The sequence below is a fragment of the Tepidimonas sediminis genome (assembly GCF_007556605.1).
GTDB classification, from domain to species: domain Bacteria; phylum Pseudomonadota; class Gammaproteobacteria; order Burkholderiales; family Burkholderiaceae_C; genus Tepidimonas; species Tepidimonas sediminis.
Genome location: NZ_VJND01000009.1, coordinates 1 through 54,340 on the forward strand (window position 1 = coordinate 1; position 54,340 = coordinate 54,340).

The window sequence follows — 54,340 nt, forward strand, 5'->3', positions numbered from 1 at the left end:
GCGCGGCGCTGCTGCACGGGCTGGCGCAGGGCTGGGACGTGGTGCGCTCGGCGCGGCTGGGCAACCGCATCGGCGCGATCAAGATCGGCACGCGCGGCGGCCAGAACTGGTGCCTGCGCGAGGCGGTGCCGCAGGCCTGACCGCGCGGGGCGCGGCCGCGCCCCGCCCGTACCGCTCCGGGGCGCCCTCAGGGGCGCGTGCCGGTCGGGAACGGCCAGGCGGCCTTTTGCGACAGCTTGGTCTGCGCCGCCGGGGCCGGGGCGGCGTCCTTGTCCTTCTTCTTGCCCGCCTTCCTGGCGGCCTTGGCTTCGGCCTTGTCCCCCTTGCCGGCCTTGTCTGCCTTCGCGGTCTTCTTGGAGGCCTTGGCGGCGGCCTTATCCTTCTCCTTCTCGGCCTTGTCCTGCTTGTCGGCCTTCTTGGCCGCCTTCTTCGCGCCGGCTTCCTCCTTGGCCTTGACCGTCTTGTCGGCCTTGGCGGGCGCAGCCGCCGCAGCCGGCGCCGCCACGGCCTTGGTGCGCGTGGCGCGCTTGGCCGGCGTGGCCGGAGGCGTCACGGCTTCGGCCGCCGGGGCGGCCTTGGTCTTGCGGGCGGGTGTGGTGGCTTGCCCGCTGGCGCCGGCGGCAGCCTTGGCCGTCTTGGCACGTGCCGCAGGCTTGGCTGCGGCCGTGGTCGGTGCGGGGGCGGCCGCGGCGGCGGCCTTGCGGTTGCGCGGCGCGGCCTTGGCCGGGGTGGCGGCCTCGGCGGGCGCAGCGCTGGCGGCCTTGGCGGCTGCCTCGGCGCGCGTGGCCGGCTTGGCCGCGGGGGCGGGCGCCGCCGCGGCTGGCGTCGCGGTGGCGCCGGCGGCGCGCTTCTTCGGGGTGGCGGAGGGGGTCTCCTGCTGCGCTGCTGCCTTGGCGGCCGTCTTCTTCTTCGCGGGCTCGGTGGCCGCGGCGGCGGCCTTCTTCGCGGTTGCCATGGGGGTTCTCCTGTCGGTCAGGTTGATGGCGGGTGGAAAACGGTTCGCGCGGCAGCGGCGGCTCCCGAGACGGGCGCTCGTCAATCCCAGGACAGCGCCCCGCCGGACTGGTACTCGATGACGCGCGTCTCGAAGAAGTTGCGCTCCTTCTTCAGGTCGATCATCTCGCTCATCCACGGGAACGGGTTGTCCTCGTTGGGGAACAGCGGCTCCAGCCCGATCTGGGTGGCGCGCCGGTTGGCGATGTAGCGCAGGTAGCCCTTGAACATGCTGGCGTTCAAGCCCAGCACACCGCGCGGCATGGTGTCCTCGGCGTAGCGGTATTCCAGATCCACCGCGGTCAGGAACAGCTCCTTGATCTCCTGCTTGAACTCCGGCGTCCACAGGTGCGGGTTCTCCAGCTTGAGCTGGTTGATCATGTCGATGCCGAAGTTGCAGTGCATCGACTCGTCGCGCAGGATGTACTGGTACTGCTCGGCCGCGCCGGTCATCTTGTTCTGCCGGCCCAGCGCCAGGATCTGCGTGAAGCCGACGTAGAAGAACAGCCCCTCCATCAGGCAGGCGAAGACGATCAGCGACTTCAGCAGCTTCTGGTCGTTCTCCGGCGTGCCGGTCTTGAAGGCCGGGTCCATGATCGCGTCGATGAACGGGATCAGGAACTCGTCCTTGTCGCGGATCGACGGGATCTCGTGGTAGGCGTTGAAGATCTCGCCTTCGTCCAGTCCCAGCGACTCGACGATGTACTGGTAGGCGTGGGTGTGGATGGCCTCCTCGAACGCCTGGCGCAGCAGGAACTGGCGGCACTCCGGCGCGGTGATGTGGCGGTAGGTGCCCAGGGTGATGTTGTTGGCGGCCAGCGAGTCGGCGGTGACGAAGAAGCCGAGGTTGCGCTTGACGATGCGGCGTTCGTCCTCGGTCAGGCCGTTGGGGTCCTTCCACAGCGCGATGTCGCGCGACATGTTGATCTCCTGCGGCATCCAGTGGTTGGCGCAGGAGGCCAGGTACTTTTCCCAGGCCCACTTGTACTTGAACGGCACCAGCTGGTTGACGTCGGTCTGCCCGTTGATGATGCGCTTGTCGGCGACGTTGACGCGGCGAAAGCTCGCCGCCTGCGCGCGCGTGGCCTGCGTGGGGCCGGTGGCGGCCGTCGGGGCGGCGCCACCGACCGGCGCGCGGGCGGGCATGACCGGCTGCAGCGCGGGTTGGGGCGCCGGCTGGACGGATGGGGTGGGGGGGACGCCGCCGGCGGCGGGACGCGCCGGCGCGGGGATGACGGTCGGGGTGGAATCGTCCCAGGTGAGCATGATGCGATCCGATCGTTGCAGATTATTCGAAGATGTCGATCCGTTGACAAGGCGCGCCAGGCGCGGCGCGGCGACCGTTGCGCGCAGGCATCGGCCGCCGCGGACCCGTGTCACTGACAGGCTTCGCAGCCCGGGTCGTCGAGGGCGCAGAACTTGATGTCGGTGGCCGGCTCGGCCTGCGCCACCGACGGCGTGCCGACCCCGGCCGCCGGCACGGCGTTGAGCGCGCCGCTGCGCACGGTGGCCTTCTCGGCGTGCGTGGCGCCGGTGGTGCGCAGGTAGTAGGTGGTCTTCAGGCCACGGATCCAAGCCAGCTTGTAGGTTTCGTCCAGCTTCTTGCCGGAGGCGCCGGCCATGTAGATGTTGAGGCTCTGCGCCTGGTCGATCCACTTCTGGCGCCGCGCGGCGGCCTCCACCAGCCACACCGGCTCGATCTCGAACGCGGTGCGGTAGAGCTCCTTGAGCTCGCGCGGCACGCGGTCGATCGGCCACAGCGAGCCGTCGAAGTGCTTGAGGTCCATGATCATGACCTCGTCCCACAGGCCCAGGCGCTTGAGATCGCGCACCAGGTAGTGGTTGATGACGGTGAACTCGCCCGACAGGTTGGATTTGACCGACAGGTTGCCGAAGCACGGCTCGATCGACGCATCGACGCCGACGATGTTGGAGATGGTGGCGGTGGGGGCGATGGCGATGCAGTTGGAGTTGCGCATGCCGTCGCGCTGGATCTTGGCGCGCAGCGCGTCCCAGTCCAGCGTGCTGGAGCGGTCCACCTCGAGGTAGCCGCCGCGCTCCTGCGCCAGCAGGTCCAGCGTGTCCGGCGGCAGGATGCCGCGGTCCCACAGCGAGCCCTTGAAGGTGGAGTAGCGGCCGCGCTCCACCGCCAGGTCGCTGCTGGCCCAGTAGGCGTAGTAGCACACCGCCTCCATCGAGCGGTCGGCGAACTCCACCGCCTCGGGCGAGGCGTACGGAATGCGCAGCTCGTAGAGCGCGTCCTGGAAGCCCATGATGCCCAGCCCCACCGGCCGGTGGCGCAGGTTGGAGTTGCGCGCCTTGCTGACCGCGTAATAGTTGATGTCGATCACGTTGTCGAGCATGCGCATCGCGGTGGCGATGGTGCGCTTGAGCTTGTCGTGGTCGAGTTCCTTGCCGTTGGGGCCGTCCTTGAGGTGCTGCACCAGGTTGACCGAGCCGAGGTTGCACACCGCGGTCTCGGTGTCGCTGGTGTTGAGCGTGATCTCGGTGCACAGGTTGGAGGAGTGCACGACGCCGACGTGCTGCTGCGGGCTGCGGATGTTGCACGGGTCCTTGAAGGTGATCCAGGGGTGCCCGGTCTCGAACAGCATCGTCAGCATCTTGCGCCACAGATCGACCGCGCGCACCTTCTTGCACGGCTGGATCTCGCCGCGCGCGGCCTTCTCCTCATAGGCGACGTAGGCCTCCTCGAACGCCTTGCCGACCTTGTCGTGCAGGTCCGGTACGCTGGACGGCGAGAACAGCGTCCAGTCGCCGTTTTCCATCACGCGCTTCATGAACAGGTCCGGGATCCAGTTGGCGGTGTTCATGTCGTGCGTGCGGCGGCGGTCGTCACCGGTGTTCTTGCGCAGCTCGAGGAACTCCTCGATGTCGAGGTGCCAGGTCTCGAGGTAGCAGCACACCGCGCCCTTGCGCTTGCCGCCCTGGTTGACGGCGACCGCCGTGTCGTTGACGACCTTCAGGAACGGCACCACGCCCTGGCTTTCGCCGTTGGTGCCCTTGATGTGGCTGCCCAGCGCGCGCACGCGCGTCCAGTCGTTGCCCAGCCCCCCGGCGAACTTGGACAGCAGCGCGTTTTCCTTGATGGCGTCGTAGATGCCCTCCAGGTCGTCCGGCACGGTGGTGAGGTAGCAGCTCGACAGCTGCGAGCGCAGCGTGCCCGAGTTGAACAGCGTCGGCGTCGAGCTCATGAAGTCGAAGCTGGAGAGCACCTCGTAGAACTCGATGGCGCGCGCCTCGCGGTCGATCTCGTTGAGCGCCAGGCCCATGGCCACGCGCATGAAGAAGGCCTGCGGCAGCTCGATGCGGCGCTTGCGCACGTGCAGGAAGTAGCGGTCGTACAGCGTCTGCAGGCCGAGGTAGTCGAACTTCAGGTCACGCTCGGGCTTGAGCGCCGCGCCCAGCCGCGCCAGGTCGAAGGTCAGCAGCTCGGGGTTGAGCAGCTCGGCCTCCACGCCCTTCTTGATGAAGGCCGGGAAGTACTCGGCGTAGCGCTCGCGCATCTGCGCGTGCGTGGTCTCCTCGCCCAGCACCTCCTTGTAGATGGTGTGCAGCAGCAGCCGCGCGGTGACGTAGGTGTAGTCGGGATCGGTCTCGATCTTGGTGCGCGCCGCCAGAATGGCGGCCTTGTGCACCTCCTCCATCGGCACGCCGTCGTAGAGGTTGCGCAGCGTCTCGGCCACGATCGGCTCGGCCTGCACGTCACCCTCCAGGCCCTCGACCGCGGAGTGGATCAGCGCCTTGAGCCTGTCGAGGTCGAGCGGGCGGCGCTCGCCGCCGTCGACCACGTGGATGACCGGCTGGGCCGGCGCCGCCGGCGCCTCGCCGCGCGCGGCGCGCTCCTGCGCGCGGCGCTCGCGGTACAGCACGTAGGCGCGCGCGACCTCGTGGTGGCCGTCACGCATCAGCGCCAGCTCGACCTGGTCCTGCACGTCCTCGATGTGGAAGGTGCCGCCGGCCGGGCGCGAGCGCGTCAGCGCGCGCACCACCGCCTGCGTCAGGCGCTCCACCGTCTCGCGCACGCTGGCGCTGGCCGCACCCTGCGGGCCGTGCACGGCCAGAAACGCCTTGGTCATCGCGATGGCGATCTTGGCCGGCTCGAACGGCACCACGGCGCCGTTGCGGCGGATGATCTGGTAGTTGGGCAGCGTGGCGCTGCTGGCGGCGCGCGGCGGCTCGGCGCCGGTGCTGAAAACGGTGGCGGCAGGGGAGAGGGTGGTCTGCATGGTTCCTCGCACGAGTCGTCGTGGGACGTCGGGATGATGCCGTCAGACACTAGATCTAGTGTCTGAGACACCGCCGAAACACTAGCGGTAGTGTAGCGGCTGCGCGCGGGGACGCGCGCGGCAGGGTTCATCGAAAATTTCAACCGTGGCCTGCGCGGCCGATATCTGCGGGAGAACCCGCAGGCGCACGCCCGCTCAGGCGCCGGGCACGGGGGGCTGGCCGCAGGCGTTCGGGCGGGCCGGCGCGTCGCTGGCGAACCACGCCGCCGGCCAGCCGGTCAGGCGGATCAGCCGCGCCCAGTCGAAGCCGGCCCCGGGGTCGCGCTTGCGCCCGGGGGCGACGTGCTCGTGCCCGGCCACCGCGCACAGCGCCGGCAGGCGTGCGCGCAGCGACGCCAGCAGCGCGGCCAGCGCCGCGTACTGCGCGTCGGCGAAAGGGTCGCCCTCCAGCCCCTCCAGCTCGATGCCGACCGAGAAGTCGTTGCAGTTCTCGTGCCCCTGCCACGACGAGCGGCCGGCGTGCCAGGCGCGGCGGTCCAGCGCGACGAACTGCACCCACTCGCCGTCGCGCCGGATCAGGAAGTGGGCCGAGACCTCCAGCCCGCGGATGCTCTGGAAGTAGGGGTGCGCGTCCCAGTCCAGCGTGTTGGTGAACAGCCGCTCGATCCACGGCCCGCCGTACTCGCCCGGCGGCAGGCTGATGCTGTGCAGCACGACGAGCCACGGCTGCACGCCCACCGGGCGCGGGCCGTGGTTCGGTGACGGCACGCGACGCGCGCCGGGCAGCCAGCCGTCCATTGATCCTTCACCCCCGCAGGAACAGCCGGTACACGGGGTTGTCGGTCTCTTCGACGTAGGGGTAGCCGAGTTCGCGCAGGAAGCGCTCGAAGGCCTTGGCGTCCTTCGGCGGCACCTGCAGGCCGACCAGGATGCGGCCGTAGTCGGCGCCCTGGTTGCGGTAGTGGAACAGGCTGATGTTCCAGCTCGGGCGCATCAGCGTCAGGAACTTCAGCAGCGCGCCGGGCCGCTCCGGGAAGATGAAGCGCAGCAGCCGCTCGTCCTGCGCCAGCGGCGAGTGGCCGCCGACCATGTGGCGGATGTGCTCCTGCGCCAGGTCGTCGTGCGTCAGGTCCAGGGTGGCGAAGCCCTGCCGCTCGAAGGCCGCGGCGATCTTGGCGCTCTCGCCCTTGCCGTGGGTGGTCAGGCCCACGAACACGTGCGCCACCCTGGCGTCGTGGATGCGGTAGTTGAACTCGGTGACGTTGCGCGGGCCGCCGGGCAGCGAGCCGATGGCCTGCAGGAAGCGCAGGAAGCTGCCGCGCTCCTCGGGGATGGTGACGGCGAACAGCGCCTCGCGTTCCTCGCCGACCTCGGCGCGCTCGGCGACGAAGCGCAGGCGGTCGAAGTTCATGTTGGCGCCGCACAGGATGGCGGCGTAGGTCTCGCCGCGCGTCTTGTGCTCGGCGACGTGCTTCTTGATCGCCGCCACCGCCATCGCGCCGGCCGGCTCGACGATGCTGCGCGTGTCGACGAAGACGTCCTTGATCGCGGCGCAGACCTCGTCGGTGTCCACCGTGACGTAGCCGTCGACCAGCTCGCGCGCGATGCGGAAGGTCTCCTCGCCGACCAGCTTGACCGCGGTGCCGTCGGAGAACAGCCCGACGTCGGCCAGCTGCACGCGCTGGCCCGCGCGCACCGAGCGCAGCATGGCGTCCGAGTCGCTCATCTGCACGCCGATGACGCGGATGTCGGGTCGCACGGCCTTGAGGTAGTTGGCCACGCCGGCGATCAGGCCGCCGCCGCCGATGGCGACGAACACCGCGTCGAGCCGGTTGGAGCCCAGCCCCTGCAGCTGGCGCAGCATCTCCATCGCGATGGTGCCCTGGCCGGCGATGACGTCGGGGTCGTCGAACGGGTGCACGAAGGTTAGGCCCTCGCGGCGCGCCAGCTCCGCGGCGTGCTGCGCGGCATCCGAATAGCTGTCACCGTGCAGCACCACCTCGCCGCCGAGCGCCCGCACGGCGTCGATCTTGACCTGCGGCGTGGTGGTGGGCATGACGATGACGGCGCGCGCGCCGAGCTTGTGCGCGCCCAGCGCCACGCCCTGCGCGTGGTTGCCGGCCGAGGCGCAGATGACGCCGCGCTGCAGCTGCTCGGCCGACAGGTGCGCCAGCTTGTTGTAGGCGCCGCGCAGCTTGAAGCTGAACACCGGCTGCTGGTCCTCGCGCTTGAGCAGCACCTTGTTGTGCAGGCGGCGGCTGAGGTTGCGCGCCGGCTCCAGCGGCGTCTCGCGCGCCACGTCGTACACGCGCGCGGTGAGGATCTTCTTCAGGTAGTCCTGCGGGGTCAGCGGGGTGGAGGCGGTCATGGGCGTACGCGGCAGCCGGCGGTGCGGCCCGTATCATACGGGGCCGCCTCGGGGCAAAAAAAAGCCCGAGCGGGGATGCCGCTCGGGCCCTGAACCACCCATAGAGGGCAGAGGAGACAACGGGGAGTATTATACACGGCTTATATTGCAGCGCAACAACGCGCGCGCCGTGTCGTTCGGGAGACAGTCGACGATGGAATGCACGGTGGCCTGGACGGGCCAGCTCGGGCTGGGGACGGGCATGGGTTTCGTGGCGCGCACGGGCAGCGGCCACGTGGTGGCGATGGACGGCGCGCCCGATGCGCAGCGTCCGGAGCTGGGCGGGGCGAACGTGGCGCCACGGCCGATGGAGCTGCTGCTGGCCGGCACCGGCGGCTGCACCGCCTACGACGTGGTGCTGATCCTGCGCCGCGGCCGCCACGACGTGCGCGGCTGCCAGGTGCAGCTGAAGGCCGAGCGCGCCGAGACCGACCCGAAGGTGTTCACGCGCATCCACATGCACTTCGTCGTGCAGGGGCACGGCATTCCGGAGGCGGCGGTGGCGCGCGCGATCGAGCTCAGCCACGAGAAGTACTGCTCGGCCAGCATCATGCTGGGCAAGACGGCCGAGATCACGACCAGCTTCGAGATCGTCGAGGGCTGAGCGCCGACCGGCGGCGATCAGATGCGGTGCGCCACCGTCGTCATGACCTTGGCGGCGGCGCGCATGGCCCACCGCACCGGCGCCGGCAGCTCCACGCCGCCGGCATGCAGCGCGTCGCGCGCGTGGCGGATTTCGTCCTCCTTCATCTGCTGCACGATGGCGCGCGAGGCGTGGTCCTGCGGCGGCAGGCGGTCGAGGTGGCCGTCCAGGTGCGCCTCGACCTGGCGTTCGGTCTCGACGACGAAGCCGAGGCTGACGCCGCGGCCCGCGAGCCCGGCGGCCAGCCCGATCGCGAACGCCCCCGCATACCACAGCGGGCACAGCAGCGAGCGGCGCGCCCCCAGTTCGTCCAGCCGCTGCTGGCACCAGGCCAGGTGGTCGGTCTCGTCCTGCGCCGCGGCCTCCAGGTGGCGCGCGGTGCGCTCGCGCTCGGCCGGCTCGCCCCGGGCCAGCCGGGCCGCGCAGGCCTGTCCGGTGTAGAGCGCCTGGGCGCAGATCTCGCCGACATGGTTGACGCGCATCAGCGCGCCACTCAAGTGCCGCTCGTCGTCCGACAGCGCCGCGGGCTGGGCGGCGAGCTCCGCCGGCGGTTGCGGGGTCGGCCGCGCGGCGCGGTGCGGCGCCAGCAGCGTGCGCAGGGCGTTGTCGGCGGCGATCAGCGTGGCATCGACGAGGCGGTTCATGGCGGCGGATGCTAGCGCGTTGCTCATGGCCCGGGCTTGATCTCGGTCACGACGTAGGCGCCGTTCATCCGGGCGGCGCGGAAGCGCACGCGCTGTCCTGGCTGCAGGCCCTGCAGCAGCGCGGCGTCGTGCACCTGGAACACCATCGTCATCGGCGGCATCGCCAACGCCGCGATCTCGCCATGGCGCAGCGTGACCTTGCGCGCGGCCGCATCGATGCGGCGCACTTCGCCGTCGACCCAGCCGCTCGTCGCCGTCGCACCGCCCCCGTGAAGCTCGTGCCCGTGCGCCTGCACCGGGCGCAGGCCGCCGCCGGGGTAGCGCGCCCAGACGCGGCTTGAGCCGTCGCGCTGCACCAGCAGCACGTCGTACGGGTCGCGCCGGCCGCCGTACTCGGGGCCGTCCATGCCGGGGCTGCCGACCGGCATGCCCGGCACCGCCAGTCCGAGCGCTTGGGGGCGCTCGCGCAGCAGGCGCAGGATGTCGGGCGCCGGCACGTGCCCTTCGATCACGTAGCCGCCGGCGCGCGCGGTGTGGCAGGAGGCGTAGCGCGCCGGCAGGCCCAGGCGCTGGCGCATCGCGGCGTTGCCGGTGTCGTGGGCGCGCACGCGCAGGCCGTGCGCCTGCAGGTGCGCGATCCAGTCGTTGCAGCAGCCGCAGTTCGGATCCTTCCAGACCTCCACCAGCGGGCCGGGCGGTTCGGCGGCCCGGGCGGCGGGCCGGACGAGCGGCAGCGCCGCCAGCCCGGCCAGCAGCGCGCGGCGCAGGGGGTCAGTGCGAAGGGTCATGGTGTCCTCCTTGGGGTTTGCGGGCGTCGAACGGGGCGGGCCGGACTGGAGCCGGACCGCCGTGGTGGCCGTGGCCGGCGCCGTGCGGGGCATCGTGTCCGGGCCCGTGCGCGGCCGGTGCCGCGGCCGTCTCCACCGGGCGCGCCCGGGTGCCCGGCGGTTGCCGGTACCAGCCCGGGTCGCGGTAGTCGCCCGGGGGCAGGTCGCGGCGCACCTTCAGGGTCGTGAACATGCCGCCCATCTCGATCGGGCCGTAAGGGCCGGTGCCGGTCATCATCGGGAAGGTGTTGTCGGGCAGGGGCATCTCCATCGCGCCCATGTCGGCCATGCCGCGCTCGCCCATGACCATGTAGTCGGGCACGACGCGCTGGATGCGCTGCACCAGGCCGCGGTGGTCCACGCCGATCATCGTGGGCACCCCGTGGCCCATGGCGCCCATGGTGTGGTGGCTCTTGTGGCAGTGCATGGCCCAGTCGCCCTCCTCGTCGGCGATGAACTCGATCTGGCGCATCTGGCCGACCGCGATGTCCACCGTCACCTCGGGCCAGCGTGCCTCGGGCCGCACCGGGCCGCCGTCGGTGCCGGTGACCTCGAACTCGATGCCGTGGATGTGGATCGGGTGGTTGGTCATGGTCAGGTTGCCGATGCGCACGCGCACGCGCTCGCCCAGCCGCGCCACCAGCGGATCGATGCCGGGAAAGACGCGGCTGTTCCAGGCCCAGATGTTGAAGTCGAGCATGGTGTTGACGTTGGGGGTGCGCGCGCCCGGCGTGACGTCGAAGGCGTTGAGCAGGAAGCCGTAGTCGCGGTCCACGTCGGCGATCCAGGGGTGTCGGCCCTTGGGGTGCGTGACCCACAGGCCCATCATGCCCATGGCCATCTGCACCATCTCGTCGGCATGCGGGTGGTACATGAACGTGCCGGGGCGGCGGGCGACGAACTCGTAGACGAAGGTCTTGCCGGGCGGGATCTGCGGCTGGTTCAGACCACCGACGCCGTCCATGCCGTTGGGCAGACGCTGGCCGTGCCAGTGGATGGTGGTGTGCTCGGGCAGCCGGTTGGTGACGTAGATGCGCACCCGGTCGCCTTCCACCACCTCAATGGTGGGGCCGGGGCTGGTGCCGTTGTAGCCCCACAGGTTGACCGAAAAGCCGGGCGCGAGCTCGCGCACCACCGGCTCGGCCACCAGGTGGAACTCCTTGACGCCGTCGCGCATGCGAAACGGCAGCGTCCAGCCGTTGAGCGTGACGACCGGGCGGTAGGGGCGGCCGGCACCGGTGACCCCGGGCGGCGTCCATGGTCCGGCAGTCTCGGGGCTGGTGCGGACGACGGGCTCGGGCAGGCCGGCCAGGGCGTGGCGGGCCACGGCGGCACTGGCCACGGCGGCGGTGCCGGCCAGGGCCTGTGCGAAGAAGCGGCGGCGTTCCATGGTCAGTGGCCTTTCGCGGGGGTTGGGGTGGCGTCGACGTCGGTGGCTGGGGCGCGGTCGGTCAGGGGCAGGCCGCTCAGGACGGCCTGCAGGTCCAGCCAGGCCAGCCAGGCGTCGCGCTCGGCCGCCACCAGCGCCTGCCGGGCGGCCAGGCGCTCGCGCGCAGCGGCCAGCAGCTCCCAGGTGCTGGCCAGCATGCCGTTGTAGCGCAGCAGGGTCTCCTCCTCCAGCTGCCGGCGGGCGGGCAGGATCCGCTCGCGCTGGTGGCGGGCACGCTCGTCGGCACGGCGCGCTGCCGCCAGCGCGAGCCGCAGATCGCCGTCGAGCTGGCGCTGCAGCCGCGCCAGCGCCGCCTGCGCGGCCAGCGCCTCACCCCAGGCGTGTGGCCAGCGCGGCGCGGGGCCCTCCAGCCGGGGCGCCTCGGGCAGGCCGCGGGCGACGGCCTGTTCCCACGTCGCCTGCAGCGCCGCCCGGGCGTGCGCGGGCAGGGCGGTGCGCCAGCGCTCGGCCTCGGCCTGCAGGCGCGCCCAGTCCGGATGCCGCGCGCGTTGCCGGGCGGCCAGTGCCGGTTCCTCGTCGGCGGCGGGCAGCGGCGGTCGCGCCGGCAGCGCTGGCGGCAGGTGCGCCGCCAAGGCCTCGGGCGTCACGCCGCCGAGGCGCTGCCACAGGTGCACGAGGGCGCGCTGCTCGGCCGCGCGCGCCTGTGCCAGCCGCTCCTGGGCCTCCCACGCCGGCAGGTTCTCGCGCAGCGCGCGCTCGGCGCTGAGGTTGCCGACCTGCCGCGCGCGGCTGGCCAGCTCGGCGCCGGCATCGGCGGCGAAGTGGGCCTCCTCGGCCAGCCGGCGCAGCTGGCGCGCCGCGATCGCCTCGATCCAGGCGGCCTGGGCGTCCCGCGCCACGGCCGCCGCGGCCTGCAGGCGCCGCAGCCGCTCGGGCGCCGCCAGATCCGGAGTGACGAGCAGCTCCGGGTGGTGCTGCAGCGCGCGGCGCACGACTTCCTGCGGCGTCCAGCCGGGCCCCTCCGGTGCAGGGTCGGCGGCCGCGGGCGGCGCCTGCGTCCGCTCCCAGCGCAGGATGTCGGCGTGGCCGCGCGGGAAGGCGCCGACGGCGTCGTTGGCGGCGCGCCAGGCGGCGGCCGGGTCGGGCGGAGCGTCGGCGGCCGGCGCTGCGGCGCCAGGCGGCGCGGCGAAAGGCGACGGGGCGGTCGGTGCGGCGGGATGGACGTGGCCGGTCTGGGCCTGGGCGACGGCGAGCGCCGGCGCCGCCAGCCAGCCGAGCCAGCGCCACCGGGGACGGGGGCGGGTCATGGGCGATCGATCTCCTGAAACGGCCATGGGCGGCCGGGGAAGGTTCCCGGCGCGGCGGCATCGAAGGCGCGTTTCAGGCGATCGGCGGTTTCAGCAGGGGAGGCGCAGCGGTCGAGGGCGGCAGGGGCCACTGGGTCAGCCCCCAACCCTGCGGCACGACGGTACCGGTGGCGGTCGCGACCGCCGCGGCCAGCGCGCCGTTGTGGCAAAGGTCGCACAGCGTGCAGGCTGCGTGACCGGTGCCGTCGGACGCCGGGGCTGTGGCATGGGCCGCCGGCGGGTGCGCGGCGTGTGCCGGCGCCTCGGCCTCTTCGGCGGCGGCATCATGCGCCGCGTGTGTGGCCGCCCCAGGCCCGGGGTGGACGGCGCCGCCGGCCGGGGCTGCCGCCTCGTGGCAGGGCCGCAGCGCCATGGCGTCCACCGCCCACAGCCGCCACGGCAGAAGGGCGAGCAGCAACCAGAGCAGACAGCGGCGCATGTGAACCATCATAGCAGCGCGCGGACGGCCCCGACGCCAGCGGGGCCGCCCTGCCGCTTCGGCGTCCCGCACGGGACAAGCACCCACTTGGCGTGGTGTCCTCGCGCCTTCTATCCTGTCAGCCAGGTGCGCCGCCCGAGTGCACCGCTGCGCCACCCTGACCGAGGAGACCGTCCGATGACCGCCGCCGCTTCCGCCGCCGTCCCGGCGCGCGCCGGGGACGATCGTGCGCACGCGCGCGCCTGGCCGCCGCGTGTGCCGCACACCCTGCGGCCGCCGCGCACCTCGCTGTGGTTCAACTTGGAGGTGAGTGCGCGCCGCTACCCGGACAAGCCCGCCACCGTGTTCTTCGACCGGGTGACGACCTACCCGGAACTGCTGCACCAGGCCGAGCGCGTGGCGGCCTGGCTGGCGGCACGCGGCGTACGGCGCGGCGACCGCGTGATCCTGTTCCTGCAGAACTGCCCGCAGCTCATCGCCGCCTACTACGGCATCCTGCGCGCCAACGCGGTGGTGGTGCCGGTCAACCCGATGAACAAGGCCGACGAGCTGGGCCACTACATCGCCGATCCCCAGGCGCGGGTGGCCATCGCCGCGGCCGACCTGGCCCCGGCGTTGTGCGCGGCCGACGCCGCCCTGCCGCCCGAGCAGCGCCTGCGCTACCTGCTGGTGGTGCACTACCGTGACGCCATGCCGGACGAGGCGTTCGACGGCGAGGCGCTGCCCGCCGCCTGGCGCGAGTGGCTGGCCACGCGCCATCCGCCGCCCGCGCTGACGCAGGGCCGCGTGGCCGACTGGGCCGAGGCGATGGCCTGCGCCGATCCCCTGCCGCCGCACGAGGTGGGCCCGGACGATCTGGCCGTGCTGCCCTACACCAGCGGCACCACCGGGCTGCCCAAGGGCTGCATGCACCCGCACCGCACGCTGATGCACAACGCGGTGGCCGCCGCGGTGTGGTCCAACGGCACGGCCGAGAACGTCGGGCTGCTGGTGGTGCCGATGTTCCACATCACCGGCATGGTGGTGGGCATGCACACCAGCGTCTACCTGGGGGCGACCGCGGTGATCATGCCGCGCTGGGACCGCGACCTGGCGGGTCGGCTGATCTCGCGCTGGCGGGTGACGCACTGGATCAACATCCCGACCATGGTGATCGACCTGCTGGCCAGTCCGCACTTCGACCGCTACGACCTGTCCAGCCTGGTCTTCATCGGCGGTGGCGGCGCGGCCATGCCGGCGGCGGTGGCGCAACGCCTGCTCGACCAGTTCGGCCTGCGTTACGTCGAGGGTTACGGCCTGACCGAGACGGCCGCGCCGACGCACCACAACCCGCCCGACCGGCCCAAGCCGCAGTGTCTGGGGGTGCCGTTCATCGGCTGCGCGGCGCGCATCGTCGATCCGCAGACGCTCGAGGAGCTGCCGGTGGGCGAGGCCGGCGAGATCGTCGTCAGTGGCCCGATGGTGTTCGACGGCTACTGGCAGCGGCCCGAGGCCACCGCCGAGGCCTTCTTCGAGCGCGACGGCCGGCGGTGGTTTCGCACCGGCGACCTCGGGCGCGTCGACGAGGAGGGCTACTTCTTCATCACCGACCGCCTCAAGCGCATGATCAACGCCAGTGGCTACAAGGTCTGGCCGGCGGAGGTCGAGGCGCTGATGTTTCGCCACCCGGCCATCGCCGAGGCGTGCGTGATCGGCGTGCCCGATCCCTACCGCGGCGAGACCGTCAAGGCGGTGGTGGTGCTGCGGCAGGAGGCGCGCGGCACCGTCACCGAGGCCGACCTGATCGCCTGGTGCCACGAGCACATGGCCGCGTACAAGGTGCCGCGCCTCGTCGAGTTCGTCGACGCCCTGCCCAAGAGCGGCAGCGGCAAGGTGATGTGGCGGCTGCTGCAGGAGGCCGCGCGCGCCGCCGCGCCCGCCCCGGTCTGACGTGCCAGAATGCCGACCACCTTCCCGCATGGAGATGCTCCCGTGTTCAAGGCCCTGCTGATCGACAAGACCGACGCCGGCTACGGCTGCACGCTGGCGGAGCTGACGGACGACCGCCTGCCCGCTGGCGAGGTGACGGTGCGCGTGGCGTACTCGACGCTGAACTACAAGGACGCGCTGGCCATCACCGGCCGCTCGCCGGTGGTGCGGCAGTTCCCGATGGTGCCGGGCATCGACCTGGCCGGCACCGTGGAGGCGAGCGAAGACCCGCGCTTCCGGCCCGGTGAGGCGGTGGTGCTCAACGGCTGGGGGGTGGGCGAAGTGCACTGGGGCGGGCTGGCGCAGCGCGCGCGCCTCAAGGCCGACTGGCTGCTGCCGCTGCCGGCAGGGCTGACGCCGTGGGACGCGATGGCCATCGGGACGGCCGGCTACACCGCCGCGCTGTGCGTGCAGGCGCTGGAGGCGCACTGGGCCGCGCAGGGCGTGGCGCCCGGCAGCGGTGACGTGCTGGTGACCGGGGCCGCAGGCGGCGTCGGCAGCCTGGCGGTGCGGCTGCTGGCGCGTGCCGGGCACCGGGTGGTGGCCAGCACCGGCCGGCCGCAGGAGGAGGCGTGGCTGCGCGCGCTGGGCGCCGCGGAGGTGATCGACCGCGCCACGCTCGCCGCCCCCGGCAAGCCGCTGCAGAAGGAGCGCTGGATCGGCGTGGTCGATGCGGTGGGCAGCCACACGCTGGCCAACGCCTGCGCGAGCACCCGCTACGGCGGTGCGGTGGCGGCCTGCGGGCTGGCGCAGGGGCTGGACTTTCCGGCCACGGTGGCGCCGTTCATCCTGCGCGGCGTCACGCTCTACGGCATCGACAGCGTGATGGCGCCGCGCGCCCGGCGCGAGGCGGCCTGGCAGCGGCTGGCGCGGGACGTCGACCACGCCACGCTCGAGGGGCTGGCGCGCACCATCGCGCTGGCCGAGGCGATCGCGGCGGCGCCGGACGTGCTGGCCGGCCGCGTGCGCGGCCGGCTGGTGGTGGACGTCAACGCGTGAGGTCGGGCCGGTTGGGGGCCGGCACGATGTGCCGGTAGGCGTGCCAGGTGGCATGACCCAGCACCGGCCCCACCACCAGCAGGCCGAGGAAGGCCGGTACCATCGCCACCACGCACAGCAGCGTGATCAGCGCACCCCACAGCAGCATCACGCCGGGGTTGGCCAGGCAGGCGCGCAGGCTGGTCAGCGCCGCGGAGACCGCGTCGGTCTGGCGGTCCAGGATCATCGGGATCGAGATCGCGCTGCTGACGAAGATCAGCCCGGCGAAGATCGCTCCCACCGCCAGGTAACTGACGATGAACTCGAGGTTGTCCCAGCTCAGCAGCGCGGCCAGCATGTTGCTGCTGGAGGGCATGGTGTTCATCGTCACCGCGAACACCACCATCGCCGCGCGGCCCCACAGCATCTCCAGGATCAGCAGCACGCCGCCGAAGATGGCCATGGTGGACAGCGTCGGCCGCCACGCCACCAGCGAGGCGCGCAGCGACGGGGTCTCGCCGCGCTCCAGCGCGCGGCTGGCGTGGTAAAGCCCCAGCGCCAGGAACGGCCCCATCAACAGGAAACCCGCGCTGAGCGCCAGCACGTAGGCCGGCGCGTGCAGGAACGCCTGCCACAGGGCCTGCCCCATCAGCGCGAAGCAGGCGCCATAGAACAGCCCGATGCGCGGACAGCGGCGAAAGTCCGCCCAGCCGCGCGCCAGCCAGCGCAGCGGATCGCCGGGGCGCAGGTCAGCAAGCTCGAGATCGAAGACCGACTCGCGCGCCGGCGTGGCGCCGGAGTTGCCGGATTCGTGCGGGATCGTGGCCATCGTCGACCCTCCAGTCTTGATTTATGTCAAGAGGGACGCTAGCGCAACGCAGGCGCGCTGTCCATCCGCGTCGACCCGGGGGTGGGCGCGGCCGCTACACTCGCGGCCACGATGACCGCCACCTTCGCGCCTCCGTACACCGCACCCGACGACCTCCTGCCCACGTTGCGCGCGCAGGGCTTCGCGGTGCTGGATGCCGCCGGGGTGCGCGCCTGGCTGGGCCTGACGGCCGAGGCGCTGCGGGCGCTGGAGCCGGCGTGGGACGACCTGCCGCCGGACGAGTACCTGAGGGACGGCGGACGCTACCGCCGGCGTCGCCACGGCTGCTACCGCGTCGAGGGCGAAGCGGTGCTGCCGGTGCCGCATCGCGCGCACTACCAGCCGGTGGAATACAACGCGCTGCACGGCGGCATGCGGCGCTGGTTCGCGCCGCTCACGCCCGCGCTGACCGGCCAGCCCGCCTGGCCGCGCCTGCTCGCCGCCGTGGCGGCGGTGGCCGGCGCGCTGCGCGGGCCGCAGCCATGGTTCCTGGAGGCGCATCCGTTCCGCATCGACACCACCGGCGGCATCGGCCGGCCGACCCCGGAAGGCGCGCACCGCGATGGCGTCGACGTGGTGGCCGTCTTCCTCGTGGCGCGCCACGCCATCAAGGGTGGCGAAAGCCGCGTCTTCGAGGCCGACGGCCCGCGCGGCCAGCGCTTCACGCTGACCGAGCCATGGTCGCTGCTGCTGCTGGACGACGCGCGCGTGATCCACGAGACCACGCCGATCCAACCGCTGCGCGAGGGCGAGCCGGGCTGGCGCGACACGCTGGTGCTGACCGTGCGCGGCGGCGGCTTCCTCGGCGACGACGGGGCGTGACGGCGGCCGACCCGGCCGGCCCTCGCGTCCGACGGCCGTTCACGCGGGTCGGGCCGGCCCGCCTCGCCGGGGCGACCTCGGCCGCCGTCCCGCGCGGCGGCGGGCCCTCACTGCGGCTGAAAGCCGCTGTCGCGGATGATGCGCGCCCACACCTCGCGGTAGGCGCGCTCGCGCGCGGCCAGCTGCTCGCCGCTCATGTGGCCGACGTTGAGGCCCATGGCGGTCAGGCGCTCGCGCACCGCCGGCTGCGCCACCACCTTGGCCAGCGCGGCGTCCAGCTGGGCCAGCGTCGCCGCCGGCGTGCCGGCGGGGGCGAACAGGCCGTAGAACGGCACCTCCTCGAAGCCGGCGATGCCCAGCTCGGCAAACGTGGGCACGTCCGGCAGCGCCGGCTGGCGCTGGCGCCCCATCACCGCCACCACGTGCAGCTTGCCGGCGCGGTGGTTCTCGATGAAGTCCGGGACCGAGCCGACGCCGGCCGGAATCTGGTTGCCGAGCATGTCGGCCATCATCGGCGCGCTGCCGCGGTACGGCACCGGCACCAGGTCGAGCCGCTGCTGGCGCGCCAGCACCTGCACGAGGAACTGCGGCACGGAGGCCGGCGCCGGAATGCCCACCGCGGCCTTGCCGCCCTGGGCGCGCACCCACTGGGCGAACTCCGACAGCGAGCGTGCCGGCGTGCCGCCGGAGACGGCCAGCGCATTGACGAAGGTGGCAAAGCCGCCGACGGCGACGAAGTCGCGCACCGGATCGAAGCCGGGGTTGCGCATCACCAGTGGCAGGATGGTGACGCTGTGGTCGTGCGTCAGGAACAGCGTCGTGCCATCCGGCGCGGCGGCCTTGAGCGCCTGCGCCGCCAGTTGCCCGCCGGCGCCGGCGCGGTTTTCCACCACCACCGGCACGCCCAGCGCCTCGCGCAGCGGCTCGGCCAGCAGACGGGCGATGGCGTCGGTGCCGCCGCCCGGCGGAAAGCCGACCAGGATCCTGATGGTGCGGCTGTCGGCGCGGGCAAGCCACGGCGCCGCCAGCAGGGCGGTGGCGGCGGCGGCGCGGGAGACGAACTGGCGGCGGTTGGCGTGGGGCATGCGGTTCATGGCGGGATCGGGTTGGGCCGGGACAAGCCGCGCCGGGGTGGCCGCGGCGTGCGCCAATCTTAGCGGCAGCGCCGTGCGGATGGCCAGCGGCCGGGCGGCGTCACCGGTGCGAACGGCGCCGATGGCGGGCCTGCCGGATAATGCGTGCCCGATGTGGATCGACACCCATTGCCACCTCGATGCGCCGGAATTCGGCGCGGAGGCGGCGGCCGAGCGCGAGCGCGCCCGCGCCGCCGGGGTGGCGTGGTGCGTGCTGCCGGCGGTGCGCGCGGCCGACTTCGCGCGCGTGCGCGCGCTGGCGCACGAGCTGGGCGACGTGTACGCGCTCGGCATCCACCCGCTGTGCGTGGCCGAGGCGGACGAGGCCGACCTCGCCGCGCTGCAGGAGGCACTGGAGCGCTGGGCTGGTGACCCGCGGCTGGTGGCGGTGGGGGAGATCGGGCTCGACTTCCTCGAGCCGGAACTGGCCGCCGAGCCGCTGCGCGGCAAGCAGCTCGCCTTCCTGCGCGCGCAGCTGGAGCTGGCACAGCGCCACGGCCTGCCGGTGATCCTGCACGTGCGCCGCAGCGTCGATGCGGTGACGGCGGCGCTGCGGGCGCTGGCGCGTGCCGGGCGCACCGTGGGGGGCGGCATCGCGCACGCCTTCAACGGCAGCCTGCAGCAGGCGCAGGCGCTGCTCGCGCTGGGTTGCCGGCTCGGCTTCGGCGGCGCGGCCACGTTCGACACCGCGCAGCGGCTGCGCCGGCTGGTGACCGGGCTGCCGCTGCAGGCGCTGGTGCTGGAGACCGATGCGCCCGACATCCCGCCGCAGTGGCTCTACGTGCCGGCGGCCGAGCGGGCCGCGGGCCGCCCGATGCCGCGCAACACGCCGACAGAGCTGCCACGCATCGGCGCGACGCTGGCGGCGCTGCGCGGGCTGCAGCCGGCCGAGCTGGCGCGCGCCACCGCCGCCAACGCGGCGCAGGCGCTGCCACGGCTGGGCGCGCTGATCGCGGCGGAGGGCGGGCGATGAGCGGCGCGGCCGACTGGCTGCACGGCCTGCCGCCGGTGCTGGATGCGCGCACGCGGGTGGTGGTGCTCGGCAGCTTTCCCGGCGTGGCCTCGCTGCAGGCGCGGCAGTATTACGCGCATCCGCGCAACCAGTTTTGGCCGATCCTGGGGCGGCTGCTTGGCCTGCCGCTGCCCGCGCTGCCGTATGAGCAGCGGCTGGCGGTGCTGCTGGCGCACGGCATCGGGCTGTGGGACGTCTACGCGCGCTGCGTGCGTGCCGGCAGCCTGGACAGCGCGATCGAGCGGGCCGAGCCGAACGACCTCGCGCAGCTGCGCCGGCGCTGTCCGCAGCTGCGCGCCGTGCTGCACAACGGCGGCGAGAGCTGGCGCCACGCGCGCCGCACGCGCGCGCTCGGCGTGGCGGTGCAGCGTGTGCCCTCCACCAGCCCGGCCAACGCCTCCTGGACGCTGCAGCGCAAGCTGGCGGCGTGGGCGCAGGCGCTGGCCACGCACGGGGTACCGCTGGCGGGCTGGTCGCCGGATTCGGAGGATGGCGTCGCCCTCGACACCGGGCCGGGCGTCGTCCCTGCCGCCGGATCCGGTGCCCACGTTCCGGCACGCCACGGCGAGGAACCCGTGGCGGTGGCCAGCCGGGAGGATCCGACATGAGCCGGGCCGCCGGCGGTCTGCCCGAGGTCACGCTGTCGGAGCAGGGCGGCGTGCGCCACCTGCACCTCGGCACGCCGTGGGTGCAGGGCAGCATGCGCATCCGCGAGCCGACGCAGATCGTGCTGGAGTACGTGCAGCGCATGATGGCCTGGCTGCTGTTCGTCGAGCCCGACACCGTCGGCCGGCGCCGCGCGCTGCAGCTGGGGCTGGGGGCCGGGGCGCTGACGCGCTTTTGTCACCAGCGGCTCGGCATGGACACCACCGCGGTGGAGCTCAATCCCCAGGTGGTGACGGCGTGCCGGGCGTGGTTTCGCCTTCCGGACGACGGGCCGCGGCTGCGCGTCATCGTTGGCGACGCCGCCGAGTGGGTGCGCCACGCGCCGTGGCAGGGCCGCTTCGACGCCGTGCAGGTCGACCTCTACGACCACGAGGCCGCCGCGCCGGTGCTGGACGATGCGGCCTTCTACGCCGACGTGCGCGCGCTGCTGACGCCGCAGGGCTGCATGACGGTGAATCTGTTTGGCCGCTGTGCGAGTTTCGGGCGGTCGCTCGCCTCGCTGGCGGCGGCGTTCGGGGCCGAGGCGCTGTGGGTGTTCCGTCCGACGCGCGAAGGCAACACGGTGGTGCTGGCGCAGCGCACGCCGCAGCGGCCGCCGCGCGATCGGCTGGCCGCACGCGCCGAGGTGATCCGCGCCCGTTGGCGCCTGCCGGCGCCGCAGTGGCTGCGCAGCCTGCGGCCGGTGCAGCCATGAGCGTTGCCGCAGCCCCCCAGCCCATGGCCCATGCGGCAGCGGCACGGCGCCGCCGCAGCGGCCTGCTGCTGGCCGCAGGGGGCGCGATTGCCTTCAGCGGCAAGGCCATCATCGTCAAGCTCGCCTACCGTCACGGGGTCGATGCGGTCACGCTGCTGATGTACCGCATGCTGTTTGCGCTGCCGCTGTTTGCGGCGATGGCGTGGTGGGCGGCGCGGCGGCCCGGCACGCGGCCGCTGACGCGCCGCGACTGGGCCGGCATCGCGTGGCTCGGCTTCACCGGCTACTACGCCGCCAGCTTCCTCGACTTCTGGGGGCTGCAGTACATCAGCGCGAGCCTGGAGCGCCTGATCCTCTACCTGAACCCGACGCTGGTGCTGCTGCTGGGCTGGCTGCTGCACGGGCGGCGCGTGACGGTGCGGCAGGCCGCCGCGATGGCGCTGTCGTACGCCGGTGTGCTGCTGGTGTTCGGGCACGAAGTCTCGTTCGAGGGCCGCGCCACCGTGGTCGGCAGCCTGCTGGTGCTGGCCAGTGCGGTCAGCTACGCGCTCTACCTGGTGCACAGCGGCCAGATGGTCGGACGCCTGGGGGCGCTGCGGCTGGTGAGTCTGGCCACGCTCGTGGCCTGCGCGCTGTGCCTGGCGCAGTTCCTGCTGCTGCGGCCGCTGGCGGCGGCGTGGGTGCCGGCGCCGGTGCTGGGGCTGTCGCTGCTCAACGCCGTGCTGTGCACCGCGGCGCCGGTGGTGATGGTGATGCTGGCCATCGAGCGCATCGGCGCCGGCCTCACCGCCCAGACCGGGCTGCTCGGGCCGCTGTCCACCGTGGCGCTGGGGGTGGCGGTGCTCGGCGAGCCGTTCAACGCGTGGATCGTGGCCGGCACGGCGCTGGTGCTGGCCGGGGTGCTGTGGGTCAGCCGGGCCGATGCGGCGCCGCGCTGACGGGGTCGAAGGAAGGAGCGACGATGGACCTGGGCATTGCGGGACGTTGGGCACTGGTGTGCGGCGCCAGCCGCGGGCTGGGCTGGGGATGCGCGCGGGCGCTGGCGCTGGAGGGGGTCAACGTCGTGATGGCCGCGCGCGGCGCCGAGGCGCTGCAGCAGGCCGCCGCGCGGCTGCGCGCCGAGCTGCCGCCCGGCGCCGCCAACCGCATCGTCGCGGTGGCGGCCGACGTCACCACCGAGGAGGGGCGCGCCGCGCTGTGGAGCGCGCCGGACGCGCCGGGGCGCGACGTCGACATCCTCGTCACCAACGCCGGCGGGCCGCCACCGGGGGACTTTCGCCAGTGGGGGCGCGAGCAGTGGCTGGCGGCACTGCAGGCCAACATGCTGGCGCCGATCGAGCTGATCAAGGCCACGGTGGACGGCATGGCCGCGCGCGGCTTTGGCCGCATCGTCAACATCACCTCCAGCGCCGTCAAGGCTCCGATCGACATCCTGGGCCTGAGCAACGGCGCGCGCAGCGGCCTGACCGGCTTCGTCGCCGGACTGGCCCGCGGCGAACTGGCCGCACGCGGCGTGACGATCAACAACCTGCTGCCCGGCAAGTTCGACACCGACCGCCTGCGCGCCACGCTGCAGGCGGCGGCGCAGGCAAGCCACCGCACCTTGGAACAGGTGCGCGCGGCGCAGCTGGCGCAGATCCCGACGCGGCGCTTCGGCACGCCGCAGGAGTTCGGCGCCGTCTGCGCCTTCCTGTGCAGCGTGCACGCCGGCTATCTCACCGGCCAGAACATCCTGCTCGACGGCGGTGCCTTCCCGGGCACGTTCTGAACGGCGCGGGTGGGTGCCGCCGATCACCGCCGCGACGACACCACGATGCCAGCCACGATCAGCACGAATGCCGCGGCGTGGTAGCCGCGCGGCGGCTCGCCGAGCAGCAGCGTGGACATCACCGCGGTGAACAGCGGCGTCAGGTTGGTGAAGAAGCCGGCCAGCGTCGGGCCGGCGCGCTGCACGCCGGCGCCCCAGGCGCGGTAGGCCAAGATCGACGGCCCCACCGCCACGAACAGCAGCACGCCGGCCAGCGGCCAGCTCCAGCGGATCGCGGTCGGCATGTCGGCCGGCGCGGCCAGCGCGAGCCACGTCCACTCGCCGGCGGTCAGCACGCCGGCCGTCAGCAGCCCGAACACCGCCTGCGCCAGCAGAAACGCTGCCCAGTCGGCGCGGATCGCCGGGTCCTCGTCGCGGCGCGTCAGCAGCCAGCTGTAGCCGGCCCAGGTCAGCGCCGCGGCCAGCATCCACGCGTCGCCGGGCACGAAGCGCAGCGCCAGCAGGTTGTCCAGCCGCCCCTGCGCCAGCACGGTCAGCACCCCGGCCAGCGACAGCAGCGCGCCCAGCATCTGTTGGCGCAGCACCGGCGCCCCGAAGAACAGCCGTCCCACCAGCATCATCCACAGCGGCATGCTGGAGGCCACCAGCGTGACGTTGAGCGGCGTGGAGGTGTGCAGCGCCAGGTACTGCAGCATGTTGTAGCCGGCCACCGCCAGGCTGCCCAGCAGCAGAAAGCGCCGCCACTGCCGCCACAGCCCGCTGCCGGGGCGCAGCACCCACGCCGCCAGCGGCAGCAGCAGCAGCGCCGCCAGCACCCAGCGCAGGAAGTTGAACGTGATCGGCGGAATCCACGGGGCGGCCACGCGGCCGACGATGGCGTTGCCGGCCCACAGCAGCGGGGCCAGGGTCAGCAGCGCGATGGTGGAGGGGGTGAGGGCGGGGGAGCGCGTCGGCGGCATCCCCCGCACTGTAGCCGAGCCGGCCGACGCGCGCCGGACGCCCGCGCGACGTCCCCGCGCCGGCGCGTGCCGCCCGGTTGTGGCACCATGCGCCCCGATTCACCACCATCTTCGACGAGGAGTCCTGCGCCATGCCCAGCAGCCGAGCCGTGCTGATCGACCGAACCGGGGGCCCCGAGGTGTTGCGCCTGGCCGAGGTGGCCGTCGGCGAACCCGGCCCGGGCGAGGTGCGCATCCGCCACCACGCCATCGGCCTGAACTTCATCGACGTCTACCACCGCACCGGGCTGTACCCGCTGCCGCTGCCGGCGCGGCTGGGCATGGAGGGCGCCGGCGTGGTGGAGGCGGTCGGCCCCGGCGTGGACCACCTGGCCGTCGGTGCCCGCGTGGCCTACGCGGCGCAGCCGCCGGGGGCGTACTGCGACGTGCGCGTGATGCCGGCCACCAACGTCGTGCGCCTGCCCGAGGGGCTGTCGTTCGAGCAGGGCGCCGCGATGATGCTCAAGGGGCTGACCGCGCAGTACCTGCTCAGGCACTGCCGCCCGGTGGAGGGGCTGCAGCCGGGCGACTGGGTGCTGCTGCACGCCGCCGCCGGCGGCGTCGGGCTGATCGCCTGCCAGTGGGCGCGGGCGCTGGGTCTGCGCGTGATCGGCACCGCCGGCAGCGACGACAAGTGCGCGCTGGCGCTGCGGCACGGCGCCGAGGTCTGCATCAACTACCGGCGCGAGGACTTCGTCGCCCGCGTGCGCGAGCTCACCCGCGGACAGGGGGTCAAGGTGGTCTACGACTCGGTCGGCAAGGACACGTGGGAGGGATCGCTCGACTGTCTGCGCGAGTTCGGGCTGATGGTCTCGTTCGGCAACGCCAGCGGCCCGGTGCCGCCGTTCTCGCCCGGGGTGCTGGGGCCGAAGGGGTCGCTGTACGTGACGCGGCAGACGCTGTTCACGCACATCCGCACGCGCGAGCGCACGCAGGCGATGGCCGACGACTTGTTCGCCGCGGTGCTGTCCGGTCAGGTGCGCATCCACATCGCGCAGCGCTTCGCGCTGGCGGACGTGCGCGCCGCGCACGCGGCGCTGGAGGCGCGCCAGACCACCGGTTCCACCGTGCTGCTGCCGTGACGGGCGGCCCCGCCCGCGCGGCGCTCAGCGCGCCGCCACCGCCGGGGCGTGCTCGCACCAGTAGGTCAGCAGATGGCCGCGCGTCGGTTCGCGCACCGTCTGCAGGCCGGTGAAGCCGTGCGGCCCGACCGCGGGGGCGGAGGGCAGGTAGTGCGCCTCGTGCAGCAGGTACGGCTGACCCTGCCAGCGCCCCAGCGTGCGCACCGTGACGCCCGCACCCGGCGCCGGCGGCAGGCGGTTGACCACCTCGACGATGAGGCTGGCTCCCTCCAGCAGCGGCGCCGGCACCTCGTCGGCAGCGCTGGGCGGCACCGCCAAGACGCGCGTGGCGCCGGCCCAGCCGACATGGCAATGCACCGTCTGCGCCACCGCCGCCTGGACCAGCAGGGCGGCCAGCAGCGAGCCGCCTCGCAGACAGCGGGCGGCGCGGCGGCGAAGGGACGAACTGGGCATGGTGGCATTCTACGCAAGGGCGCGGCCGCGCCGCGTGCGCGTCTGCGCCGCTGTGGCGCCCGCACCACCGGCCGCCGCGTTCAGCGGCTGCGGCGCACCCGCCGCAGCTCGTCGACGATCAGGCCGATGGCGCCGGTGGTGATGGCCACGTCGGCGACGTTGAAGGCGGGATAGTGCCCGCCGGCGAACAGCGGCGCCAGCCAGCGGTGGTGAAAGTCGAACATGTCCACCACGTAGCCGTGCAGCGCGCGGTCGATCACGTTGCCCAGTGCCCCGCCCAGCAGGCACGCCAGCGAGAACGCGAACAGCCGCTGCTGATGGTGCGCGCGCAGCAGCCACAGGATGAAGGCGATCGCCGCCAGGCCGACGCCGAGGAACAGCCAGCGCTGCCAGCCGCCGGCGCCGGCCAGGAAGGAAAACGCCGCGCCGGGGTTGTGCACGCGCACGAGGTTGAAGAAGCTGGTCACCGGCAGCACCTCGCCGTGGCGAAACAGCGCCACGATCAGCGCCTTGGTGGCCTGGTCCAGCAGCACGATGGCGGCGGCCAGCCCGAGCCAGACCAGCATGCCGCGCGACGACGCCTTGGCCATGACGGACAGGTCCCGGCGCGTCAGGGGGCGTGGCGCGGTTCACCGGCGCCGTACAGGTTGCTCGTGCAGCGGCCGCACAGGTGCGGGTGCGCCGGGTCGTGGCCGACGTCGGCGCGCCAGTGCCAGCAGCGCGCGCACTTGGCGTGGGGCGAGGGCGTGACCCTCACCCCGAGCGTCTCGCCGCGCTGCAGCGTCAGCGCCGAGACGAGGAAGACGAAGCGCGCGTCCTCGCCGAGCGTGGCCAGCAGCGCGTGATCCTCCGGCGGCAGCGTCAGCGTCACCTCGGCCTGCAGCGACGGCCCGATGCGCCCGGCGGCGCGCTCGTCCTCGATGGCCTTGTTGACGGCGTCGCGCACCTGCAGGATGCGCGCCCACTTGGCCAGCAGCGCCTCCTCCGGCGTCGGCAGCGCCAGATACGTCTCGGTGAAGATCGACGGGGTGTGGCCGATGAGCGCCCAGGCCTCCTCGGCGGTGAAGGACAGGAACGGCGCCATCCAGCGCAGCATGGCGTGCAGGATGCGGTGCAGGGCGGTCTGCGCGCTGCGGCGCGCCAGCGACTTCGGCGCCGTGGTGTAGAGCCGGTCCTTCAGCACGTCGAGGTAGAACGCGCCCAGGTCCTCGGAGCAGAACACCTGGAGCTTCGCCACCACCGGGTGGAACTCGTAGTCGTGGTAGTGCGCCAGGATCTCGGCCTGCAGCTGCGCGGTGCGCGCCAGCGCCCAGCGGTCGATCTCCAGCAGCTGCGCATCGGGCACGGCGTCGGTGCCGGGATCGAAGTCGCTCGTGTTGGCCAGCAGGAAACGCAGCGTGTTGCGGATGCGGCGGTAGGCGTCCACCACGCGCGCCAGGATCTTGTCGTCGATGGCCAGGTCGCCGGAGTAGTCGGTGGCGGCGACCCACAGCCGGATGATCTCGGCGCCGAGCTTGTCGCTGACCTCCTGCGGGGCCACGACGTTGCCGAGCGACTTGCTCATCTTGCGGCCCTGGCCGTCCACGGTGAAGCCGTGCGTGAGCAGCGCTTTGTACGGCGCGCGCCCGTGCATCGCGCAGGCCGTCAGCAGCGAGGAGTGGAACCAGCCGCGGTGCTGGTCATGCCCCTCGAGGTAGAGGTCGGCCTCCGGGCCCTCGTCGTGACCGGCGCCGGCGTGGCTGCCCTTGAGCACCGTGTGGTGCGTGGTGCCGGAGTCGAACCACACCTCGAGGATGTCGCTGCTCTTGACGTAGAGCGCCGGGTCGGTGGCGTCGCCCAGCCGCGCCAGGATGTCGGCCACCGACAGCTTGCTCCACGCCTCGATGCCGCCCTGCTCGATGACGTCGGCGGCCAGGTCGATGATCTCCGGCGTGCGCGGGTGCGGCTCGCCGCTGTCGCGGTGCAGCAGGAACGGCAGCGGCACGCCCCAGGAGCGCTGGCGGCTGATGCACCAGTCGGGCCGGTGCGCGATCATGTCGCGCAGGCGCGCGCGGCCGCTTTCCGGATAGAAGCGGGTGTGCTCGATGGCCTCCAGCGCCATCTCGCGCAGCGTGCGCGGCGCCGGGTCGGTGGCGAAGATGCCGCGCGTGGCCTCGGTCGGCGCGTCCATGCGGATGAACCACTGCGCCGCGGCGCGGAAAATCACCGGTGTCTTGTGGCGCCAGCAGTGCGGGTAGCTGTGCGTGATGGTCTGCGTGGCCAGCAGCCGGTCGGCCGCGCGCAGCGTCTCGATGACGCGCGGCACCGCCTCCCAGATGGACAGGCCGCCGAACAGCGGCAGCTCGGCGGCGAAGACGCCGTTGCCCTGCACCGGGTTGAGGATGTCGCCCAGCGCCAGCCCGTGCGCGGTGCAGGAGTTGAAGTCCTCCACGCCGTAGGCCGGCGCCGAGTGCACGAGGCCGGTGCCGTCCTCGGCGGTGGCGTAGTCGGCCAGATAGACGGGTGAGAGCCGGTCGTAGCCCGGGTGCACGTGCGCCAGCGGATGGCGGAAGGCGATGCGGTCCAGCACCCGCCCGGGTGCCACCGCCAGCACCTGCCCCGGCAGGCCGTAGCGCTGCAGGCAGTGCTCCACCAGCGCCTCGGCCAGGATCAGCAGGCCGCGCGGCGTTTCCACCAGCGCATACGGCAGCTCGGGGTTGACGTTGAGCGCCTGGTTGGCCGGAATGGTCCACGCGGTGGTGGTCCAGATCACCGCCAGGATCGGCCGCTCGGCCAGCGCCTGAAGGTCCGCGTGCGGCAGCGGGCTGGCGGCGGCGAACGCCTGCAGCAGCCGCTGCGGCTCGGCACACGGGAAGGCCACGTCCAGCGAGGGGCTCTGCTTGTCGGCGTACTCGATCTCGAACTCCGCCAGCGACGAGCCGCAGTCGAAGCACCAGTGCACGGGCTTGAGGCCCCGGTACACGAAGCCGCGCTCCATGACGCGCTTGAAGGCGCGCAGCTCCTCGGCCTCGTTGCGGAAGTCCATCGTGCGGTAGGGGCGCTCCCAGTCGCCCAGCACCCCCAGCCGCTTGAAGTCGGCCATCTGCAGCGCGATCTGCTCGCTGGCGAACGCCCGCGCCTTGGCCTGCATCTCGTCACGGCTCAGCCCCCGCCCGTGCAGCTTTTCGATCGCGTTCTCGATCGGCAGGCCGTGGCAGTCCCAGCCCGGCACGTACTGCGCGTCGAAGCCCGCGAGCTGCCGCGCCTTGACGATCATGTCCTTGAGCACCTTGTTGACCGCGTGTCCGATGTGGATGCGGCCGTTGGCGTACGGCGGGCCATCGTGCAGAATGAACTTCGGCGCGCCGCGGCGCGCCTCGCGCAGGCGCCGGTAGAGGCCCTGCTCCTCCCACTGGCGCACCCAGCCCGGCTCGCGCTGCGGCAGGTTGCCGCGCATCGGAAACGGGGTCTCGGGCAGGTTCAGCGTCGCGCTGTAGTCGGGCAAGGACGCGTCGCGCGCGTCGGCGGGGGTGCGGTCAGGCTTCATGGTGGGCGGCTCGGGGCCCATGGGCGGCCCACCAGGCGCGGGCGTCGGCGCAGTCCTGGGCGATGCCGGCTGCCAGGGCGTCCAGACTCGGGTAGCGGCGTTCGTCGTGCAGCTTGTGCAGCAGCTCGACGCGGATGATTCTACCGTAGGCCTCGCCGGGGACCGGCGCGTCGGCCAGGGCCCGGCGCACGCGCTCGGGCCACTCCAGGCAGTGCGTCTCCAGCAGCACGCGCCCGCCGTTGACGTCGCGCGGATCGAGCGACGGCCGCACCCCCAGGTTGGCCACGCCGGGCAGCGGGGCTGCGCCGGGCGCCGGATCCAGCCCGTGCACCTGCACCACGAAGATGCCGCTGGCCGCCGGCTTCCAGTGCTGGAAGCGCAGGTTCAGCGTGCGAAAGCCGTCGCCACGCCCTGCGGCCGTCTCGCCCAGCGCGCGGCCGAGCTTGCGACCGTGCACCACGTGGCCGCTGATCGCGTACGGCCGGCCCAGCAGCGCCGCGGCGCCGGTCATGTCGCCGCTGGCCAGTGCCGCGCGCACCTCGGAGCTGGAGACGCGCACGCCGTGCACCTCGTAACTGAGCATGCGCGCCACGTCGAAGCCGCGCGCCGTGCCCAGCGCATCCAGCAGCGCGTAGTCGCCGCGGCGCTGGGCGCCGAAGCGGAAATCGTCACCCACCAGCACGTAGCGCGCCTGCAGCGCACGCACCAGCACGTCGTCGACGAACGCCTCGGCCGACAGCGCCGCCAGCCGCGCGTCGAAAGGCAGGATCACGCACTCGTCCACACCGCAGCGGCGCAGCTCGGCCAGCTTGTCGCGCAGCGTGGCGATGCGCGCCGGGGCGAGCTGCGGCTGGCGCCGCTGGGCGGCGAAGAAGTCGCGCGGGTGCGGCTCGAACGTCACCACGCAGGCCGGCAGCCCGCGGTGGCGCGCCTCGTTGATCAGCAAGGCCAGCATCGCCTGGTGGCCGCGGTGCACGCCGTCGAAGTTGCCGATCGTCAGCGCGCGCGGCCGTGGCGGCTGGCGCAGCAGGTTGTGCAGACCGTAGACGATGTTCATGCGCGGCGGCGGGGTGTCGGGCGGCCGTCACGACACGGCCGCCAAAGGGCGCTACTATGACACAGCGATGAGGGTGCTGAAGCTGACCGCGCACGGGCTGCCGCAGGCATGGCTGACGCTGCAGCAGGCCGTGCTGCACTACGCCGCCGGCGACGTGCGCTGGGTCGCCGGCGGCTGCATCGCCACCTTCCGCGGCGGCATCAACGCGCGCACCGGCCTGCAGACGCGCGTGGACGTGCACGCCATCATCGGCACGCGCGGGCACAGCCAGATCAACCCGTTCGACGTCGTGCCGAGCCTGACCAACGCCAAGCTGTTCGCACGTGACCGGCAGATGTGCGCCTACTGCGGTCAGCGGTTCGAGGAGCGCGAGCTGACGCGCGAGCACATCGTGCCGCTGGCGCAGGGCGGGCGCGACCAGTGGATGAACGTGGTCACCGCCTGCCGCGCCTGCAACCATCGCAAGGGCAACCGCACCCCCGAGCAGGCGCGCATGCCGCTGCTGTACGCGCCCTATGTCCCCAATCTCTGGGAGGACTTCATCCTGCGCAACCGGCGCATCCTGGCCGACCAGATGGAATTCCTGATGGCGCACCTGCCGCGCCACTCGCGGCTGCACGGCTGAGGGGCGCGCGCGGCGTGGCCGCCGCGCCACGGTGGGCGGCCTCGGCCTTGCCGGCCATGCCGCCGATGGGATCGTGCGGTTAGGATGGATGCTCCATCCCTGTGGAGTCCAGGCCATGACCTCTGCCGCCACCGCACATCGCTGGCGCTTCTTCCGCGCCGGCGGCGTCGACCAGCCGCTGATCGACGGGGCCGACGACCTGCGCGCCCTGCCCGGACTCGACCCGAAGCTGTGGGTGGCGCTGGCCTGCCCGACCAGCGGCCTGACGATCGACCCTGCCACCATGGCGCTGCTGGACCGCGACGGCGACGGACGCATCCGCCGGCCGGAGGTGCTGGCCGCCGTCGCGTGGGTGTGCGACCGGCTGCGCGATCCCGGGATGCTGTTCGACGGCGGCGCCAGCCTGGCGCCGCACGACCTGGCCGACGACGAGGAGGGGCGGGCGCTGCGCGAGGCGGCGCGACTGGTGCTGCGGCGGCTCGGTCGCCCGGAGGACGACCCGCTGACCGCGGACGACTTGGCCGAGCCGGCGCGCGTCTTCCCGCCCGATCTGCCCAACGGTGACGGCCTGGTGCCGGCGGCGCTGGTGGCCAGCGATGCGGAGCTGGAGGCTTGGGTCGGGCGCTTGCTGGCCGTCTACGGGAGTGCTGCCGACCGCAGCGGCCAGCCCGGCATCGGCGAGGCGCAGATCGCCGCGGCGCAGGCCGACGTGGCGGCCGTGCGCGCCTGGCGGGCGGCGCAACCCGAGGGCGATGCGGCGACGCTGGCCGCCGCGTGGCAGGCCGTGCAGGCGCTGGCGGCCAAGGTCGAGGATCATTACACCCGCTGCCGCTTGGCGGCGTTCGATGCGCGGCTGCAGCCGGCGCTGGATTGGTCGCCGCAGGCGCTGGCGACGCTGGGCGAGCCGGCGCTGGCGGCCGCCGGCGAAGCGCTGGCCGCGCTGCCGCTGGCGCACGTCACGCCCGAGCCGCTGCTGCCGCTGCGCGCCGAGGCGCTCAACCCGGCCTGGGCGGCGGCGGTGGAGGCGCTGCGCGTGCAGGCCGTGCAGCCGCTGCTGGGCGAGCGCGAGGCGCTGACCGAGGCGGATTGGCGCCTGCTCAACGCCCGCCTGCGGCCGTGGGGCGAGTGGCTGGCCGCGCGCCCGGCCGTCCCGGCGGCCGACTGGCCGCCCGCCTGGCTGCAGGCGTGGGAGGAGGAGGCCGTGGCGGAGCGGCTGCACGCGGCCGTGGCGTACGACCTCGGCGCCGCGGCACAGGCCGAGCGCATCGAGGCGCTGCGCGCCCTGCTGCTGCTGCGCCGCGACCTCGTCACGCTGCTGCGCAACATGGTCAACTTCGCCGACTTCTACGGCCGCGCGCAGGCGGCGTTCCAGATCGGCACGCTCTACATCGACCAGCGCGAGTGCCGACTGTGCCTGCCGGTGGCCGATGCCGCCGCGCACGCCCAGCTGGCGGCACACAGTGGCATGTACCTGCTCTACGGCGTGTGCGAGCGTGCCGGCGAGGCACCGCGTGGCCTCGTGGCGGCGCTGACCGCCGGTGATGCCTCCGACTTCATGGTGCCGGGCCGCCACGGCCTCTTCGTCGACCACACCGGACGCGACTGGCTGTTCACGCTGCAGCGCGTGGTCGACAACCCGATCAGCGTGCGCGAGGCGTTCTGGCTGCCGTACCGGCGCCTCGGCCGCCTGGTCGGCGAGCAGCTGCGCAAGTTCGCCGCCGCGCGCGACCAGGCCGTGCAGGCGCGCGCCGGCCTCGCCGGCGTTCGACATCGCCAAGTTCGCCGGCATCTTCGCCGCCATCGGCTTGGCGCTGGGGGCGCTCGGCACGGCGCTGGCGGCGGTGGTGACGGGCTTGCTGCAGCTGGCCTGGTGGCAGGTGCCGCTGGTCATCCTCGGGATCATGCTGCTGATCTCGGGGCCCTCGATGCTGCTGGCGGCGCTGAAGCTGCGCCGGCGCAACCTCGGCCCGCTGCTGGACGCCAACGGCTGGGCGGTCAATGCGCGTGCCCGCATCGGCATCCCCTTCGGCCGCCGGCTGACGCTGACGGCGCAGCTGCCGCCCGGGGCGCAGCGCCGGCTCAGCGACGCAGCATGAAGCGCAGCAGCCGCTGCGTCAGCGCGCCGTAGGGCGGGCGCACCCAGCGGTCGAAGACTGCACCCACCAGCGGGTGCTGCTCGTACACGCCCTTCAGGTGCGAGAAGCGCTCGAAGCCGTGGCGCCCGTGGTAGGCGCCCTGGCCGCTTGCCCCCACGCCGCCGAACGGCAGCGCATGCTGCGGTTGGTGCAGCATGCAGTCGTTGACGGTGACGCCGCCGCTCGTGGTGCGCGCCAGCACCCGCTCGATGACGGCGCGGTCGCGCTCGAACAGGTACAGCGCCAGCGGCCGCGGGCCGGCTTCGATGCGCGCCAGCGCCTCGTCCAGCTCGTCGTACGTCAGCACCGGCAGCAGCGGGCCGAAGATCTCCTCCCGCATCAGGGCGGTGTCGGCGGGGGGATCGAGCACCGCCACCGGCCCGAGCACCGCAGGCGCGGGGGCGGGCGCCTCGGGCGGTGGCACCGCCGGCTGCAGCAGCGGCACCAGCGTGGCGCCGCCGGCGGCGGCCTCGGCAGCCAGGCGCAGCATGCGCTGCCACGCCGCCGCGCTGGCCAGCGCGGTGTAGTCCGGGTCGTCCACGCCCCCCGGCCAGCGGCGCCGGGCGTGGGTCTGCAACGCCTGCACGAAGGCGTCGCGCCGCGCCCGCGGCACCAGGCAGTAGTCCGGCGCGATGCAGGTCTGGCCGGCGTTCCAGCCCTTGGCGCTGACGATGCGGTCGGCCGCCTGCTGCAGGTCGGCGCCGGGGCCGACGATGGCCGGCGACTTGCCACCCAGCTCCAGCGTCAGCGGCGTCAGCTGCGGCGCGGCCGCCTGCGCCACCAGCCGTCCGACCCGCGTCGAGCCGGTGAAGAGCAGATGGTCCAGCGGCAGCGCCGCCAGCGCCGCGGCCACTGCCGGCCCGCCCGTGACGACGCACACCTGATCGGGCGGGAAAGCCTCGCCCAGCGTGCGCTGCAGCAAGGCCGCCGTGTGCGGCGCCAGCTCCGAGGGCTTGAGCAGCACCCGGTTGCCGGCCGCCAGCGCGTCGGCCAGTGGCGACAGCGTCAGCTGCACCGGGTAGTTCCAGGCGCCGATGATGCCCACCACGCCGAGCGGCTGCGGCACGATGCGCGCCCGCGCCGGCCAGAACAGGGGATTGACGGGGACGCGCCGCGGCCGCATCCAGCGCGCGACGTGCCGTATCGCGTGACGGATCTGGTCGGCCAGCGGGCCCAGCTCCAGCAGGCGGGTCTCGGTGGCGCTGCGGCGGCCGAAGTCGGCCGCCACCGCCTCCACCCAGGCGCGCTCGTGGTCCAGCACCACCTCCAGCAGGCGGCGCAGGTGCGCGCGGCGCCCCTGCGCGTCCGGCGCCGGCGCGCCACGGGCGGCGGCGCGCATCGTCTCCAGCTGCGCGCGCAGTGCCGCGGCGACGTCGTCGGGTGGCAGGGCGGTCAGGTCGGGGCGCCAGGCGTTCATCGGGAGCGCTTCCTCGGATACCTGCTCAGTGTGCCGCAACGGGCGTGCCGATGCCATCCCACGTCATCGCCGCCGGCGGCGGGACGGCGGCCATGGCGCGCTCGGCCAGCGCGGCGATGGTCAGACTGGGGTTGACGCCGAGGTTGGCGCCGATCACCGAGCCGTCGACGATCCACAGGTTGCGCTGGCCGAAGGTGCGCTGCCAGGCGTCGCAGACGCCGTGCGCGGGGTCGGCTGCCATCACCGCCCCGCCCAGGCAGTGCGCCGTCATCGGGATGTGGAACAGCACCTCCGGCAGCGAGGCCATCGGCACGCCGCCGGTGGCGGCCGCGGCCGCCCGCGCAAAGCGACTGGCCACCTCGATGTGGTGCGGCAGCGGCGCACCGGCACTGCGCAGCCGCGGCCGCCACGGCCACCACCACGGCCGCTGCCAGCGCAGCGTCAGCGTGCCATCCAGCGTCTGCATGCACAGCAGGATCATCGACTCGCGCGCCCAGTCGCGCGGGCGCAGCAGCCGCCAGGTGGCGCGCGGCGCCGTCAGCAGGCCGCGCAGCAGCGCCATCGCCCAGGCCAGCCGGCCATCGCCGGCGCCCATCACCGTCGACAGCAGCGCCATCGCGTCCGAGCCGGCCGGGTAACGCGTTGCCTCCACCGTCGTGTACGGATCGAGCCGGATCGCCGAGCCGATCGCCACGCCGCGCGAGAGATCCTCGGCGCTGCCGGGCCAGCGCACGCCGATCAGCGACTCGGCGTTGGTGCGCACGTCGCGCCCGAGCGCCGGCGACAGGCCGCTCAGGTCGCCGCGGCGGCGCGCCTCCTGCAGCAGCGCCTGCGTGCCCAGCGCGCCGGCGGCGCAGACGACGCCGCGCGCGCGCAGCACCAGCGTCCGCGTGCGTCCGCCCTCGCGCCGGCGGCTGTGCACGGCGTAACCGTGGCGCCCGTCGGGGCAGGCGCCGCCGTCCGGCCCCGGCAGCGGCACCACGCGCGTGACCCGCGTCTCGGCCAGCAGCTGTGCGCCGGCGCGCTGCGCCAGGTGCAGGTAGTTGAGGTCCAGGGTGTTCTTGGCGCCGACGCGGCAGCCGACCATGCAGCCGCCGCATCCGGTGCACGAGCGCCGCGCCGGCCCCGCGCCGTCGAAGTAGGGGTCGGGGTACAGGCGTCCGCCCTCCTGGTCGTCCGCGTCGCCGAAGAACACCGCCACCGGCGTGGGGTGCCAGCTCGCCTCCACGCCGGCGTGGCGCGCCATCTCGCGCAGGCGCCCGTCGGCCGCGGCCAGCCTGCGGTTGACCGTCACGCCCAGCATGCGCTGCGCCGTGGCGTAGTGCGCCGGCATCACGCGCACCCAGTCCTCCAGTCCGGCCCAGCTGCCGTGTTCCCAGACCTGCGGCGGTGGCACCAGCAGCGTGTTGGCGTAGGTGATGGAGCCGCCGCCGACGGCGTTGCCGTGCAGCACGACCACGTGGCGGAACAGCCGCAGGGCGAAGAAGCCGCGCGCACCCAGTTCCGGCCGCCACAGCCAGCGCCGCCAGTCCCAGTTCGTCGCCGGCAGCTCCGTCGGCGTCCAGGCGCGCCCCTGCTCCAGCACCGTGACGCGGTAGCCCTTCTCGGCCAGGCGCAGCGCGCTGACGCTGCCACCGAAGCCCGAACCGATGACGACGAAGTCGGTGTCGTAGGCTGGCGCGCTCATCGCCCGGTCTCGCCAGCAGGGGGTCACGCCGGCGACGGCTGGCCGCCCTCCATCGCCACGCCCGCATCGTCCGTCATGCGGGCGGCCACCTCGCCGAGGTGGTGCAGGGTGTCGCCGAAGGTCAGCTCCAGCTGGGTCAGGCGCCGCAGGCAGTGGCTGATCTCGGCCTCGTCGGTGACGCCGATGCCGCCGTGCAGCTGCACCGCCTGCTGGCCGACGAAGCGCATCGCCTGGCCGAGCTGAACCTTGGCGCGCGCCAGCGCCTGGCGGCGTGGCGCTGGCGGCGCCTCCAGCCGCAGCGTGGCGTACCAGCTCATGCCGCGCGCCAGCTCCAGCTGCAGCTTCATGTCGGCGGCGCGGTGGCGCAGCGCCTGAAAGCTCGCGATCGGCACACCGAACTGCCGGCGTGTGTTGAGATACTGCACCGTCAGCGCCAGCGCCCGCTCCATGACCCCGACGCCTTCGGCGCAGGCCAGCGCGATGCCGATGTCCACCGCCCACGCCAGCGCCGCGGCGCCGTCGTCGGCCACCAGCGTGGCGGGGGTGTCCTGCAGCGCCAGCTCGGCGGCGCGGCTGCCGTCCAGCGTCGTATGGGGGGTCAGGCTCACGCCGGGGGCGCCGCGCTCGACCAGGAACAGGGCCAGGCCGGCCGGCGTCCGCGCCGGCACCAGCCACGCCGCGGCCCGATCCCCGGCCGGCACCGCATGCTTCGTGCCCTGCAGCCGCCAGCCCTCGGCCGTCGCGCGCGCCGTGGTGGTGGCGGCCTCGGGCCGGTGGCGCGCGTGGCGCTCCACGTGCGCCAGCGCCACCAGCTCGCCGGTGGCCAGGCGCGGCAGCCAGGCGGCCTGCAGTGCCGGCGCCGCGTGGCGCTGCAGCACGGCGCTGGCGATGTGCACCTGCGCCAGCGGCTCGGGCAGCAGCGCCGCACCCAGCACCTCGTGCACCACCATCGCCGCCACCATCCCGAGCGCCATGCCGCCATGCGCCTCCGGCACCGTCAGGCCCGGCAGGCCCAACGCCGTCAGCTCTGCCCATGTCGCCGCATCGAAGCCGCCTGCGGCCAGCGTCGCGCGCCGGCGCTCGAACGGATGGCTGCGCTCGGCCCAGCGCTGCACGGCGTCGCGCAGTTGCCGCTGCTCGTCGGTGAAATCGAAGTCCATCGCCGTCTCCTCGTCGGTGGCCCGGGGTCAGCCCAGCAGCGTTTGCGCCACGATGTTGCGCTGGATCTCGTTGCTGCCGCCGTAGATGGTGGTCTTGCGCAGGTTCAGATAACGTGGCGCCAGCGGTGCCAGCGCCGCCGCACTGCCGGGGGCGGGCACGCCGGCGTGGCCTTCCAGCACCGTCTCCAGGTACGGCAGCGCCATCGGTCCGGCCACCAGCATCATCAGCTCGGCCAGCCGCTGCTGGATTTCGCTGCCGCGGATCTTGAGCAGCGCGGCCAGCTCCAGCGCCGGCCGCCCGCCGCGCTCGGCCGCGAGCACGCGCAGCACCAGCATCTCCAGCGCGACGATGTCCACCTCCAGCAGCGCGATGGCGTCGCGCAGGCGCGCATCGTCCCACACGCCCTCGGCCTGCGCCAGGCGCTTGAGGCGCTTGAGCTCGCGCTTGGCGCGGTTGACGTCGGCGATGTTGGCGCGCTCGTGCGACAGCAGGTACTTGGCGTAGGTCCAGCCCTTGTTCTCCTCGCCGATCCGGTTGTCGACCGGCACGCGCACGTCGTCGAACCAGACCTCGTTGACCTCGTACTCACCATCGAGCAGCCGGATCGGCCGCACCGTGATGCCGGGCGACTTCATGTCGATCAGCAGGAAGCTGATGCCGGCCTGCGGTTTGCCCTCGGTGCTGGTGCGCACCAGACAGAAGATCCAGTCGGCGTGCTGCGCCAGCGTGGTCCAGGTCTTCTGGCCGTTGACCACGTAGTGATCGCCGTCGCGCACCGCGCGCGTGCGCAGGCTGGCCAGGTCCGAGCCCGCGCCGGGCTCGCTGTAGCCCTGGCACCACCAGACCTCGCCGCTGGCGATGCCGGGCAGAAAGCGCCGCTGCTGCTCGGCGGTACCGAACGCCATGATGACCGGGGCCACCATCACCGGGCCGAACGGCAGGATCGGCGGCGCGCCGGCCTCGGCCAGGGCCTCGTCGAACAGGTGCTGCTGCACCACGTTCCAGCCCGGTCCGCCGAACTCGCGCGGCCAGCGGTAGGCCAGCCAGCCCTGCCGCCCCAGCGTGCGCGCCCAGCCCTGGATCTCCTCCTTGGTCAGGCGCAGCCCGGCGTGCACCTTGGCCGCCACGGCCGGATCTAGGTGCGCCTCGATCCAGGCGCGTACCTCGTCACGGAACGCCAGCTCCTCGGGCGTGAAGGCCAGATCCATCGCCGTCTCCTCGTCTTGGAAAGGCCTGTTTATGCACGGTCGTTCGCTTTTGCGCTGTCGGCGAGGCGACAGCGCCAGCCGCTACACTGCCGGGCCATGAGCGACGCCCCCCGACCGACCCCCCGCCCGCTGGTGATCCTGATCTCCGGCACCGGCAGCAACATGCAGGCCATCGTGCGCGCGGCGCAGGCGCAGCGCTGGCGCGAGCGCTTGGGCGCGTTCGTCGCCGCCGTCATCAGCAATCGGCCCGACGCCAAGGGGCTGGCCTGGGCGCAAGGGGAGGGCCTGCCGACCGCGGTGGTGGACCACAAGGCCTACCCCAGCCGGGAGGCGTTCGACGCGGCGCTGGCCGAGGCGATCGCGCGCTTCGACCCCGACGGGCGGGCGCTGGTGGTGCTGGCCGGCTTCATGCGCATCCTCACGCCCGGCTTCGTCGAACGCTTCGCCGGGCGGCTCATCAACATCCACCCGTCGCTGCTGCCGGCCTTTCCGGGGCTGCACACGCATCGGCGCGCCCTCGAGGCGGGCTGCCGCTTCGCCGGCGCCACCGTGCACCTGGTGACGGCGGAACTGGACCACGGCCCGATCCTGGAGCAGGCGGTGGTGCCGATCCTGCCCGGCGACACGCCCGAGGCGCTGGCCGCGCGCGTGCTGACGCAGGAGCACCTGATCTACCCGCGCGCCATCGAGCGCTGGCTGCGCGACGCTGGCGCCTGACGTCCATCGTCTGGCGCCGCCGGTCATCGCCGCAGCGCCCTGCATCCGGCACAGTGGGGCCTTGCCTTCCCCCGTGTTGCTGGAGCCGTTGCCATGTCCGCCGTTGGCCGAATCTTCACCCGCGCCTGTGTTGCCGCCGCCCTGACCCTGCCCCTGGCCGCTGGGGCGCTGGCGACCCCCATCCCTCCGGCCGTCACCCGTTATTTGACGCTGCCCCATGGCCGCATCGCCTACGACGACACTGGCGGTCCGGGTCCGCTGGTGCTGGCCATTCCGGGCATGGGCGATCTGCGCCGCGAATACCGGGCGCTGCGGCCCTTGCTGTGGCGCGCCGGCTACCGCGTGGTGACGATGGACATCCGCGGCCATGGCGATTCGTCGGTGGCGTGGGACGACTATTCGGCCCGCGCCGTCGGGCTGGATGCGCTCGAGCTGATCCGGCACCTGCAGGCCGGGCCGGCAGTGATCCTGGGCAACTCGTTTGCCGCCGGCTCGGCGCTGTGGGCCGCGCACGAGATGCCGGCGCAGGTGCGCGGCGTGGTGCTGTTGGGCCCGGTCGTGCGCGACGGCGAGCCGCCGTGGTGGGCGCGGGCGGCGGTGGCGGTTGGCTTCGCCGGTCCGTGGCGCACGGCGTTCTGGATGGCGTTCTGGGACAGCCTGTTCCCCCTGCGCAAGCCGGACGATCACGCCCAGGCGCGCGCCGCGTTGGCGGCCAACCTGCGCGAGCCGGGGCGCATGGCGGCGCTGCGCACGATGGTGGGCCTTTCCAAGGCCGACACCGAGGCGATCGTGGCGCGCAGCCGCGTGCCCGCGCTGGTGGTGATGGGCACGCGCGACCCCGACTTTCCCGATCCGGTGGCCGAGGCCCGCTGGCTGGGCGAGCAGCTGGGCTCCGCGCCCGTCCTGGTGGACGGCGCGGGCCACTACCCGCATCTGGAAGTGCCGCAGCAGGTCGCGCCGGCGCTACTGGCGTTTCTGGCCCGCACGGCCCCGCTGCGATGATGTCAGCGAGCAGCCGTCGAGGCCGGGCGGTCGGCGTCCGTCGCGGGTTGGGCAGATCTCCGGCGCATCGCCTGCGGGGTGGTGCCCGTCCAGCGGCGAAAGGCGCGGTGAAACGCGCTGGGCTCCGAAAAACCCAGCAGGTAGGCCACTTCGCCCAGCGCCAGCCGACCCTCGCTCACCCAGCGCAGGGCCAGCTCGTGCCGCACCGCGTCGAGCAGCGGGGCAAACCCGGTGCCCTCGTCGCGCAGCCGCCGTTGCAGGCTGCGCTCGCTCAGGCCCAGCTGGCGGGCCACGGCGGGCAAAGTCGCGCGCTCGCCGTCCAGCCCCTGCAGCAAGGCGCGCCGCACCCGGTCGGACCACGACGCGGTCGCGGGGCCGAGTCGCTCCAGCAGGCTGTCCGCATGGGCGGTCACGATGCGCGACAGCTCCGCATCGGCCGCGGGCAATGGGCGCCGCAGCACCGCCGCGTCCAGCGCCAGGCACGACTGCGGAGCCCCGAAGCGCGGCGTGACGCCAAACACCGCACGGTGATCCTCGACGCCGCCGACGGCCTCGTGCGCGAAATCGACCGCCACGGCCCGCACCGGGGCGGCGCCGATCTGCGACGCCACCACCACCAGCGAGGCCAGCGTGAACTCCACCGCGTGCCGGCTGGGCCGCGCACGGGGGTCGGCGAAGCGGTGCACGATGCGCACCACCGCGCCCTGGGCCTGGATGTCGAATGTGGCCACGTCGTGCAGCAGCCGGTTGTAGCGCGCCAGCCGCTGCAGGGCCGTGCCCAGATTCGGCGCCGTGCGCACCGCATAGTCCAGCACCTGGAACATGCCGGGGCGAATCGCCGCCGCCGCATGCAGCCCGAAGGCCACGTCGCCGCTGCGCCGCGCCGCCTCGTCCCACAGGCGGGTTTCCACTGCCAGGGGCATGCGCGCGTCCGGGTCGTCCAGCCACGCCACATCGAACCCCGCTGCGGCCATCAACCCATCGGCCGCCACCCCCCGCGCCGCGGCCGCGCCCACGATCATGGCGCCGATGCGGGCCGAGACCGAGATCGCGTTGGAAACCGTTGTGCCGTCAGCAGGCATGGCGCAGGATACCCAGGGTGTGCGACGAATCGTCGTCGCCATCCTACCCCTTCGAGGAGATGCCCACATGCCGGCCGGACCCGCTCCCGTGTCTGAAGTGGCGGTCGCCGCCCGCGACGTGCCGCCCCGCACCCAGCCTTCGCTCTACCCGCCACCGTTCGCCGCCCGCGTGACCGGCCGCATCAAGCGGGCGTTGGGCGACGTGTTCGGGCTCAGCCGCTTCGGCGTCAACCTCACCGAACTGGCGCCGGGTGCAGTCTCGTCGCTGCGCCACGGGCACAGCCACCAGGACGAATTCGTCTATATCCTGCAAGGCCACCCCGTGCTGCGCACCGATGCCGGCGACACGCCGCTCGCCCCCGGCATGTGCGCCGGCTTTGCCGCCGGCTCGGGCGATGCGCACCAGCTCGTCAACCCGACCGCCGAAACGGTGGTCTACTTGGAGATCGGCGACCGAACCCCCGGCGACACGGTGCACTACCCCGACGATGACCTGCGGGCCGTGCGCGTCGATGGCCGCTGGGTCTTCACCCACAAGGACGGCCGGCCGTACTGACCTCGTGCAACGCCCGCCCCTGCCACCTTGGAAGCACCCCATGCCCACCATCATCCGCCCCCGTGATTTCACCGCCGAGCGCGCCTGGGGCGCGCTCGACATCGCCCGGCTCGACGGCATCACCGTGCGTCTGCACTGGACCGACGCGCCCTACCGCTGGCACGTCAACGATGGCGCGGAGGTGTTCACCGTGCTCGACGGCTGCGTCGAGATGCGCTGGCGCGAGGCCGGCGAGGAGCACCGCCGCCTGCTGGAGCCGGGCGACGTCTTCTTTGCCGAGGCCGGCTGCGAGCACGTGGCCCATCCGCAGGGGCCGGCGCGCATCTTGGTCGTGGAGCGGGCGGGGTCGGTCTAGTGGCCGGCCGATCGTCAGTGCAGACCGTACCAGATCGCCCCGCCAACCACCACCAGCCCCACCACCGCCCAGCCGATGCGGTCGATGTGGCGGCGCAGCAGCGGCTCCATGCGCGCGCCGCCCCAGCGCATCAGCGCGGCCACCAGAAAGAAGCGCGCCCCCCGTCCGACGAGGGAGGCCAGCGCGAACGGCAGCAGCGGCATGGCCAGCGCCCCGGCGGCGATGGTGAACACCTTGTACGGAATCGGCGAAAAGCCGGCGACGAACACCGCCCAGGCGCCCCAGGCGTCGAACCACGCCACCGCCTGCTGATAGGCCGGCCAGTAGCTGCTGCCGCGCAGCCACGGCTCGATGGCCGCGAACGCCAGCCAGCCGATGAGATACCCCGCCAGCCCCCCCAGCACCGAGGCCCAGGTGGTCAGCCACGCCAGCCGCCAGGCGCGCTGCGGCTGGGCCAGCGCCATCGGCACCAGCATCACGTCCGGCGGCACCGGAAAGAACGACGACTCGGCAAAGCTCAGCGCCGCCAGGTAGCGCGGCGCGCGCGGATGGCGCGCCCACGTGAGCGCGCGGTCGTAGAGCGGGGCGAACAGCCTCATCGCGGCGATCCTCAGGCCGCGGCCGAATGGAACACCAGCCCGGCGTGCTCGCGCATCGCGTGGAAGCGGATCCTGGGCCAGTTGCCCTCCACCGCGCGCAGCGTGGCGGCGTGGTCGAGCAGGATGGCCGGCGCATCCACCGCATCCCACGCCATGCGGTGCAGGTTGGCGTCGATGAAGCGCTTGAGTTCCGCCTCGCCGCCGTTTTCCGGCGGGCAGGTCACCCAGCGCACCACGTGGTAGGGGCTCGGGGCGATGCGCGCCTTGACGCCGTATTCGGTCTCCAGCCGCTGCTGCACCACCTCGAACTGCAGCTGCCCCACCGCCCCCAGGAGCAGCACCGAGCCCGCCATCGGCCGGAAGACCTGGATCGCGCCTTCCTCGCCGAGCTGCTGCAGGCCGGCGCGCAGCTGCTTGGTGCGCAGCGGGTCGGCCACCTCGACGCTGCGGATGATCTCCGGCGCGAAGAACGGCAGCCCGGTGAACTGCAGCGCCTCGCCTTCGGTGAGCGTGTCGCCCAGTTGCAGCAGCCCGTGGTTCGGGATGCCGATGATGTCGCCGGCGTAGGCCTCCTCCAGCAGCTCGCGCCGCTGCGACAGGAACGACACCACCGTGTTGGGCTTGAACTCCTTGCCGGTGCGGGTGATGCGCAGCTTCATGCCGCGCTCGAAGCGGCCGCTGGCCACGCGCACGAAGGCCACGCGGTCGCGGTGCGCCGGGTCCATGTTGGCCTGGATCTTGAACACCACGCCGCTGAACTTGGGCTCGGTCGGCGCCACGGTGCGCTGCAGCGCGGGTTTCGGCCCCGGCGGCGGGGCCAGATCGACCAGCGCGTCCAGCACCTCCTTGACACCGAAGTTGTTGATCGCCGAGCCGAAGAACATCGGCGTTTGCGTGCCGGCCAGGAACGCCGCGTGCTCGAACGGTGGCGTGGCGGCCTCCACCAGCTCCAGCTCCTCCTGCGCCTGCCGCCACTCGGCGCCGAAGCGCTGGGCGATCGCAGGGTTGTCGCGGCCCGCGAGGATCTCCTCGTCGCCGCCGCGGCGGTCCTCGCCGGGGGCGAAGACGCGCATCTGCTCGGCGCGGCGGTCCCACACGCCGTGGAACAGCTTGCCCATGCCGACCGGCCAGGTGAACGGCACCACCGTCATGCCCAGCTCGCGCTCGATCTCGTCCAGCAGGTCCAGCGGCGCCTTGACCTCGCGGTCCATCTTGTTGATGAAGGTCAGGATCGGCGTGTTGCGCGCGCGGCAGACCTGCAGCAGCCGCCGCGTCTGCGGCTCCACGCCGTTGGCGGCGTCGATCACCATCAGCGCCGCGTCCACGGCGGTCAGCACGCGGTAGGTGTCCTCGCTGAAGTCCTGGTGCCCCGGCGTGTCCAGCAGGTTGATGACGCAGTCGCGGTACTCCATCTGCATCACCGAGCTGGCCACCGAGATGCCGCGCTGCTTCTCGATCTCCATCCAGTCGCTGGTGGCGTGGCGCGCGGCCTTGCGCGCCTTGACGCTGCCGGCGATGTGGATGGCGCCCGAAAACAGCAGCAGCTTTTCGGTCAGCGTGGTCTTGCCCGCGTCGGGGTGCGAGATGATGGCGAAGGTGCGCCGGCGGCGCACCTCGGAGGCGAGGTCTGGCATGGGGCGCGATTATCCGGCAGCGCCCCGGCCGCATCCGGTACCCGCTGCCGGGGTTCGGGGACGTCCAGCCCGGGCGGCACGGGCCGACCTGCCGTGACCGGACAGGTTGCCCGTGACGAGCGGCCGCCGGGCTGCGGGACAATCGCGCCATGGGTCACCCTCGTCCTTCCCGACGGTCGCCAACCGCCCGTGCCCGGCCTGCGGAGGCGCTGGCGCTGGCCGCCGACCTGCTGCAGCAGACCCTGGCCTTCCGCCAGCCCCCTGACGCGGTGCTGGCGCACGCGCTCGGCCAGGGGCCGCGGCGGGTCGGCCAGCGCCTGCGCCAGGCGCTCGGGGACACGCTCTACGCGGCCTTGCGCGCGCTGCCGCGCTGGCACTGGCTGGCGCGGCGCCTGCGTGGCGAGGAGGGCGTGGGGCTGCTCGACGTGGCCGCGCTGCGCGCCGACGCCCCGCTGTGCCGGGCCGTGATGGCGCTGGCCTGGCCGGCCGAGGCGCTGCCGGCGCTGCGCGAGAGCGACCCCGCCGCGGCCGAGGAGGCGCAGGTGCTGCAGGCGCGCGCGGCGGCGCTGGACCTGGCGGCGGCGCCCAAGGCGGCCCGTCTGGGGCTGCCGGAGTGGCTGCTGCAGCGGTTGCAGGCGCGGCTGGGGCCGGCCGAACTGCCGTCGCTGGCGCAGGCACTGCACCAGCCCGCCCAGGTGGATCTGCGCGTCAACGTGCTCAAGGCCCGCCGCGCGCAGGCCCAGGCGGCGCTGCAGGCGCATGGTCTGGCGGTCACCCCCACCCCCCATGCGCCGCACGGCCTGCGCCTGCCGCAGCGCACCCGCCTGGCCGGCCTGCAGCCGTACGAGGAGGGCTGGATCGAGGTGCAGGACGAGGGCTCGCAGCTGATCGTGGCCATGGTGGGGGCGCGCCGCGGCGAGACCGTGGTGGACTTCTGCGCCGGCGCCGGGGGCAAGACGCTGGCGCTGGGGGCGGCGATGCGCGACAGCGGCCGGCTGTATGCCTTCGACACCGTGCCGCGGCGGCTGCTGGCGCTGGCGCCGCGGCTGGCGCGTGCGGGGCTGAACAGTGTCGTGACCCTGCAGATCAGCGGCGAGGACGACGAGCGGCTGCAGCGCCTGCATGGCAAGGCCGACCGCGTGCTGGTCGACGCGCCGTGCACCGGCACCGGCACGCTGCGGCGCCACCCGGAGCTGGCCTGGCGCCACGATCCGGCCAGCGTCGCCCGGCACGCGGCGCTGCAGGGGCGCATCCTGGCCGCGGCGGCGCGCCTCGTGCGGCCCGGCGGGCGCCTGGTCTACGCCACCTGCAGCCTGCTGGACGAGGAAAACGAGGACGTCGCCACGGCGTTCGACGCCGCCCACGGCGGGGCGTTCGAGCCGCTGCCGGCGCAGACGCTGCTGGAGGAGGCGCGCGTCGCCGATGCGGCGGCGCTGGTCGACGGCCCTTACCTGCGCCTGTGGCCGCACCGCCACGGCTGCGACGGCTTCTTCGCCGCCGCGTGGCAGCGCCGTGACTGAGGCCGCGCCCGCACGTGCGGCCCTGGTGCGGGTGGCGGGACTCGAACCCGCACGGCCTTGCAGCCTCAGGATTTTAAGTCCTGTATGTCTACCGGTTCCATCACACCCGCTTCCGGTGGCCGGGATTCTATCGGTGCCGCCTGCGGCTGCGGGCTCATGACGCCGGGGCGTGCTCGAAGCGCCGGATGCGGGCCAGCGCATCGACCAGCGCGACGCGCGCCAGCGTCATGTCATCGTCGGCCTGCAGGCCCATCCAGAACTCGGCGCTGTTGCCAGAGAATGCCGCCAGCCGCAGCGCCGTGTCCGCCGTGATCGCGCGGCGCTCCCGCACGATGTCGTGGATGCGGGTGGCAGGCACCCCCAGCGCCAGTGCCAGCGCGTGGGGCGTCAACCCCAGCGGAACGAGGAATTCCTCGCGCAGCACCTCGCCCGGGTGGATGGGCCGCATGCCCGGCGTCACGCTGTCCATGGTCTCGATCTCCTTGCGTCAGTGGTAGTCCACGATCTCGACGTCGTACGCGTCGCCGTCGAGGAAGCGGAAACAGACCCGCCACTGGTCGTTGATGCGGATGCTGTGCTGCCCGCCGCGGTCGCCGCGCAGGGCCTCGAGCCGGTTGTCGGGCGGGATGCGCAGGTCGTCCGGACGGGTGGAGCGGTGCAGCATCGCCAGTTTGCGCTCCGCCACCGCGCGGATGTTGGCAAAACGCGGCACCGCCCCTCCGCCGAACAGCGCCTCGGTGTCGCGGCAGCGGAACGACCGGATCATGGTTCGGGTTTGACGTGAGACGGTCAACGCACGGAAGAAACCCGGCGAGGCGGCCCGCCCGACCCGTCCGCCGGACCCCCGGCCGTACAATGGAGGCTTTGACCGCAAACGGTGGCGAGCATGAGCCAGGACAACCCGCCTTTTGAGATCCACGTGCACGGTGACGTGCCGCTGCGCGACGACGTGGACTTTCCGCAGATCCAGGAGGCGCTGCGCCCGCTGTGGCAGTATGTCGGGGCCCGCTCGCTGGTCGACGCCGCCCCGAGCAACTACGAGGAGGAGCCGGGCATCCGCTTCGACCCCAAGGCCCATCTGCTGCAGATGTGCTGGACGATCGAGGGCGACGAGGATTTCCGCCTGGCCATCGAGGAGGCCTGCATGGGCCTCAACGAGATCTCCGCGATGGGCGCGGCCATCGAGGTGTCGTTCTACGACCTCGAGTTCGACGAGGACGAGGCCGAGCCGGACGCGCAGGCGCGCGACGACTTCGTCATGTGCTTCGTCGGCCCGACGCCGGCGGCCATCATGCAGGTGCAGCGCGACATGCTGGTGCGCGACGTCGTGGAGCTGATGGAGCGCCATTTCGACGCCTCCGAGCTCGGCGGCGTCATCCAGGCCATCGACCAGCTGTTCGCCAACCGCTTCGACGCGATGGTCAACTCGCTGCAGCTGGGCAAGCCGCCGCGCGGCGGCGGCCACGGCGGCCCGCGCAAGCCGCGCCACCTGCATTGACGCGCGGCCGTCGGTGCCCGGGTCCCGCCCCGGTGACGGCGCGGCCTCGGGCAGGGCGGCCGGCGGCCGCGCCGGGGCGGGATGCCCCGGCCCGCCCCTTCAACCCGCGGTGACCGCGATGCCCTTGAATTCGCCGCTGGCGATGCGCTGGCGCCACTCGGCCGGGCCGCTTTCGTGCACGCTGGTGCCGCTCGAGTCCACCGCCACCGTCACCGGCATGTCGCGCACCTCGAATTCGTAGATCGCCTCCATGCCGAGGTCCTCGAAGGCCACCACGCGCGCGGCCTTGATCGCCTTGGCCACCAGGTACGCCGCCCCACCCACCGCCATCAGGTAGGCGCTGCGGTTGTCGCGGATGGCCTCGATGGCGGCCGGCCCGCGCTCGGCCTTGCCGACCATCGCGATCAGGCCGGTCTTCTCCAGCATCATGCGCGTGAACTTGTCCATGCGCGTGGCGGTGGTGGGGCCGGCCGGGCCCACCACCTCGTCGCGCACCGGATCGACCGGGCCGACGTAGTAGATGACGCGGTTGGTGAAGTCCACCGGCAGCTTCTCGCCCTTGGCCAGCAGGTCGGCGATGCGCTTGTGCGCGGCGTCGCGGCCCGTGAGCATCCGGCCGTTGAGCAGCAGCTTGTCGCCGACCTTCCAGCGGGCCACCTCCTCGCGCGTGAGCGTGTCGAGATCGACGCGGCGCGCGCTTTGCGTATCCGGCGTCCAGGTCACCGCCGGCCAATCCTCCAGCCGCGGCGGCTCCAGCCGGGCCGGGCCGCTGCCGTCCAGCTCGAAGTGCACATGGCGCGTGGCGGCGCAGTTCGGGATCATCGCCACCGGCAGGCTGGCCGCGTGGGTGGGGTAATCAAGGATCTTGACGTCCACCACGGTGGTCAGGCCCCCCAGCCCCTGCGCACCGATGCCCAGCGCGTTGACCTTCTCGTACAGTTCCAGCCGCAGCTCCTCCACGCGCGTCAGGCGCTCGCCGCGGCGGTGGCGCTCGATCAGCTCGTGGATGTCCACCGGCGCCATCAGGGCCTCCTTGGCCAGCAGCATGGCCTTCTCGGGCGTGCCGCCGATGCCGATGCCGAGGATGCCCGGCGGGCACCAGCCCGCGCCCATCGTCGGCACGGTCTTGAGCACCCAGTCGACGATCGAGTCGGAGGGGTTGAGCGCGACGAACTTGGTCTTGTTCTCCGAGCCGCCGCCCTTGGCCGCGCAGATCACCTCGACCTTGTCGCCGGGCACGATCTCCACGTGGACCACCGCCGGGGTGTTGTCGCGCGTGTTGCGGCGCGCGCCGGCCGGGTCGGCCAGCACCGAGGCGCGCAGGGGGTTGTCCGGGTGGGTGTAGGCGCGCCGCACGCCCTCGTCCACCATCTGCTGCAGGCTCATCGTGGCGTCAGGCCACGTCACGTTCATGCCGACCTTGAGGAACACCACCGCGATGCCGGTGTCCTGGCAGATCGGCCGGTGCCCCTCGGCGCTCAGGCGCGAGTTGGTCAGGATCTGCGCGATGGCGTCCTTGGCCGCCGGCGACTGCTCGCGCTCCCAGGCCCGTCCGAGCGCCTGGATGTAGTCGACCGGGTGGTAGTAGCTGATGAACTGGAAGGCGTCGGCGACCGACTGGATCAGATCGTCCTGGCGGATGGCGGTCATGGTACGTTCCCCTTTCGTAACGCGATGGCGGCGTGGCGGACGGCGCTGCGCCCGGCCGGCCGCGCGCCGGCGGGCCGAGGGCGTCAATGCTCCTCGTCGTCGCCCGGATGGTGGATGAGCTTTTCGGTCAGCGCGATCGCCAGGGCGCTCAGCAGGAACACCGCGTGGATCACGGTCTGCCACAGCAGCACCTTGTCGCTGTAGTTGGCGGCGTTGATGAAGGTCTTAAGCAGGTGGATCGAGCTGATGCCGATGATGGCGGTGGCCAGCTTGACCTTCAGCACCCCGGCGTTGACGTGGTTGAGCCATTCCGGCTGATCCGGATGGTCCTCCAGCCGCAGGCGGCTGACGAAGGTCTCGAAGCCGCCGACGATGACCATGATCAGCAGGTTGCTGATCATGACCACGTCGATCAAGGCCAGCACCACCAGCATGATGATGGTTTCGTTGAGGCCGTCCAGCGGCTCGCTGGGGACGTAGCCGATGCTGTTGACCAGCTTGTCCAGCGCCTGCTGGTTGCCGAAGGCGGCCTCGATCAGGTGCACCAGCTCGACCCAGAAGTGGTACACGTAGACGGTCTGGGCGACGATCAGGCCGATGTACAGCGGCAGCTGCAGCCAGCGGCTGGCGAAGATCAGCCGCGGCAGCGGCGCGATCGGCTTGAGGTGCTGGGGAGGTTGCATCGGGGGCTGGCGCTGCGGTACAACGTCGGGCGCGTGGATTGTAGTGGCTGGCTGCCGGCGGCGCGCGGCCCGCGGACGACCGTAAGGGCCTCGTCAGCGGCCGGCGGCACAGTCGTCGCCCGTTGTTCCTGACCAACGTCCCGAGGAGAACCCGACATGGCTGAATCGAGCGCCGCCATCGCGTCGATGCTGGTGGAAAACCGCGTCTTCGAGCCCAACCCGCAGCTGGTCGCACAGGCCCGCATCAGCGGCATGGACGCCTACCGCGCCCTGTGCGCCGAGGCCGAGGCTGACTTCGAGGGCTTCTGGGCCCGGCGCGCGCGCGAGCTGCTGCACTGGCACAAGCCGTTCACGCAGGTGCTCGACGAATCGAACAAGCCGTTCTACAAGTGGTTCGCCGACGGCGAGCTCAACGCCTCGTACAACTGCCTCGACCGGCACATGGGCACGCCGGTGGAGCACAAGACCGCCATCATCTTCGAGTCCGACGACGGCCAGGTCACGCGCGTGACCTACCGCGAGCTGCTGCAGCGCGTGGCGCGCATGGCCAACGCGCTCAAGAGCCTGGGTGTCAGGAAGGGCGACCGCGTCATCATCTACATGCCCATGACCATCGAGGGCGTGGTGGCGATGCAGGCCTGCGCGCGCATCGGCGCCACGCACAGCGTGGTGTTCGGCGGTTTCTCGGCCAAGGCGCTGCAGGAGCGCATCCAGGACGCCGGCGCGGTGGCGGTCATCACCGCCAACTTCCAGATGCGCGGCGGCAAGGAGCTGCCGCTGAAGGGCATCGTCGACGAGGCGCTGGCGCTGGGCGGCTGCGACAGCGTGCGCCACGTCATCGTCTGGCAGCGCACCGCCACCGCCTGCAACATGGTGGCCGGCCGCGACCTGTGGCTGCACGACGTGCTGGCCGGCCAGAGCGATGACTGCCCGCCCGAGATCGTCGGCGCCGAGCACCCGCTGTTCATCCTCTACACCTCCGGCTCCACCGGCAAGCCCAAGGGCGTGCAGCACTCCACCGGCGGCTACCTGCTGTGGGCCAAGCAGACCATGCTGTGGACCTTCGACCTGAAGGACAGCGACGTCTTCTGGTGCACGGCCGACATCGGCTGGATCACCGGCCACACCTACGTCGCCTACGGGCCGCTGGCCGCCGGCGCCACGCAGATCGTCTTCGAGGGCGTGCCGACCTATCCCAACGCCGGCCGCTTCTGGCAGATGATCGAGCGCCACAAGGCCACGATCTTCTACACCGCGCCCACCGCGATCCGCTCGCTCATCAAGGCCAGCGACACCGACGAGAAGGTGCACCCGCGCAACTGGGACCTGTCGACGCTGCGCATCCTCGGGTCGGTCGGCGAGCCGATCAACCCCGAGGCGTGGATGTGGTACTACAAGCACGTCGGCGGCGAGCGCTGCCCGATCGTCGACACCTTCTGGCAGACCGAGACCGGCGGCCACATGATCACGCCGCTGCCGGGCGCCACGCCGCTGGTGCCGGGCTCGTGCACGCTGCCGCTGCCCGGCATCTTCGCCGCCATCGTCGACGAGCAGGGCAACGAGATGCCCCACGGACAGGGCGGCATCCTGGTCATCAAGAAGCCCTGGCCGTCGATGATCCGCACCATCTGGGGCGATCCGGAGCGCTTCAAGAAGAGCTACTTCCCCGAGGAGCTCAAGGGCTACTACTTGGCCGGCGACGGCGCGGTGCGCTCGGAGGATCGCGGCTACTTCCGCATCACCGGCCGCATCGACGACGTGCTCAACGTCAGCGGCCACCGCATGGGCACGATGGAGATCGAATCCGCGCTGGTGGCCAAGACCGACCTCGTCGCCGAGGCCGCGGTGGTCGGCCGCCCGGACGAGCTGACCGGCGAGGCCATCGTCGCCTTCGTCGTGCTCAAGCGCCCGCTGCCGCAGGGCGAGGAGGCCAAGAAGATCGCCGACGAGCTGCGCGCCTGGGTGGCCAAGGAGATCGGCCCGATCGCCAAGCCCAAGGACATCCGCTTCGGCGAGAACCTGCCCAAGACGCGCTCCGGCAAGATCATGCGCCGCCTGCTGCGCGCCATCGCCAAGGGCGAGGCGATCACGCAGGACATCTCCACGCTGGAGAACCCGCACATCCTGGAGCAGCTGGCCAAGACCAACTGAGCCCGGCACGGCGCCCGCTCCCGCATGGCGGGCGCGCCGCGGCAGCGCCGCGCACGAAAAAACCCCCACCGCACGCGGTGGGGGTTTGCTTTGGGGCGAGCCACTCGACCCCGGCGGACGCCTGTCCCCGGGGGGCCGGGCGTCACTTCAGGCTCAGCACCCAGGCGGCCAGCTTCTTGGCCTCGGCGTCGCTGACCTGCGGATTGGCCGGCATCGGCACCGCCCCCCACACGCCCGCGCCACCCTTCTGGATCTTGGTGGCCAGCATGTCGGCGGCCTTGGCGTCGCCGGCGTACTTCTTGGCCACGTCCTTGTAGGACGGGCCGACCAGCTTCTTGTCGACGGCGTGGCAGGCCATGCAGTTCTTGGCCTTGGCCAGCGCCTCGTCGGCCAGGGCAGGGCCGGCCACGGCGGCGGTGGCGGCCAGGATCAGCAGCGCGCGTTTCATGTCGGAGACCTCCGGGATACAGGGTTGGGATCGAAGCACGTGTCCCATTCTAGCCAGCCGCCACTGCGGCACAATCGGGTCTTACACCTTGTTGCAACCGATACAGGACGGCGGGCCGTCCGCGGCGCGAAGGAAAACGGCGATGGTGGCACTCGTGATCGGCGTCATTCTGCTGGGCCTGAAGCTGGCGGGCGTGTCGTGGGTGGCCGGGCTCGGCTGGCACTGGGTGCTGGCGCCGTTCGGGCTGGCCGCGCTGTGGTGGTGGTGGGCCGACTGGTCCGGCTACACCAGGCGCAAGGCGATGGAAAAGGAAGAGGCGCGCAAGGCGGCGCGGCTGGCGCGGGCGCGTGCCAACCTGCGCCCCGGCGAGCGTCCCTGAGCGCGGGCATGCTGGCACAATCGGGCGCGCGCATTTCCCGCTGGCCGGCCATGGTGCCCGGGGGATGCGCCCCCGATTCCGTTGACCTCTGACCGCCTTGGCCCCCACCATGCCCACCTACCGTTCCCGCACCACCACGCACGGCCGCAACATGGCGGGTGCGCGCGCCCTGTGGCGCGCCACCGGCATGAAGGACGGCGACTTCGACAAGCCCATCATCGCCATCGCCAACTCGTTCACGCAGTTCGTGCCCGGCCACGTGCACCTGAAGGACCTGGGGCAACTCGTGGCGCGCGAGATCGAGGCCGCCGGCGGCGTGGCCAAGGAGTTCAACACCATCGCCGTGGACGACGGCATCGCGATGGGCCACGACGGCATGCTGTACTCGCTGCCCAGCCGCGAGCTGATCGCCGACAGCGTCGAGTACATGGTCAACGCGCACTGCGCCGACGCGCTGGTGTGCATCTCCAACTGCGACAAGATCACCCCGGGCATGCTGATGGCGGCCATGCGCCTCAACATCCCGACCGTGTTCGTCTCCGGCGGGCCGATGGAGGCCGGCAAGGTGCGCCTGGCGGTGCCGGGCGAGCAGGCGGTGCAGATCAAGAAGCTCGACCTGGTCGACGCGATGGTCATGGCCGCCGACGCCTCGGTCGACGAGGCCACCGTGGCGGAGGTGGAGCGCTCGGCCTGCCCGACCTGCGGCTCGTGCTCCGGCATGTTCACCGCCAACTCGATGAACTGCCTGACCGAGGCGCTGGGCCTGGCGCTGCCCGGCAACGGCACGGTGCTGGCCACGCACGCCGACCGCGAGCAGCTGTTCCGCCGCGCCGGACGGCTGATCGTCGAGCTGGCGCGCCGCCACTACGAGCAGGGCGACGACGGCGTGCTGCCGCGCGCCATCGCCACCTTCGAGGCGTTCGAGAACGCCATGTCGCTCGACATCGCGATGGGCGGCTCGACCAACACCATCCTGCACCTGCTGGCCGTGGCGCAGGAGGCCGGCGTGCCGTTCACGATGGCCGACATCGACCGCCTCTCGCGCCGCGTGCCGACGCTGTGCAAGGTGGCGCCCAACACCGGCAAGTACCACATCGAGGACGTGCACCGCGCCGGCGGCATCATGGCCATCCTGGGCGAGCTGGCGCGCGGCGACCTGCTGCACACCGGCGTGCGCACCGTGCACAGCGCCACCCTGGCCGAGGCGCTGGCGCACTGGGACGTCATGGTCACCGCCTCCGAGGAGGTGCGCACCTTCTACCGCGCCGGACCGGCCGGCATCCCGACGCAGCAGCCGTTCAGCCAGGCCACGCGCTGGCCCACGCTCGATCTGGACCGCCGCGATGGCTGCATCCGCTCGGTCGAGCACGCCTACTCGCGCGACGGCGGGCTGGCGGTGCTCAAGGGCAACCTCGCCCCGGATGGCTGCGTCGTCAAGACCGCCGGGGTCGACGAGAGCATCCTCGTCTTCGAGGGCGCGGCGCACGTGGTGGAATCGCAGGAGGAGGCGGTCGAGCACATCCTCGGCGACCGCGTGCGGCCCGGCGAGGTGGTGGTGGTGCGCTACGAGGGCCCGCGCGGCGGCCCCGGCATGCAGGAGATGCTCTACCCGACCTCCTACCTGAAGTCCAAGGGGCTGGGCAAGGTCTGCGCACTGCTGACCGACGGGCGCTTCTCCGGCGGCACCTCGGGGCTGTCGATCGGGCATGTGTCGCCGGAGGCGGCCGCCGGCGGACCGATCGGCCTGGTGCGCGACGGCGACCGCATCCGCATCGACATCCCCAACCGCCGCATCGACGTGCTGGTGGACGAGGCCGAGCTGGCGCGCCGCCGCGCCGAGCAGGATCGCCTGGGCTGGAAGCCCGCGCGCCC

General features: G+C 72.9%; 49 protein-coding genes, 1 tRNA gene and 1 pseudogene (1 of these 51 cut by a window edge). 21 read left to right on the top strand and 30 right to left on the bottom strand.

The genetic code is table 11. From position 1 onward, the window contains the following. Window positions 1-187 precede the first annotated feature (187 nt). The 5 genes from Tsedi_RS07905 to ilvA form a co-directional block, all read right to left on the bottom strand. On the bottom strand, window positions 188-955 hold the full coding sequence (locus Tsedi_RS07905; RefSeq protein ID WP_143895397.1) for a hypothetical protein: 768 nt from the start codon (window positions 953-955) through the stop codon (window positions 188-190). 80 nt (window positions 956-1,035) lie between these two features. Further along, a complete protein-coding gene (locus tag Tsedi_RS07910; protein WP_425472749.1) occupies window positions 1,036-2,259 on the bottom strand; it encodes a ribonucleotide-diphosphate reductase subunit beta in 1,224 nt (407 codons plus the stop codon). A gap of 110 nt (window positions 2,260-2,369) precedes the next feature. Beyond that, a complete protein-coding gene (locus Tsedi_RS07915) occupies window positions 2,370-5,240 on the bottom strand; it encodes a ribonucleoside-diphosphate reductase subunit alpha (RefSeq protein ID WP_143895399.1) in 2,871 nt (956 codons plus the stop codon). A gap of 195 nt (window positions 5,241-5,435) precedes the next feature. Next, window positions 5,436-6,038, bottom strand: a complete 603-nt coding sequence (gene ampD, locus Tsedi_RS07920; RefSeq protein ID WP_143895401.1) for a 1,6-anhydro-N-acetylmuramyl-L-alanine amidase AmpD — start codon at window positions 6,036-6,038, stop codon at window positions 5,436-5,438. Between the two features lie 7 nt (window positions 6,039-6,045). Beyond that, window positions 6,046-7,608, bottom strand: coding sequence for a threonine ammonia-lyase, biosynthetic (gene ilvA / locus Tsedi_RS07925; protein ID WP_143895403.1), 1,563 nt, complete (start codon window positions 7,606-7,608; stop codon window positions 6,046-6,048). A gap of 193 nt (window positions 7,609-7,801) precedes the next feature. Between ilvA and Tsedi_RS07930 the strand changes: the two genes are divergently transcribed. Further along, a complete protein-coding gene (locus tag Tsedi_RS07930) occupies window positions 7,802-8,251 on the top strand; it encodes an OsmC family protein (protein ID WP_143895405.1) in 450 nt (149 codons plus the stop codon). Between the two features lie 17 nt (window positions 8,252-8,268). On the opposite strand, the gene coq7 is transcribed toward Tsedi_RS07930, so the two are convergent. The 5 genes from coq7 to Tsedi_RS12185 all read right to left on the bottom strand — a co-directional run bounded on the left by coq7 (window position 8,269) and on the right by Tsedi_RS12185 (window position 12,936). After that, window positions 8,269-8,934 (bottom strand): 2-polyprenyl-3-methyl-6-methoxy-1,4-benzoquinone monooxygenase, encoded by a 666-nt coding sequence (gene coq7 / locus Tsedi_RS07935; protein WP_143895407.1) that lies wholly within the window; start codon window positions 8,932-8,934, stop codon window positions 8,269-8,271. A 23-nt stretch (window positions 8,935-8,957) separates the two neighbouring features. Next, window positions 8,958-9,722 carry a copper-binding protein gene (locus Tsedi_RS12470; protein ID WP_143895409.1) on the bottom strand — a complete coding sequence of 255 codons (765 nt, stop codon included), beginning with the start codon at window positions 9,720-9,722 and terminating at the stop codon, window positions 8,958-8,960. Beyond that, on the bottom strand, window positions 9,706-11,151 hold the full coding sequence (locus Tsedi_RS07945; RefSeq protein WP_143895411.1) for a multicopper oxidase family protein: 1,446 nt from the start codon (window positions 11,149-11,151) through the stop codon (window positions 9,706-9,708). The genes Tsedi_RS12470 and Tsedi_RS07945 overlap by 17 nt, the downstream gene beginning before the upstream one ends. A 2-nt stretch (window positions 11,152-11,153) precedes the next feature. Then, window positions 11,154-12,458, bottom strand: a complete 1,305-nt coding sequence (locus Tsedi_RS07950; protein ID WP_143895413.1) for a hypothetical protein — start codon at window positions 12,456-12,458, stop codon at window positions 11,154-11,156. Between the two features lie 73 nt (window positions 12,459-12,531). Continuing rightward, entirely contained in the window at window positions 12,532-12,936 is a 405-nt protein-coding gene (locus Tsedi_RS12185; RefSeq protein ID WP_185970611.1) for a hypothetical protein, read from the bottom strand. A 177-nt stretch (window positions 12,937-13,113) separates the two neighbouring features. Here Tsedi_RS12185 and Tsedi_RS07955 point away from each other — a divergent pair, with 177 nt between their 5' ends. Then, complete coding sequence (locus Tsedi_RS07955) at window positions 13,114-14,865, top strand: long-chain fatty acid--CoA ligase (protein ID WP_143895415.1); 1,752 nt, start codon at window positions 13,114-13,116, stop codon at window positions 14,863-14,865. Between the two features lie 42 nt (window positions 14,866-14,907). Then, the gene (gene acuI / locus Tsedi_RS07960) at window positions 14,908-15,903 is read left to right on the top strand and encodes an acrylyl-CoA reductase (NADPH) (RefSeq protein WP_143895417.1); all 996 of its coding nucleotides are present in this window, start codon (window positions 14,908-14,910) and stop codon (window positions 15,901-15,903) included. On the opposite strand, the gene Tsedi_RS07965 is transcribed toward acuI, so the two are convergent. Then, window positions 15,893-16,711, bottom strand: coding sequence for a DUF2189 domain-containing protein (locus Tsedi_RS07965; RefSeq protein ID WP_143895419.1), 819 nt, complete (start codon window positions 16,709-16,711; stop codon window positions 15,893-15,895). The two genes, acuI and Tsedi_RS07965, sit on opposite strands and share 11 nt — an antisense overlap. Window positions 16,712-16,822: 111 nt before the next feature. Between Tsedi_RS07965 and Tsedi_RS07970 the strand changes: the two genes are divergently transcribed. Continuing rightward, complete coding sequence (locus Tsedi_RS07970) at window positions 16,823-17,572, top strand: 2OG-Fe dioxygenase family protein (protein WP_143895421.1); 750 nt, start codon at window positions 16,823-16,825, stop codon at window positions 17,570-17,572. Window positions 17,573-17,679: 107 nt separating this feature from the next. On the opposite strand, the gene Tsedi_RS07975 is transcribed toward Tsedi_RS07970, so the two are convergent. After that, a complete protein-coding gene (locus Tsedi_RS07975; RefSeq protein WP_143895602.1) occupies window positions 17,680-18,657 on the bottom strand; it encodes a Bug family tripartite tricarboxylate transporter substrate binding protein in 978 nt (325 codons plus the stop codon). Window positions 18,658-18,817: 160 nt separating this feature from the next. Here Tsedi_RS07975 and Tsedi_RS07980 point away from each other — a divergent pair, with 160 nt between their 5' ends. The 5 genes and pseudogenes from Tsedi_RS07980 (at window position 18,818) to Tsedi_RS08000 (ending at window position 22,845) form a co-directional block, all read left to right on the top strand. Next, window positions 18,818-19,678, top strand: a complete 861-nt coding sequence (locus Tsedi_RS07980; protein ID WP_143895423.1) for a TatD family hydrolase — start codon at window positions 18,818-18,820, stop codon at window positions 19,676-19,678. After that, window positions 19,675-20,175 (top strand): annotated as a pseudogene (locus Tsedi_RS07985) (DNA-deoxyinosine glycosylase); the annotation flags it as partial. The gene Tsedi_RS07980 and the pseudogene Tsedi_RS07985, both read left to right, overlap by 4 nt. 146 nt (window positions 20,176-20,321) lie before the next feature. Beyond that, on the top strand, window positions 20,322-21,077 hold the full coding sequence (locus Tsedi_RS07990) for a methyltransferase domain-containing protein (protein ID WP_143895427.1): 756 nt from the start codon (window positions 20,322-20,324) through the stop codon (window positions 21,075-21,077). A 23-nt stretch (window positions 21,078-21,100) separates the two neighbouring features. After that, window positions 21,101-22,015 (top strand): DMT family transporter, encoded by a 915-nt coding sequence (locus Tsedi_RS07995; RefSeq protein ID WP_221934212.1) that lies wholly within the window; start codon window positions 21,101-21,103, stop codon window positions 22,013-22,015. Window positions 22,016-22,038: 23 nt separating this feature from the next. Continuing rightward, a complete protein-coding gene (locus tag Tsedi_RS08000; RefSeq protein ID WP_143895432.1) occupies window positions 22,039-22,845 on the top strand; it encodes an SDR family oxidoreductase in 807 nt (268 codons plus the stop codon). A 23-nt stretch (window positions 22,846-22,868) separates the two neighbouring features. Here the strand turns inward: Tsedi_RS08000 and Tsedi_RS08005 are convergent, their stop codons facing one another. After that, the gene (locus Tsedi_RS08005) at window positions 22,869-23,804 is read right to left on the bottom strand and encodes a DMT family transporter (protein WP_143895434.1); all 936 of its coding nucleotides are present in this window, start codon (window positions 23,802-23,804) and stop codon (window positions 22,869-22,871) included. 131 nt (window positions 23,805-23,935) lie between these two features. On the opposite strand from Tsedi_RS08005, the gene Tsedi_RS08010 reads away from it, so the two are divergent. Continuing rightward, window positions 23,936-24,925, top strand: a complete 990-nt coding sequence (locus Tsedi_RS08010; protein WP_143895436.1) for a quinone oxidoreductase family protein — start codon at window positions 23,936-23,938, stop codon at window positions 24,923-24,925. Between the two features lie 24 nt (window positions 24,926-24,949). On the opposite strand, the gene Tsedi_RS08015 is transcribed toward Tsedi_RS08010, so the two are convergent. From Tsedi_RS08015 to Tsedi_RS08030, 4 genes are all read right to left on the bottom strand, one after another. Beyond that, window positions 24,950-25,378, bottom strand: coding sequence for a hypothetical protein (locus tag Tsedi_RS08015; protein ID WP_143895438.1), 429 nt, complete (start codon window positions 25,376-25,378; stop codon window positions 24,950-24,952). A gap of 80 nt (window positions 25,379-25,458) precedes the next feature. Then, on the bottom strand, window positions 25,459-25,968 hold the full coding sequence (gene lspA, locus Tsedi_RS08020; protein ID WP_185970613.1) for a signal peptidase II: 510 nt from the start codon (window positions 25,966-25,968) through the stop codon (window positions 25,459-25,461). 20 nt (window positions 25,969-25,988) lie between these two features. Further along, complete coding sequence (ileS, locus tag Tsedi_RS08025) at window positions 25,989-28,904, bottom strand: isoleucine--tRNA ligase (RefSeq protein WP_143895442.1); 2,916 nt, start codon at window positions 28,902-28,904, stop codon at window positions 25,989-25,991. Next, window positions 28,894-29,961 (bottom strand): bifunctional riboflavin kinase/FAD synthetase, encoded by a 1,068-nt coding sequence (locus Tsedi_RS08030; RefSeq protein ID WP_143895443.1) that lies wholly within the window; start codon window positions 29,959-29,961, stop codon window positions 28,894-28,896. The genes ileS and Tsedi_RS08030 overlap by 11 nt, the downstream gene beginning before the upstream one ends. A 67-nt stretch (window positions 29,962-30,028) precedes the next feature. Between Tsedi_RS08030 and Tsedi_RS08035 the strand changes: the two genes are divergently transcribed. Then, window positions 30,029-30,586, top strand: coding sequence for an HNH endonuclease (locus Tsedi_RS08035; protein ID WP_143895445.1), 558 nt, complete (start codon window positions 30,029-30,031; stop codon window positions 30,584-30,586). 115 nt (window positions 30,587-30,701) lie between these two features. Continuing rightward, on the top strand, window positions 30,702-32,714 hold the full coding sequence (locus Tsedi_RS08040) for a hypothetical protein (RefSeq protein WP_143895447.1): 2,013 nt from the start codon (window positions 30,702-30,704) through the stop codon (window positions 32,712-32,714). On the opposite strand, the gene Tsedi_RS08045 is transcribed toward Tsedi_RS08040, so the two are convergent. From Tsedi_RS08045 to Tsedi_RS08060, 4 genes are read right to left on the bottom strand one after another with little or no spacing between them, the layout of a single operon-like run. Continuing rightward, entirely contained in the window at window positions 32,666-34,138 is a 1,473-nt protein-coding gene (locus Tsedi_RS08045) for an aldehyde dehydrogenase family protein (RefSeq protein ID WP_143895449.1), read from the bottom strand. The two genes, Tsedi_RS08040 and Tsedi_RS08045, sit on opposite strands and share 49 nt — an antisense overlap. A 25-nt stretch (window positions 34,139-34,163) precedes the next feature. Then, complete coding sequence (locus Tsedi_RS08050) at window positions 34,164-35,825, bottom strand: GMC oxidoreductase (RefSeq protein WP_143895452.1); 1,662 nt, start codon at window positions 35,823-35,825, stop codon at window positions 34,164-34,166. A 23-nt stretch (window positions 35,826-35,848) separates the two neighbouring features. Further along, entirely contained in the window at window positions 35,849-36,985 is a 1,137-nt protein-coding gene (locus tag Tsedi_RS08055) for an acyl-CoA dehydrogenase family protein (RefSeq protein WP_143895454.1), read from the bottom strand. Between the two features lie 27 nt (window positions 36,986-37,012). Next, the gene (locus Tsedi_RS08060) at window positions 37,013-38,194 is read right to left on the bottom strand and encodes an acyl-CoA dehydrogenase family protein (RefSeq protein WP_143895456.1); all 1,182 of its coding nucleotides are present in this window, start codon (window positions 38,192-38,194) and stop codon (window positions 37,013-37,015) included. Between the two features lie 96 nt (window positions 38,195-38,290). On the opposite strand from Tsedi_RS08060, the gene purN reads away from it, so the two are divergent. Together purN and Tsedi_RS08070 are read left to right on the top strand one after the other, a co-directional pair. Further along, on the top strand, window positions 38,291-38,911 hold the full coding sequence (gene purN / locus Tsedi_RS08065) for a phosphoribosylglycinamide formyltransferase (RefSeq protein WP_143895458.1): 621 nt from the start codon (window positions 38,291-38,293) through the stop codon (window positions 38,909-38,911). A gap of 204 nt (window positions 38,912-39,115) precedes the next feature. Further along, window positions 39,116-39,913, top strand: coding sequence for an alpha/beta fold hydrolase (locus Tsedi_RS08070; RefSeq protein ID WP_221934213.1), 798 nt, complete (start codon window positions 39,116-39,118; stop codon window positions 39,911-39,913). 2 nt (window positions 39,914-39,915) lie between these two features. Here the strand turns inward: Tsedi_RS08070 and qhpR are convergent, their stop codons facing one another. Then, entirely contained in the window at window positions 39,916-40,935 is a 1,020-nt protein-coding gene (gene qhpR, locus Tsedi_RS08075) for an AraC-like transcriptional regulator QhpR (protein ID WP_185970614.1), read from the bottom strand. A 7-nt stretch (window positions 40,936-40,942) separates the two neighbouring features. On the opposite strand from qhpR, the gene Tsedi_RS08080 reads away from it, so the two are divergent. Together Tsedi_RS08080 and Tsedi_RS08085 are read left to right on the top strand one after the other, a co-directional pair. Then, window positions 40,943-41,551, top strand: coding sequence for a cupin domain-containing protein (locus tag Tsedi_RS08080; protein ID WP_281280126.1), 609 nt, complete (start codon window positions 40,943-40,945; stop codon window positions 41,549-41,551). Between the two features lie 40 nt (window positions 41,552-41,591). Beyond that, window positions 41,592-41,906: a cupin domain-containing protein gene (locus Tsedi_RS08085; RefSeq protein ID WP_143895466.1), complete on the top strand. Its 315-nt coding sequence runs from the start codon at window positions 41,592-41,594 to the stop codon at window positions 41,904-41,906. A 14-nt stretch (window positions 41,907-41,920) separates the two neighbouring features. On the opposite strand, the gene Tsedi_RS08090 is transcribed toward Tsedi_RS08085, so the two are convergent. Together Tsedi_RS08090 and Tsedi_RS08095 are read right to left on the bottom strand one after the other, a co-directional pair. Next, window positions 41,921-42,505 carry a YqaA family protein gene (locus tag Tsedi_RS08090; protein WP_143895467.1) on the bottom strand — a complete coding sequence of 195 codons (585 nt, stop codon included), beginning with the start codon at window positions 42,503-42,505 and terminating at the stop codon, window positions 41,921-41,923. An 11-nt stretch (window positions 42,506-42,516) separates the two neighbouring features. Beyond that, on the bottom strand, window positions 42,517-44,139 hold the full coding sequence (locus tag Tsedi_RS08095) for a peptide chain release factor 3 (RefSeq protein ID WP_143895469.1): 1,623 nt from the start codon (window positions 44,137-44,139) through the stop codon (window positions 42,517-42,519). A gap of 149 nt (window positions 44,140-44,288) precedes the next feature. On the opposite strand from Tsedi_RS08095, the gene Tsedi_RS08100 reads away from it, so the two are divergent. Then, a complete protein-coding gene (locus tag Tsedi_RS08100) occupies window positions 44,289-45,659 on the top strand; it encodes an RsmB/NOP family class I SAM-dependent RNA methyltransferase (RefSeq protein WP_143895471.1) in 1,371 nt (456 codons plus the stop codon). Between the two features lie 23 nt (window positions 45,660-45,682). On the opposite strand, the gene Tsedi_RS08105 is transcribed toward Tsedi_RS08100, so the two are convergent. The 3 genes from Tsedi_RS08105 to Tsedi_RS08115 all read right to left on the bottom strand — a co-directional run bounded on the left by Tsedi_RS08105 (window position 45,683) and on the right by Tsedi_RS08115 (window position 46,425). Beyond that, window positions 45,683-45,769 (bottom strand) — tRNA-Leu (locus Tsedi_RS08105). A gap of 44 nt (window positions 45,770-45,813) precedes the next feature. Continuing rightward, window positions 45,814-46,128 carry a HigA family addiction module antitoxin gene (locus tag Tsedi_RS08110; protein ID WP_143895473.1) on the bottom strand — a complete coding sequence of 105 codons (315 nt, stop codon included), beginning with the start codon at window positions 46,126-46,128 and terminating at the stop codon, window positions 45,814-45,816. An 18-nt stretch (window positions 46,129-46,146) separates the two neighbouring features. Beyond that, a complete protein-coding gene (locus Tsedi_RS08115; protein ID WP_143895475.1) occupies window positions 46,147-46,425 on the bottom strand; it encodes a type II toxin-antitoxin system RelE/ParE family toxin in 279 nt (92 codons plus the stop codon). 120 nt (window positions 46,426-46,545) lie between these two features. Here Tsedi_RS08115 and Tsedi_RS08120 point away from each other — a divergent pair, with 120 nt between their 5' ends. Continuing rightward, window positions 46,546-47,157, top strand: a complete 612-nt coding sequence (locus Tsedi_RS08120) for a DUF6806 family protein (protein ID WP_143895477.1) — start codon at window positions 46,546-46,548, stop codon at window positions 47,155-47,157. A 99-nt stretch (window positions 47,158-47,256) separates the two neighbouring features. On the opposite strand, the gene Tsedi_RS08125 is transcribed toward Tsedi_RS08120, so the two are convergent. Both Tsedi_RS08125 and Tsedi_RS08130 read right to left on the bottom strand, forming a co-directional pair. Continuing rightward, window positions 47,257-48,807 carry a fumarate hydratase gene (locus Tsedi_RS08125; RefSeq protein WP_143895479.1) on the bottom strand — a complete coding sequence of 517 codons (1,551 nt, stop codon included), beginning with the start codon at window positions 48,805-48,807 and terminating at the stop codon, window positions 47,257-47,259. A gap of 83 nt (window positions 48,808-48,890) precedes the next feature. Further along, window positions 48,891-49,490, bottom strand: coding sequence for a YqhA family protein (locus tag Tsedi_RS08130; RefSeq protein ID WP_143895481.1), 600 nt, complete (start codon window positions 49,488-49,490; stop codon window positions 48,891-48,893). A gap of 156 nt (window positions 49,491-49,646) precedes the next feature. Between Tsedi_RS08130 and acs the strand changes: the two genes are divergently transcribed. Then, window positions 49,647-51,641, top strand: a complete 1,995-nt coding sequence (gene acs / locus Tsedi_RS08135; protein ID WP_143895483.1) for an acetate--CoA ligase — start codon at window positions 49,647-49,649, stop codon at window positions 51,639-51,641. A gap of 142 nt (window positions 51,642-51,783) precedes the next feature. Here acs and Tsedi_RS08140 read toward each other — a convergent pair whose 3' ends face one another. Next, a complete protein-coding gene (locus Tsedi_RS08140) occupies window positions 51,784-52,089 on the bottom strand; it encodes a c-type cytochrome (RefSeq protein ID WP_143895485.1) in 306 nt (101 codons plus the stop codon). 142 nt (window positions 52,090-52,231) lie between these two features. Here Tsedi_RS08140 and Tsedi_RS08145 point away from each other — a divergent pair, with 142 nt between their 5' ends. Beyond that, window positions 52,232-52,468 carry a TIGR04438 family Trp-rich protein gene (locus tag Tsedi_RS08145; protein WP_143895487.1) on the top strand — a complete coding sequence of 79 codons (237 nt, stop codon included), beginning with the start codon at window positions 52,232-52,234 and terminating at the stop codon, window positions 52,466-52,468. Window positions 52,469-52,577: 109 nt separating this feature from the next. Then, on the top strand, window positions 52,578-54,340 hold the 5' portion of the coding sequence (gene ilvD / locus Tsedi_RS08150) for a dihydroxy-acid dehydratase (RefSeq protein WP_143895489.1). It continues 100 nt past the right edge of the window; only the first 1,763 of its 1,863 coding nucleotides appear in the window; its start codon is at window positions 52,578-52,580; its stop codon lies off the right edge, out of view.

What these genes read in the sequence shown, in the direction of transcription:
- Tsedi_RS08090 (WP_143895467.1), bottom strand. Translation starts at nt 42,505, where the DNA reads ATGAGGCTGTTCGCCCCGCTCTACGACCGCGCGCTCACGTGGGCGCGC.
- Tsedi_RS08045 (WP_143895449.1), bottom strand. Translation starts at nt 34,138, where the DNA reads ATGAACGCCTGGCGCCCCGACCTGACCGCCCTGCCACCCGACGACGTC.
- Tsedi_RS08140 (WP_143895485.1), bottom strand. Translation starts at nt 52,089, where the DNA reads ATGAAACGCGCGCTGCTGATCCTGGCCGCCACCGCCGCCGTGGCCGGC.
- Tsedi_RS08060 (WP_143895456.1), bottom strand. Translation starts at nt 38,194, where the DNA reads ATGGATCTGGCCTTCACGCCCGAGGAGCTGGCGTTCCGTGACGAGGTA.
- Tsedi_RS08130 (WP_143895481.1), bottom strand. Translation starts at nt 49,490, where the DNA reads ATGCAACCTCCCCAGCACCTCAAGCCGATCGCGCCGCTGCCGCGGCTG.
- ilvA (WP_143895403.1), bottom strand. Translation starts at nt 7,608, where the DNA reads ATGACCGCCTCCACCCCGCTGACCCCGCAGGACTACCTGAAGAAGATC.
- Tsedi_RS08100 (WP_143895471.1), top strand. Translation starts at nt 44,289, where the DNA reads ATGGGTCACCCTCGTCCTTCCCGACGGTCGCCAACCGCCCGTGCCCGG.
- Tsedi_RS07970 (WP_143895421.1), top strand. Translation starts at nt 16,823, where the DNA reads ATGACCGCCACCTTCGCGCCTCCGTACACCGCACCCGACGACCTCCTG.
- Tsedi_RS08125 (WP_143895479.1), bottom strand. Translation starts at nt 48,807, where the DNA reads ATGACCGCCATCCGCCAGGACGATCTGATCCAGTCGGTCGCCGACGCC.
- Tsedi_RS07905 (WP_143895397.1), bottom strand. Translation starts at nt 955, where the DNA reads ATGGCAACCGCGAAGAAGGCCGCCGCCGCGGCCACCGAGCCCGCGAAG.
- purN (WP_143895458.1), top strand. Translation starts at nt 38,291, where the DNA reads ATGAGCGACGCCCCCCGACCGACCCCCCGCCCGCTGGTGATCCTGATC.
- acs (WP_143895483.1), top strand. Translation starts at nt 49,647, where the DNA reads ATGGCTGAATCGAGCGCCGCCATCGCGTCGATGCTGGTGGAAAACCGC.
- Tsedi_RS07930 (WP_143895405.1), top strand. Translation starts at nt 7,802, where the DNA reads ATGGAATGCACGGTGGCCTGGACGGGCCAGCTCGGGCTGGGGACGGGC.
- ileS (WP_143895442.1), bottom strand. Translation starts at nt 28,904, where the DNA reads ATGAAGCCTGACCGCACCCCCGCCGACGCGCGCGACGCGTCCTTGCCC.
- Tsedi_RS12470 (WP_143895409.1), bottom strand. Translation starts at nt 9,722, where the DNA reads ATGACCCTTCGCACTGACCCCCTGCGCCGCGCGCTGCTGGCCGGGCTG.
- Tsedi_RS07995 (WP_221934212.1), top strand. Translation starts at nt 21,101, where the DNA reads ATGGCCCATGCGGCAGCGGCACGGCGCCGCCGCAGCGGCCTGCTGCTG.
- Tsedi_RS07910 (WP_425472749.1), bottom strand. Translation starts at nt 2,259, where the DNA reads ATGCTCACCTGGGACGATTCCACCCCGACCGTCATCCCCGCGCCGGCG.
- Tsedi_RS08110 (WP_143895473.1), bottom strand. Translation starts at nt 46,128, where the DNA reads ATGGACAGCGTGACGCCGGGCATGCGGCCCATCCACCCGGGCGAGGTG.
- Tsedi_RS08010 (WP_143895436.1), top strand. Translation starts at nt 23,936, where the DNA reads ATGCCCAGCAGCCGAGCCGTGCTGATCGACCGAACCGGGGGCCCCGAG.
- Tsedi_RS08055 (WP_143895454.1), bottom strand. Translation starts at nt 36,985, where the DNA reads ATGGACTTCGATTTCACCGACGAGCAGCGGCAACTGCGCGACGCCGTG.
- Tsedi_RS08115 (WP_143895475.1), bottom strand. Translation starts at nt 46,425, where the DNA reads ATGATCCGGTCGTTCCGCTGCCGCGACACCGAGGCGCTGTTCGGCGGA.
- Tsedi_RS08030 (WP_143895443.1), bottom strand. Translation starts at nt 29,961, where the DNA reads ATGAACATCGTCTACGGTCTGCACAACCTGCTGCGCCAGCCGCCACGG.
- Tsedi_RS08000 (WP_143895432.1), top strand. Translation starts at nt 22,039, where the DNA reads ATGGACCTGGGCATTGCGGGACGTTGGGCACTGGTGTGCGGCGCCAGC.
- Tsedi_RS07915 (WP_143895399.1), bottom strand. Translation starts at nt 5,240, where the DNA reads ATGCAGACCACCCTCTCCCCTGCCGCCACCGTTTTCAGCACCGGCGCC.
- Tsedi_RS08035 (WP_143895445.1), top strand. Translation starts at nt 30,029, where the DNA reads ATGAGGGTGCTGAAGCTGACCGCGCACGGGCTGCCGCAGGCATGGCTG.
- lspA (WP_185970613.1), bottom strand. Translation starts at nt 25,968, where the DNA reads ATGGCCAAGGCGTCGTCGCGCGGCATGCTGGTCTGGCTCGGGCTGGCC.
- Tsedi_RS08015 (WP_143895438.1), bottom strand. Translation starts at nt 25,378, where the DNA reads ATGCCCAGTTCGTCCCTTCGCCGCCGCGCCGCCCGCTGTCTGCGAGGC.
- Tsedi_RS07990 (WP_143895427.1), top strand. Translation starts at nt 20,322, where the DNA reads ATGAGCCGGGCCGCCGGCGGTCTGCCCGAGGTCACGCTGTCGGAGCAG.
- coq7 (WP_143895407.1), bottom strand. Translation starts at nt 8,934, where the DNA reads ATGAACCGCCTCGTCGATGCCACGCTGATCGCCGCCGACAACGCCCTG.
- Tsedi_RS07980 (WP_143895423.1), top strand. Translation starts at nt 18,818, where the DNA reads ATGTGGATCGACACCCATTGCCACCTCGATGCGCCGGAATTCGGCGCG.
- Tsedi_RS08120 (WP_143895477.1), top strand. Translation starts at nt 46,546, where the DNA reads ATGAGCCAGGACAACCCGCCTTTTGAGATCCACGTGCACGGTGACGTG.
- Tsedi_RS08005 (WP_143895434.1), bottom strand. Translation starts at nt 23,804, where the DNA reads ATGCCGCCGACGCGCTCCCCCGCCCTCACCCCCTCCACCATCGCGCTG.
- ampD (WP_143895401.1), bottom strand. Translation starts at nt 6,038, where the DNA reads ATGGACGGCTGGCTGCCCGGCGCGCGTCGCGTGCCGTCACCGAACCAC.
- Tsedi_RS08050 (WP_143895452.1), bottom strand. Translation starts at nt 35,825, where the DNA reads ATGAGCGCGCCAGCCTACGACACCGACTTCGTCGTCATCGGTTCGGGC.
- Tsedi_RS07965 (WP_143895419.1), bottom strand. Translation starts at nt 16,711, where the DNA reads ATGGCCACGATCCCGCACGAATCCGGCAACTCCGGCGCCACGCCGGCG.
- Tsedi_RS08145 (WP_143895487.1), top strand. Translation starts at nt 52,232, where the DNA reads ATGGTGGCACTCGTGATCGGCGTCATTCTGCTGGGCCTGAAGCTGGCG.
- Tsedi_RS08040 (WP_143895447.1), top strand. Translation starts at nt 30,702, where the DNA reads ATGACCTCTGCCGCCACCGCACATCGCTGGCGCTTCTTCCGCGCCGGC.
- qhpR (WP_185970614.1), bottom strand. Translation starts at nt 40,935, where the DNA reads ATGATCGTGGGCGCGGCCGCGGCGCGGGGGGTGGCGGCCGATGGGTTG.
- Tsedi_RS07950 (WP_143895413.1), bottom strand. Translation starts at nt 12,458, where the DNA reads ATGACCCGCCCCCGTCCCCGGTGGCGCTGGCTCGGCTGGCTGGCGGCG.
- Tsedi_RS07955 (WP_143895415.1), top strand. Translation starts at nt 13,114, where the DNA reads ATGACCGCCGCCGCTTCCGCCGCCGTCCCGGCGCGCGCCGGGGACGAT.
- Tsedi_RS08095 (WP_143895469.1), bottom strand. Translation starts at nt 44,139, where the DNA reads ATGCCAGACCTCGCCTCCGAGGTGCGCCGCCGGCGCACCTTCGCCATC.
- Tsedi_RS08085 (WP_143895466.1), top strand. Translation starts at nt 41,592, where the DNA reads ATGCCCACCATCATCCGCCCCCGTGATTTCACCGCCGAGCGCGCCTGG.
- Tsedi_RS07975 (WP_143895602.1), bottom strand. Translation starts at nt 18,657, where the DNA reads ATGCCCCACGCCAACCGCCGCCAGTTCGTCTCCCGCGCCGCCGCCGCC.
- Tsedi_RS07945 (WP_143895411.1), bottom strand. Translation starts at nt 11,151, where the DNA reads ATGGAACGCCGCCGCTTCTTCGCACAGGCCCTGGCCGGCACCGCCGCC.
- Tsedi_RS12185 (WP_185970611.1), bottom strand. Translation starts at nt 12,936, where the DNA reads ATGCGCCGCTGTCTGCTCTGGTTGCTGCTCGCCCTTCTGCCGTGGCGG.
- Tsedi_RS08080 (WP_281280126.1), top strand. Translation starts at nt 40,943, where the DNA reads ATGCGGGCCGAGACCGAGATCGCGTTGGAAACCGTTGTGCCGTCAGCA.